We start from the raw sequence: 57,080 nt of genomic DNA, 5'->3' as shown, positions 1-57,080 counted from the left end.
ACGCACTTTCGCGATGACCTGATCCGGGGTATGTCTACGTGCCATGATCTGTGAATTTCCTCCTTGCATCCATTATCGGATGCGAAACTCACATAGTCACCGGACTCCTACTCGGGGACCCAACCAGATGATTCCCGCTGCCCGACTCGATATCTCGAATGAGTCCTCGTCGAGGTCGAGATTGGCAGCAACCGTCTTCAAAAGACTGATGACTGACGCCTCGATTAATTGATCGCCAACGTTGTCAGAGTCTCTGTTAGTCAACAAGAGGACTCGAATTTTGTTCAATTCTGCTCAATTCGTAGAGTCGACATCGGCCCCGGGGGCGCCGCCACGGGTCGTGTAAGCGTGGTCGGCTAGTAACTTACACGACCGCGACTAGATTAGCGGACCCTCTTCGAAAGAGCGGATTGCCCGGGAGACTCCCGTAGATAGGTCCGTCTTCGCAGCCCAGCCCAGCGACTGAATCCGATCAGAGGCGAGGCCCAAAGATGCAACCGGCGAATACGAACCGCTGTCAGCCTCATTGGCGAAATCAAGCTTCAGACCAAGCGACGGCCGTGCCGCAGCGAACTCCTCTGCAAGTTCCCGAATGCTGACGTTGCCCTTTGGATCGGCAACGTTGTAGACGGATTCTTCACCACGCAGGTGCGCATAGAACAGGCCCAGAACTGCGTCCGACACATAAGTATAAGTTCTTGTCGGAGCGCCCGCACTCATCATCGTGATGTCCCGCCCACGGACGACATCAGCCAGGAAGTCAGCCTGCACCCGGCCGTCGTCCAGAGCCATGCCGGGCCCGTAGATGTGACCGAACCTGACACTCAACGGTCGAATGTCGAACTCATCGGAATAGGCAGCTAGAGCTGTTTCGGCGATTCGTTTGCCCTCCGAATAGCTCGCGCGCGGAGCAAAGTGCTGAAGTTCGCCGACCGAATCTTCAGCGATCAGTTCGACTCCGGATACAGATCCATACACTTCCGAGGACGAAAGGAGCACGAAGGAGCCTCCTCCGTCGCTGACAAGCCGGTCCAAAAGATTGATCGTGCCCAGCGTATTGGCCTTAAGCGTAGACACGGGCGAACTCTTGTGCAGAGAAGGCCTTGCTGGCGATGCGCCATGGAAGATCGTGGTGAATGTCCGCTCGAATTCCTTCGGCTCAATCACATCTCCTTCGACCAGAGTGAAATCTGTCCGTGAGAGGGCAGCGCTGAGCCGTGGCCTCGCTTTGGCAACGTTGCGCACCATTCCAGTGACATGTAAGCCCAGGTCATATTCATCATTAGCTGCCAATAGGGTCCCGACGATGTACATCGGTATCATTCCTGAGGCACCTGTTACAAGAATATTCTGATCGCGGTACGTTTCCCAGGCCAATGGTTCTCTGACCAACCGCCGAACGTCTTCCTGAAATACTGGCGAGTCAAAAAGTGCGACGTCATTCACCAGCGAATGCCTCCCGGTCTTCGATCAGCGTCAAGAAGGTTCGGCAGACATAATAGTCTGATGCGGTAGTGATCTTGATGTTGGTACGTGGTCCCTCGACCCGATGGACGTCGTATCCGAACCCGTGCATGAGTGTGCAGGTATCGATCGAGTCGTGCTCGCCTTCGGCAACTGCACGATCGTAGCCGTCAAGAGCATCCTTGAGCCGGAATGTCTGTGGGGCCTGGGCTGTCCACAGTGGGTCCCGTGGGATGACATCCTTGATGCCGGCTCCCTCTTCGACCACCACGGTCTCAGTCATCTTTGTGCATGTGATTGCTGAGCCATACTCAAGCGCGCTCTCGATATTGCGAGATACAAGGTCTGCATCAATGAGCGGGCGAACTCCGTCGTGGATGAGAACCAGACTGTCCGGGGCATTGCTTTCAGCGACAGTTTTCAGCGCGTTGTGTCGAGATTCCTGACCGGTTGAACCACCATCGACAATCCACTTGACCTTGTCCAACTCGTATCGCTTGACAAGTCGTTCAAGATGCTCGCGGAACTGCGGCAATATTGCTACGGCAATTGCGTCGATGTCTGGGTGCTGCTGGAATATATCCAAGGTATGGACGATCACCGGGCGACCGTGGATTTCCAGAAACTGCTTCGGTCGAGAGCTGTGAGCCATTCTGGCACCGACTCCTCCCGCGAAGACTACTGCGATGTTTGCCATTCGTTCTCCTCGTTGTTCTCTTCTTCAGCGATGTCCGCAGCGCTCTCATCCTCATCTGGATGGTGCGAGCTGTCTTCTTCGGCATCATTGTCGGGGTCTTCTTCCAGATCCTGTTCGATCAGGTCTTCGTAGCGAAGTGGACCTGAAGGCGCGGAATCGACCACGGGGTCTGAAAGTATCAGCGAATCGATGACTCGGTCGGAGTTGTTCGTATCGACATAGTCAAAGTTCTCTTGCACGAACTCCTTCGTCTTCTCAACACTCAGCTCAGGTTCACGGAGAAGTGAGATCAGTTCATCGAACGTAGTGGCAATGCTTCCAGGAGCGGCTTCTTCGTATGCTCTATGCATTCCGCGAGTCGCTGAGTATGTCTCGAGGTCATAGGCGAAGAAGATCATCGGCCTTTCAAGCAACGAGTACTCATAGATGACTGACGAATAGTCAGTGATCAGAATGTCGGAGATCAAGAGCAGATCGTTGGTGTCCGGGCAGGCGGCGACGTCAATGAGCCGATCGCTGAACTCAGCTGGGATTGGTGCTGGGTCTGGGATGAAATGATGCTGGCGAAAGAGAACAACAGAGTCTTCCCCGCACGCCTCATACAGGGCTGCGAAATCAATTACGTCGTAGTCGTAGTGCGCGTCGCCCGAGCCTCGTCCCCGGAAGGTCGGAGCCAGTAAAATCTTCCGTTTACTTTTGGTATTCGGGAATGATTCCTCAAATTCGATACGCACTTCTTCAGCACGTCCTTCACGCAGGAATCCGTCGATTCGTGGCAGGCCCGTGGCAAGAACGGACTCTCGCTCAATTCCGAATGCCTCACTATAGACATCGCGCAGATGCTGGGATCCACATATCGCATAAGAGTAGAGACGGTGAGCGTTGCGCAGATTCGGCGAACCATACTGACCGAAACGGCTATATCCGACTGATTTAAACCCACTTCCCGCATGCCACAGCTGCACAATTTTCTGATTGTTTCGATCGCCGAGGTCTTTGAGGACCGCGAAGTAGTCGTCGATCAGGATTGTGTTTGCTTTGCCCATCTGCCAGGCAAGATTGAGCGCGTTTTGGCGAGAGCTGGTCCGTCCCGTCCGGAATGAGTATCCGAAATTGAAGTCCTTATCTAGCCCTCGCTCAAGCATCCTGTCGTGGACCGCCTTGAGGTTGCCCTGCATATTCGGCCTCGCTTCGGAAGCAAACAGGACATTGTTGCCCGCTGCCGGGCGCCTCTTTGCTGCAACCGCGAACACGCCTCGCAGAGCTTTGCGTTTCGTCTTTACCCACTTCGATCGCACTTTCGACTTGATTCGCGCACGAACGGTCGATGGCTTCCCTGCTGACCGACCGAACGAATAGGTACGCATCAGGAAATGCGGTGCCTCTTCGTCGTCTGAGATTCCGAATGTCACTGTATATGCAGATCGGTTCTTGTTGTAGACGAAGGCTCTGGACCGTTCGTCCAGCTCGGCGACTCGTCCGAGGGGGAAGTCCGCAGGGTGCAACTCCGCACCTGTCCGCGCCACCAGGAAGTAGGTGCCATTGGGCACCTGACCTCGACGATTAAAGAGAGTGACGATAATCTTCAGGTTATATCGAGTCGTATCGATGCGCTCGAAAGTCACGGGGAACAGCTTCTCACCGGGGTTCGCATTTGAAGTGAGGTAGAAGTCATCGACCGCGTCACCAGAGAATTCGACAACGAAGCTGAGGTTCACCCGCTCCCATTTGATGTCGACGATAGTTAGATCTGCTGACACAATACCCCTTGCCGTCCGCATCAAGCATTCGATGCGCGTAGTTCATCGTTTCGTAATTCAGACAGCATAACAGGATCGAGACGTTGGTCGACGCTACCAGTCCGTTGGAACCTACAAGTGTGGTCAGCCCAAATTTCACGTGAATTTCTACTCAGATCTATGCTTCTACTACTAGCGGCCTCAGACCAGTACATGCTTCCACCTTGGAACTTTATGTCTTGAGCAATCCACAGACTCCGTACTCACCACTAGTGGCACCTTAGTGGTGCTTTTCCTGGCGTGAGACGTCACCGGTGGCCGCAGTTCCCTACCTCAGCGCTTAGAACGCGTGAACTTTTAAGTCGCTTGAGGAGGTGGTGGTGTCGATCTGAGAAGGAATCCGTGCGCGAGGGCGCTGTCGTTGTCAGTCTCAAAGTCTGAAATATCGACGATAGTGTGCTTCATTCGTCATTTTCCCACGTAAGTAGCCCACATCCTCCGTCGGGTTCGACCTGTACAATTTTTCGTCTGCGGTGGTCGTTGCCACTGAGGCCTGCGGGCACCTTTTGCCCGTAGCATGAGTGATGGCATCATGTGCCAGGGCCGCGTGGAAGGCCGAATCGATTTTCTGAAAGGTCCACTGTGAAAAACCTGGTTCGTACGACTGCTCTGAAAGCTGTGCGGTCGCGTGCATGGAAGAACACCAGCAAGTGGATCAGGGGCACCGAGCGCTGGCAGCAACTTGAAGACGAGTATGACGGAAGCTACGTCAAAGCTGACGTTGTCGTCTACTTTGGTGATCGCAAACCCAAGTTCTACCAACTCAGTCAGTGGATCCCCGTACTCGAGGAACTTCACCGGAAACACCGTGTAGTTCTCGTCTTCCGAAAACCATCGGCACTGCTTCAAGCCCGTGAGATCACGCGCTTGCCCATGGCCCTCAAACGCAGGTTCGATCCACTCCACACCTTCTACCACGCCAACGACTTCAAACTCGCTCTGTACGTGAACAACGGCATGACGAACTTCCAGTCTCTTGGCTTCGCACCGATGGTCCATGTTCATGTCAATCATGGCGAGTCCGACAAGCTGAGCATGGTTTCTAACCAGGCGAAATCGTATGACAAAGTCTTTGTCGCCGGTGATGCGGCAATCAACCGCCATCGCAAATCCCTGGTCGACTTCGATGAGTCTGCACTCGTCAAAGTCGGTAGACCTCAGTTGGACATCGACAGGGTCCCAGAGCTGGAGACTTCGTCAGCGACAACAATCATGTACGCGCCGACCTGGGAAGGAGAGAACGATGCGAACAACTACACATCCGTCGATCTCTTCGGTCCCCAGATTGTTGAGGCCGCGTTGGGAATCAAGGGTTCACGTGTGATCTACAAACCGCACCCACGCGTAGCCGCCTCCAGCGATCCCGCCATGGCGGTGGCGAACGCGCGGATCCTTGAACTCATCGCCAGCGCCAACGCGTCTATTGCAGACGAGTCCCTGCAGCACCAGATTCTGATGGAGGGCGACATCCTCGCAATGTTCGACACGGTCGATCTTCTCGTCACCGACATCTCCAGTGTCGGACTCGACTACCTCTATCTGCATCCGGAGAAGCCACTGGTTCTGACAGATCGTCGCGACGACATGGCCAAGCTCAACGATGAGGCACCAATCAGCCGTGCGACACCCATCATCGACGGTTCGACAGTGGGACAGGCAGATGAGCTGCTGCGCGACATGCTGACGAACGACTCAGCGGCCGAGGCACGCCAGGAACTGCGCCGCCACTATTTCGGCGAGGGAACAAAGGGTACGTCGACCGTATTGTTCACGGAGGCCATCAGCACGCTCATCGCCAACAGGACGTCTGAAATGAAGAAATATCATTTCGAGAGCACCAACGCCGAGGCGAGCGACGAATAATCTCGTCAGCTAGTGTCGCGTGTCGTTAATTCCTGAATGGTTAGTTGTTTGGGAATTGGGTTATGGCGAATTCTCGCGCTCCAGCACTGGTCCTGTTCGAAGACGAAGAACCTATCCTGCGTGAATGGGTACGAGCGTCAACGATCAAGGCCGGCCTGGCAAGGCGAGCACGGATCGTGCTGCTGGCCGCCGACGGCCTCGCGAACACACGCATCGCTGAACTGGCGGGCTCGTCAGTGGTGACCGTGCTGAAATGGCGGACACGCTACGCCGAGTCAGGCATCGCCGGACTCGGTGATGATCCACGCTCGGGCCGGCCGAAACAACTCGACCACTTCGACATCGTCACCACCACGCTGGTCCCGCCACCGAAGAAGTACGGTGTCACACATTGGTCCTCGCGCCTGCTGGGCAAGCATCTGAAAGTCGGCAATGCGACTGTGGCCCGAGCGTGGCGTGAGTATGGGATCCAGCCATGGAAGGCAGAAACGTTCAAGTTCTCCACCGACCCCGAGCTGGAAGCGAATGTCACCGATGTCATCGGCCTCTACCTGTCACCACCGGAGAACGCCGTGGTACTCAGTGTCGATGAAAAATCCCAAATCCAAGCTCTGGATCGCACCGCACCATTGCTGCCGATGCGCATGGGCGATGCCGAGAAACGCACCCATGACTACCACCGGCACGGAACATCAACACTGTTCGCGGCTTTGGACGTCGCCACAGGCCAGGTCACCGGGGCCGTGAAGCCTCGTCATCGGCGTCAGGAGTTCTTATCGTTTCTGCGTCAGATCGATCGCGCGTATCCGGACCAAGAGCTGCATTTGGTTATGGACAACTATGCGGCTCACAAGACAGCCGAGGTCCGGGACTGGCTGGAGACTCATCCCCGGTTTCATGTCCACTTCACCCCAACGTCGGGGTCCTGGTTGAACCTCGTAGAGGTGTGGTTCGGAATCATTGATCGCCAAGCGATCAAACGGGGCGTGTTCACGCCAGTGAAGAATCTCAACAAGAAGATCCGGGAGTTCATCAATGGGTGGAACAAGCGTAAGCACCCGTTCGTGTGGACAAAGACACCAGAACAGGTCCTCGCGAAAGCGAAACCTAAAACAACTTCAGAAACGCGACACTAGGTTCAGACCATTGCCAGTCGACGAACGGACAGGTTGCCGAGTCTTGTCGAATACCACTCTCGTCGGCCGGTGCTTTCCGCCGTGTAGCTCTTTAAAGGACGAATTCTGCGTTTCCCATTCCACGGATCATGTGGTCGCCGGAGGTAGACGTCGAAGGTCTCGTCCTTCGATTCGGAGAACTTGCCTTCGTCAATGTCGAAGGTAATGATCGCGCCGCGGCCGAAAGGCCGACGCTTGATCGACGGATCGGTGCATAGAAAGTATGTGTTCTTCTTTCGTGCGGCGAGAACCAGCTGCAGGGAGGCCGCAATCGATTCGTGAGTCTGACTGAGCTCCAGCTCGATTCGTGCTCCATCAACAGTGGGTGCGACCCTCAAGCTCTTCGCACTGATCGCTTGACCGCTTTCTCGCGGGTCGACGTTCGGAAGCAATACAGGGCTCAGGCCTTCCAAGACTGTTTTCCAGCGCCGGTAGCCGGCCTCTGGAAGATATTGTTTGACAGTCTCTTTTGCGGCCTCCCGCATCGTGGTTACTCGCTCCGATCCGAGGCCCACGAACTCCTCAATCTGAGTGGCCAACGCTTCGATGTCACCTAGTGGCGTGATGAAGCCGTTCTGGCCCTGAATCACCAGATCTCTGGGCCCATAGGTGATGTCGTAGACAATGGGGACGCAACCAGCACCCATCGACTCCATCATCGCCAGGGGCAGGCCTTCGCTGGTACTTGTCAGCATCGAGAAGGATGCAGACTGGAGGCGTGCTGGTACATCATTGACATACCCCGGAAGCCGAACCCGATCTTCGACGCCGAGGTCCGCAATCAGGTGTTCAAGCTTCTCACGCTCGGTACCTTCTCCCAGCACGGTCAGGGACACGTCCACTCCCCTGCCCTTCAGCAACGACACTACACGTATCGCATGATCCACACGTTTGAGCGGAATCAGGTTGGCGATCATCACAGCATTGTTCGTCGAGCGGTCAGCTTGGGCCTCGTCCTGCACTGACCCCACCGGCAATTCTCCGGTGAGCAGCTTGATATTGGCTCCGGAGATACCCTTCGCAGCTATCGCATCGGCTTGTTGCTTGGTCTGCACACCGACCGCATCGAACCGGTCGAAATTGCGCATTGTCTCAACTCTGCGAGGAAGGAACTCTCCGTGAGCACCATTCCAGGGGTGACGAAGATGGGTTCCGTGCAAGAAGAGGATGAGAGCAAATGTTCTCTCAGTGATTTCATGGATGAATTCGCTGATCTTCTTGTCATCGACGATGAGGACTGAGGGCTCTTCCGTGATCGTCGCCGTGATCCAGGCATTGTAAAAGTCTCGGGGGCGATTCCATTCGGCGATCGGATTGCCGCCTGCCGAATAGAGGACGAAACGGCGCCCGAGCTTCGGATCGTGAACATCAGTGAGCAGCAGAGTGTTGTCGGGACGCAGATAATTGCGACGAACGACTCCCGTAGAACTCGAATTGCGAAAGACATCGTAGAACTCGGTGATGCTCTCGACTTCCCCGTCGACTTCGGGCACGGGATCCGTCGGCGTCTTTCCACCCAACGCGGCGAGTTCGACGTCAGATCTGCCTCTCAAGTCCTGCCAGATGTTCACCAACTCGACGGATTCATCCATCCGTCCTTCGGAGATGAGCCGGGTCCGCGTCGCGTCCACGTCCATTCTCGGACTGAATGTCAGCAGCGTCTGCGACAGAGGACTGCCGTATTTCTGAAAACTGCGGATTCGACGCAACGCAGCGGTTGTCATTCCCCCGATCGAATCGGGAATACCCCAGATGGCGTTGTAGACATGTAGCGCATCGGTGTCGAACCCCGCCACAGGACCAATCGCAAAGTGATCGTGGTCAACGTCCTTGCGCAGCAATCGAGAAATGGGTTTCAACGTTGGTGTCCTTCCTCAATCCCGCCGAGGTGTTTTCCGAGCATGGCTGGTTTCACGGTACGAGCGCCATATGTCCGTGATGGCGAAGCTGCCCTCTCCAGTTCACGATCTTCGGGCTGTCCGATGTTTCCCAGTGCGCGCGTACGTTCCACTCAGTGCCGAGTTCCGTGTAGCAGCCTCGTATTGCGACCTGCAGCGAATCGACATAGTTGATTCCGACTGTCTTCAATAGTCCGAGGACACGCTCCACGACGCCTTCGGAACGGAGTCGAGCAAGGTTGAGCACCGCAACCTGGGGATCAAAGACAATGAAATCTTTGTCGAGATGACTGTGGCTGGCGAAGACGAAGTCCAGGGCTCCCTTGTGATCTTCCTTGAATGCACTGGCTATCCGCCGCATGAGCGTGAGACCGCTGGTCCGGGTCTTCCTCACATCCCTCTTCGCGCCGAGGAAGGACGTGCCCAGTTCTGTCTTTGACAGTTCCGTGATATCGGCGGAAACCTCCCCTGCTGCTGGGAGGACGACGATTCTGTCATGATCAGCAAAGATCGCTGGCAATAGAGCCTGGACCAGGTCGTCCGACTCCCGAATGCCTGGAAACGTCACCGGTTCAAGGACGTTGATGGTGCCGTTGGTCAGTCTCTCCTGGATAGCGTCAACCTGTTTCGCGCCAAGAGCGCCAGATGCCACCCACAGTCGATAGGAGCTGGCGGCATGGTCTTCGATGGACGAGACAAGCGCACCGACGAGGTGGCTCTCACCGCTATTCACGGAAACATAGACATCTGTCGTTCCGCTCGTCGGCGTGGGACACTCGACCTTATCGACTGCCGAGGCAATTTCCGTGTTTGCGACGTCTGGCAGATGCGCCGTGGCCAAGTATTTATCTGCGACGGCCATATCGGCTTCTGTGATTTCGATCCATTTGGCGTAGATCGTGTCCTCCGAGGCCCCCGAGGCGATGAGCGGGATGATTACGGCAAGTTTGTCGAGGATTCCGGTGCGAATCGAGTCGAATTCGGCGTCGTTGATTCCGTAGAGGCCCCCGAACCGGGAGTCTGATTTGTTCTTGGGCTCGAACTGCACCTCGGCGCCCACTGATCGCGCGGGGAGGTTGGCGTGCAGGCGGGAAGTCAACACGCGCGAGTATTTGTACGCATAGTCGCCTACCCAGCTTCGCGCTAGTTCGAGGTTTTCGGGGAACGACTTGTCGCGGATCGCTGTGACAGTCTGCTTCTTCTTCGGTCCTTTGCCGCCCTTCATCCAGTCAACGAGCAGTGTTCCTGATCGCAGGTCGGGGTGTGGGGCTGGAAAGAGAGTGTCAACGGTCGTGGTCAGGCAACCTGAGAAGAAGGCGGGAACCCCAACGGCACGCAATAGCGCTACCGACTGCCAGTCACGGCACCCGACCGGTCCGTATTTCTTCAGGTACGCGATGGCATCGGGCGTGAGCATCTCGGGATATCGGACAAAGACCGACAACAGGATGGGACGGAGATTTGGGTGGAACGGGATGTTGAAGGACTTGCCGAAGATGTCATGCATGTACCACCCGAAGGCGATGTACCAAGTGTCTTCCGGGATGTCTTGGTAGACGTTGCCATCACGGTAGACCTCGACCAGATTGAGTTCAGCCTCAGGGCCCGAGTATTTTCTCTCTGCTTTGACCGTTTCTCGCAGCTTCGCGAACAGTTGAGTAAGACCGCTGTCACCTGTGAAACTGAGGTTCTCATATCTCAGCAGGTGTCCAATTGAGGCGACCGTCTGGATATAGTCACCGATGTTGCGTGAGCGGATTCCTGGCTGGTCATAGCTGAGCACACCGAAGTTTCGCTTTCCTGCGGTCGTCGGAAGTGGTTCCAGATGCGTTCCGCCTGGGAGCCAGTCACGCATACGTGTGAGCTCGTAGTGAATGGCGGCGTCCAATTTGTCGGCGCCCCACGAGAGACGGTCTTCGACGAGGGTCCGAACGTGGTCGAAGGCGTCGATGCAGAACGCAGATTCGGCGGTACGCAGGACAGCCTTGGAACTCCACTGTTCAGTATCGCCGCTGTGATTCGAACGCTCGATGAGCGGCAGTGCTTCAGCTCCGAGTGTGTCGATGGCAGTCGGATAGTACTCCACGGCAGCTGCAGTAATTAGTTCTCGTTCGTTCACACGCTCGAACTCTGCCCACGCAGCTGAGGGGTCTGATGCACGGTGGTATGACATGCCCAACAGTGTTCGACCGATCTGACTGTGCTCAGTACGGCCCCGCAGATTCAAACCGATGGACACGACCCCTCCATGGTGTCCCGCATCAATCAGGGCTCGACCGGACTCGACCATCGAGGTCTCTAGTGACGAGCCACTGATCAACGATTCGGCCAGTGTCGAGCCCGCTTGCATCCGTTGGAGCTCCCGCAGTTTAGCTTCGGTTTCCTTCTTGGTCGGTGCGACAGTCCACCCATCGACGTCCGCAGCCGTATGACCTTTGAGTGCCGTCGCCAGATCCCGGTAGGAACGCGCTGTGTCTGCTGAGATCTTCTTTGCGCTGCCGACGGGTTGTGCTTTTCCTTTGCCACTGGTGGCATTGCGCTCTCGCACATATCTCGTTCCCGACGCCCGTTCAACTGTGGGGAGAGCACGACGAGCGATGCCGTGAATCACGGGTTTCACCAGCTCTCGGCCCTTGCTGATTAGCCTGTCAGTTGCGTTTCGCTGATTGGTCACTCGCCTAGTCCTTTGCAGAGGTGTCGGTGATCTGTCGGTAGTCGCTGGCCCTTGATTTCACGGTATCGAAGTCGTCTGTTCAATCGGTCAATCTTCGAGCCTTTTGTCGGTCAGTCGAAAGTGCCCAGCCCAGTGTGGCGCAGCTTGTCGTTGAGTAGAGGTGCAAGGGTCTTAGCGTACGTGGCCGTGATGTGAGCAGTATCGAAATAGGTGATAACTCCCCCGATGACCGGTTCACATCGACCATCCGGACAGAACCAATCTTCCGGGTAGATGATCGACATATGCTCCGAGTCGACCTCCTTCGCCGATTCTGCGAGAGGATCCATCCAGTACCAAGATTTCGGAGTTCCAGAGCATTCTTCGAGCTCATCCTCATGCGTGGCAACGCAATCAGGCACCTGGATATCGTCTCCTCCCGGATAAGGGATGTCTCTGATGACAACAACGTCCAGTTTGGCGTCCGTCCAGCGCTCCAGTATTTCCTTATGTCCTTCTGGAGCCTTCTTCTCGGTTTCTTCCCAAGTCATTCCCTCCAACGGTGTTGACTGCCGTTCCGAGGTAACCACAGCGTCGAATCCGCCCGACGTGGTGCGATCGACAACCCAGTCGGAATAGTCCTGACAACCTTTGATGCCCTCTGGAGTGCCCAGGTCCTGCGGAAGGGTCGAAATGCTGCAGTTCGAGGCCAGGAAGGTCGTGATGGTCCAATCGTTTTTGTCAGCCAGTCTCTCCAGTGCTGGCAGCCAGTGGCCCGCATGTGAATTGCCGACCAGAGCGACCTGCTTCTCGCCGTCGCCATACGTGCATTCTGGTCGATCCGTGTAGGGTTCGCTCGACCAGCACCCGTCTGCGTACGCCTTTGATTTGTCGTTCTTAGCGGCAGCCGGCTCCATCAACAAGGAATCCGTGTCATCACACTTCGGGTTGTCCTTCGCGCTCGGCAGCAATGCTGCGGCGCCCAGACAGGAGTCGGGGTCAGCCAGCGCGGATTGCAGGTTGGCCTTGTTCGTTGCGACGATCCGGTCCGAGACCCACATCTGGCTCAGACCAAGTGTGGCGACGAGTGCCATAGCCACGATCGCGAAGCCAAAAGTCCTTCTCGGGCTGCGCAGGAGTGAGGTTTTCCGGAAGCGATTCTCTACCCACGTCGTGGACGCCCACGCGACAATGAGTGAAAAGAGGATGATTACGGCCTTATCCAAACGGCCAAGGTTCTCCGTGGTGCCCAGCTTCTCGGACAAATATGGAACAAGGACGATAAGTGGCCAGTGCCATAGATAGACGGAATACGAGATGTCGCCCAGGAACTGTGCGGGCCGCAACGATAAGAGAGGGAGCACGGAGAATCGGCCGCGAGAATCAGCGACGATCACAAGCGCGGTGGAGACTACTGGAACAAGAGCGATATAGCCGGGGAACGGCATGTCCGCACGGATGAGGAATGTGCCTGCGACGATCCCTGCCAGTCCGACCCACCCGATCAGTGAGCTGAACGGGAGCCGTTTCGGACGAATATAGCTGACGAACACCGCCACGAGCCCACCAGTCGCCATCTCCCACATGCGAGTCGGAGTGATGAAGTAGGCCATCGCTGGCTGCACGATCGTGAACCAGATCGAGAAGATGAGCGAAGCAGCGAAGACGCCGACAATGGTGAAGCCGACAACTTGTTTGGGGCGTTTCGCCTTCATCCCGATCAGGAATGCGAGTCCGATGATTATGGGCCATACAAAGTAGAACTGCTCTTCGACAGACAGCGACCAGAAGTGCTGTATCGGAGATGGAGCATTGTCAGCCGCAAGGTAGTCGACGCTGGAGCTCGCGAAGTCCCAGTTGACCACGTATATCGCGGCGGAGAAGATCTGCCGTCCTGTATCGACCCAGATCGACTGGGGAGCCACAAGATACGTCAAGACTCCAACGAAGAGGAGTACGAGCAGGGAAGCCGGCAGAAGTCGGCGAATCCGTCTCGCCCAGAAGTCTGTCACGTCTCGCCAGTTCTTCGGCGGAGACTTGATCAAATGGCTGGTGATGAGGAAACCGGAGATGACGAAGAAGACGTCGACGCCGATGAATCCACCGACAAAGCGATTCGGCCACAGGTGGTAGAGGAGAACGATGCCGACTGCTAAGGCCCTCAGCCCTTGAATATCAGCACGGAATCCCGAGCTCTTCGGCTTAGGAGCCGAGCTCGGGGATGATTCAGCGTCGGTGGTTGCCAGCTGCATGTGTCGCTTCCAAAACAATTCTCAGCCGGTTTGATCAGACCCGGCTGCGGTCGCTGTCGTTCCTGTGGTCGGCAGAGCGGTCTTCCGCTCAGATGATGGGAGGACGTCCGTGTCGAGTCATCCTCAACACGCCCCGTTTCGAGAGTTTCTGTCGGTCCTCATCCTCTGCCCACGGATCGAGCTTCCAGCCTGCGCGCCACCCTTCCATCCAAGCTTGGAGCTGGTGTGGCTTGTTCGCCCATTTCAAACACTGCATCAGTGTCCACGAACCGACGTAGGCCCAGCTGAAGGGCCACGGTAAGTTACGTCGAGCCAGCCAGACACGGTTCCGTGCATTCATGTAGAAGTATTCGTCATGGCGTCTGGGATCGATCACAGGGTGTGCCACAGCCAGGTCACCCATGTACCAGACTATGTAGCCGGCGTCCCACACTCTCCAGGCGAGTTCGATTCCTTCGTGGGCGTACCAGAACGGTCCCGGCCAGCCGCCACACTCGTCGAATGCCGTCCGCTGCATGCAGACGGCACCTTCCCAGACTGAGAAGACGTTGGAGGAGTGCTCGGCTTCGCCCTTCTTCAAACGGGGGATCCACCGTTTCGGAGCATCCGGCCCACCCGGTTCCTCGACTCTAGGTTGGATCAGACCGATTCTCGGTTTCGTGCGCATCAGCTGAGCCATGCGCATCAGAGTGGTGTCGTCGGGCAACCATGCATCGTCATCGAGGAAGAACAGGAATTCGCCCTTGACGTGTGGAACTCCAGCGTTGCGCCCGGCAGGGATCCCCAAGTTCTCCGGCAGTCCCAGAGTTTTGACCTCGGCAGGGATCCCTTCGGGCTCCCATCCATTGCCTACACACACAACGTCGAGATCGACACCCTTCTGCGCCAGCAGAGATTCGAACCCGCGGTTGAGGTCGTGCAGTCGCTTCCCTTGGGAGAGCACGACAACACCAAATGAGTATTTGCGGCTCTCTTCGAATCTCTGGGAAAGAATACGGGAAGAATCAGTCATGACAGTCTCCTCGAGGCCATGATCGACATGAAGTGCCCGATGACCGACAGTAGGCACAACGGTGCCAGTATCAGAACGAGCCAACGTTCGCCGAAGAGCGGAGCCGCGCCAGCTGACGCTGCAATAAGCGTCGCGATGCTCGCTGCCAGAGCGAGGAGCGACATCTCCACGGAATGGTAGATGCGATGGAACGGTACGAAACGGGCAGCTCTTTTGAGCTTCGCTACAAAACCTGGGTTCAGCGCGGTTGCCGCTTGCGAGTCCGCGAGTTTGTCCAGACCGTTGAATGCTCTGGAGACGTGAACCATGTCGTTGAGTGCTTTGTTAAGCAGGACGAAACCAGCGAGGACAGTTCCGGCCAACAAGTAGGGGTATGTTCCGGCGGGATCATCGCTGAGGTTGTCCCACTCCCCCACCGCTCGCACACCCAGAGCCACGGCTACCAGGCCTTCCGTGGTGTAGTGCCCGACTTTGTCTAGGAAGACGCCTTTGGCTCCGCTGGTGCCACGCCATCTGGCTACTTCTCCATCGCAGCAGTCGATGTACATCTGGACCTGAGAAAAAATCACTGCGAGGATTGCTCCCCAGATCCCTGGGATGAGCAAGCTGGCTGCGATGCACCAGCCGGCAAGGATCATCAGACCGGTGACCCCGTTGGCACTGATCCTCGTACGCACGAGGATCATCGTGAAATAGATCGAAATGTGCCTGAGGTACAGCTGTGCGCTCCAGTGCTCAGCATTCTTCCGACTGCGAACTTCGATTGGCTGAGCCTTAGCCCGAAGCTCAGCCAGGGTCGGGTGGCTCTGCGGTTCTCGTGTTGGCACACCCGCTCCTCTCTGCTTCAAGGCATGTGAATAGCGTTTCGAAGCATTCTACTGTGGTCACATCGATTGCTCTTGAGAAGGCACAGGGGTGTCCAATGCACTTCAGGTAACCGAAATGTCAGGGTTTGCCGAGTTCCGTCTTGATGCGAGTCGTTGAAATTTCGGGGGTACGGGGCAGGTAGACGACTTCACATTTGTCTTTGAGGAAGTCGAACGTCCCTTCCCAGTCGTCACCCATCACGAAGGTGTCGATGTGGTACTTTTCGACATCGGTGACCTTCTGTTCCCAGTTGTCCTCTGGAATCACGAGGTCGACGTAGCGGATCGCCTCAAGCATGTGCTTGCGTTCCTCATAGGAAAAGTAGGACTTCTTGTCCTTACCAGCATTGAACTCGTCGCTTGAGAGCGCTACAACGAGGTAGTCGCCCTGCTCTTTGCAACGCTGGAGCAGACGGATATGGCCATAATGAAGAAGATCAAACGTGCCATATGTGATGACTCGTCGCATGAAGGAACCTTCCAGACGATTTGGTGCCTCGAGGGCAGGCAGATGGGAGTAGCAGTTCAGCGGCAGTTTACCAGTCTGTTACTTTTGGTCACAGATGTGTAACTTGCCTCACGAATCAGCTTTTTGAAGACGGTCTTCGTTTCGGCGCTCGATGACGGTTTTAGTGGCGTCGACGAACTGAGAGATCTGTGCACCAGGCGACGTATCGCCCAGATAGCGTCGGCCCAGCTCGGTGGAGAGGTCCCAGGCCGATTCCGCTTCAACGATGAGATCGACGATGTCCAGGCTGTCATCTGCGGGCAGGGTGAGGCAACGATCAAGAAGACCGCCGGACAGCACCTCGGCGTCGGAGCTATAGGGTTCGATCATGACGAGCGGCTTCTTCGATGCCAACCAGTCATACGCCACCGAGGACATCTCGGCAACTGCGACATCTGCCATGTCGAACTGCCACGAAACGTCTGAGGTTCGGTCCAGAAGTGCTCTCGGATCAGATTCGACGATGTCCTCAATGGTGTCGAGAGCCTTCGCATATTCGCTCCTCATGACCCCAGTTCGCTGATGGGGACGAAAGATCACTCGATAGCCCGCATTCAGAAGGTTGTTGACGATGCTTGCGCCGTTGTGTGCGATTGCTCCGTAGGCCATCGACGGCGAGTCCCCCTCCCACGTCGGTGCATAGAACACTATTTGCCCATCAGGCTCGGCTGCGGAAAAGTTACGCCACACCTCCGGGATCGCTCGTGGGCGATCGAGCTGAGGACGCCCGACATCGAGCATCTTTTCGTCGCACATCCCATAGAGTGTTCGCTCAATGCGCTCCCGTGCTGCTTGTCCCGCGGTAAAGACAAAGTCATAAGCCTTGAGCTGATTGGAGATCATCGAGACCTTTTCGCTCTCCCCATGACTGAGATGAACGTGAGCGGGACCCGGATAGCGCAGTGACTGGAAGTTCGGTGTCGCCTGATTGACGTAGAAGACAGCCCTCAGAGACGACGAGGTCATGAACTCATCGAGGCCCTTGGTCAGACGCGAGAACCGAACCGGGAGATCGGTGACAGTCTTCAGATGCTTGGCAACGATGGGACTGCGGACAATGATCCCAAATGGGTGATCGCCGTACCCCAAGCCTTTCAGCTCTGCTTCCAACTGCTCGAACGGCCAGATCCACTGTTCGAGCTGATAGACCGAATCCATTCCCACGCCGAAGCACGCTGCAGCCACGAATTCGTCCGTCGCTTGTGGGTAGAAATCACTAGGGAGCCGTGATTCCTGAATCCGGTCGCGGAATTTTCGGGCTCCAAGCTTCGCCGCCGACTGAGCGAAGTTGACCCCTTTGATCGCTTGATGCGAGAGGTCATCCGGAAGAGTTGTCATAGAACCATTGTGCACGTGCAGATTCGAAGACCCTGAGCCGACTCTCCGTTTATATACAACATGGCCTGTCATTATGATCACCGCACCCAGCGATGAGCTGTGTTCACGGCCTGTTTCTCGGCTGCCACTGAGACTTGGTTTCAATCCACCAATAACAATGGATCGAAACCAAGAGGCTCAGCCGAATATCACCCGAGTGAATTCGTCGACGACCTCCTTATTGTAGGCCTCACCATCGAATGGTGAGGCATGAACTTTCCCATCAAGGTATGCCTGCATCCCCTCTGCCAGTGCTGCCTCATCTGTATCGACAATGAGGCCTCCACTGCCTTCCATCGCACTGTGCACCGATCCGAACCTAGTCGTCACTATGGGCAGGCCGAGGACTCTTGCCTCTAGAATGACAATTGGCTGCCCTTCATAATCGCTCGACATGACAAAACAATCGCATGCAGACATCACCGAGTAAGGATTCCGCAGTCGACCGGTGAACTCCACCGACCCAGTTATACCCAAGGAGACCGTCAGCTGCTTGAGCTCTTTTTCCAAGGGGCCTTCGCCGATGACAACCAGCTTGGCTCCTGGAGTCACCTTGGCGACCAGAGCAAACGCACGAATCAGCCGAGCATGATTCTTTTCGGGCGACAATCTGCCCACTGTGACAAATGTTGTCCCAGCTCCGCCACCTACAAAACTTGACAGGCTCTGCTGGCGATTGGCCTCGGAGATAAGATCTTCGAAAGAGTAGTACTCTCCGAGAGCTTTGACTGCATCTCCCAGGTTCCTCAACGAATAGTCTCCGGCTGCAGGATTCTCGACCATAGTTCCACCGCTGCCAGACCTGATCCGTTCAACGTTGATCGTATTGCGGGCACTAGTGAACTTTTCGCTGGATGCATACATGCGGAGGTTCGTCCGATTGATCTCATTGAGGTCCGGAGAAACTGAGACCAAGGCGTCGAAATCACGGTAGAGCTTGAAGACTCCAGTCAGGTTCTGGAAATGAGGACGGACTCCATTCACGTCCCTTTCTGCGTCAGCTTCGAGGTCATTGTGGAGCCAAACTGCCTTCCTTGCCGCCGTTGCGTGTGCCACGATTCGGGTCCAGTATGACGAGTATCCACTGAAATCAACGGCTGCATCGAACTCAGCATGGCCGAAGATGCGCCGCCATTCCCAGTCCCAGACAGCTGTAGCTTTGTCGCTATCTGGCAGGTCGTCGATCGAAGCCTTGTCCAGTTCTTGCATACTGCCCAACAAAGGCAACTGGAGAATACTCGGGTCCCGAATCAGCTGTCTGACGTGGCTCGGAATCATTGCAGCGTTTTCTTTACGGTCCCTCTGATTGGATCGATAGAAGAATGCTGTGATGTCGTAGTCGCTGTTGTCTATGCTGTTCAGGAGATTCAACGCTGATGATGTGATCCCGTTCGTGATCATCCCGCCGAGATAAATTACGATCTTCTTTCGGCCGTCGCTGAAACCTCGTTTGACGTTGTAGCCGGACTCGTGACCACCGAAGACGATATCGAGAACTCGCTTTCCAGCTTCCCCGTCGTCGCGGGGGGTCAGTTCTGCTGATAGTTTCGCATATCGTTCGGCCTCGCCGGGGAACGCGTTTTCGAAACTGCTCCGGTCGCGCAACTTCGCGACATTCTCATTGAGTTCTTCCACTGACCGGGAGACGGGACCTGGAAGCTCTGAAGTCTCGAGATATACTCCACGGTCGCTCGCATAACTGTCCGAATCCGGAATGTGGAACGCGACTGGCCGTCCAGTGGCCAGATAGTCAACAAAGATGCTCGAATAGTCCGTGATCAACAGGTCAGTGATGGCAAGCGCTTCATTTGCCGGCACGTCGTTATGAATCAGGGAATCGGAGAACTCAGGGTCCTCAATCAACTGATCGAAAATAACTTGGTGAGCCTTGAGTAGTATGACCCAACCGTCGAGCTCAGGGTTCGCTCGCAGTGCTGCCAGAGTGGCCTTCAAGCGGCTGGCGTCAGCACTCGGTTTGTAGAAGGATTCCCCTCGCCATGTGGGGGCATAGAGCAGAACCTTCTTCCCTTCCGTCTCGACCCCGCGGTCCTTCAACGACTGTCTAGCCACAGCCCCGGCTTCTGTCCTGAACATGCAATCAGACCGTGGGTAACCCTCTTCGATGATTGCACCTGAATACACGTTATTCAGCTTGTATGCGTTCAGATACATCTGATTGGTCATGAAGCCGTTCTGGGACAGCAGATAGTCCGCAGACATGAAATTCCGAAGCACGTTCCTCGCACCATCTGCACCGCCCTCGATGTCATAGCCCATCTTCTTCAGCGGGGTGCCGTGCCACATATTGACGTAAGTCTGATCAGGTCGTTTGACGAACTCGGCTGGGAAAGTTGCGTTGTTGACCAGGTACTGACTACTCTCGAGCTTCTCGAAGTAGGTCGTTGTCCTATACTTAACGAAGTTCACGCGCGGATGTCCCGCGAACTTTGTACGGAACTGTGACGACCATGCCTTCTCGGAAAGCACCCATGTATGGTGAAAACTGCCGAAACGTGGGTCCTCAAGCATCTGCCGGAAAAGTGCCTCCGGGTTGCACAGAGCCCCATTACCTGAGAACGACTCCCAGATAACAGTGTCTCGCTTCAGCGGTCCGGTCAGCGCCTTTGAGAACGCCCTAGACCGAACGGCGCTCGAAACTGATTTCTTGTTCTGGCGTAGCTGACGTGACCATTGGATTCGCTCTTTGCGCAAATAGGCAGACATTGCCGAAGGAAAGACGTTCAGAAGAACACGCTTGGTCCGGGGTCCTATTTGCAATTTACTCCACTCGATAGATGTGACCGCGATCATGGTATTGGGCTTGAACACCGAAGTTTCGGTAATCAGTAGACGCCAAGTAGTGTATCGCCAGGGCAAATGTACACTTGCCAGACACCCCCTAGATATCTCAAGTTATCCGACTATTTACGCTTGCTCCTGCCCCTGGGTACGTATCTTCATATCCATGTCCGAAGCGATGACCAAGGGAATCACACGTGTCAGTAGAAGAAGCCGCCACGCCAAACAGTTTTTTGAAGCACCGCAACGTGACGGGCCGCGAGTTTTGGAAAGACAAAATTCGGGACCCAGAGGAATTGAAGACTCGTCAGGCAGAGTACGTCCTCTCACTGCCGACCAATTCCAATGTGGTTTTCTACGAGAGCATGTCCGGCGCGCGTATGATGGACTCTCCGTACGCTCTCTTCCTCCACCTCTACAGTGATCCTGATTTCCGCGGTCTCCATCATGTATGGTCGGTCAGGTCGGCAGACCTGATACCCGATGAGTTCAGGGACAACCCCCGCGTCACTTTCGTCACTCGGGGCACTGATGCCCACCTCTATTTCCTCGCTCTTGCGGGCTACATCATCGGCAACTCGCTCCTGCCCGATTACTTCGTTCGCAAACCCGACCAGAAATACCTCAACACGTGGCACGGAATCGCCTATAAGACGCTCGGGCGTACAGCTGCTTCGCCCCTGGGAGCGGCAGGAAGCGTCTACAATCTCCTTCAAGCGACCCATGTTCTGACTCCTTGTCCATACATGACCGAGGCGGAGCTGACTCGGTTCTCGCTTAGAGGGGTCTTTTCAGGTTCTATGGCCGAAATCGGCTACCCACGCCAAGATCTGACGTTGAATATGTCCGAACTGAGCGCACTACGACTTCGCGAGAACCTGGGCTTGGATCCCACAAAGAAGACCGTCCTCTACGCACCGACATGGCGCGGGAACAAAGGGTCTGCACGATTCGATGGCGATCAGCTTCAAAGAGATATCGAAGCCCTCGCGAAGCTGAACGCGAATGTCATCTTCCAGGCGCACCACATCATGCTTCGCCACATCAAGAACGTGGACTACGGCAACATCATTGTGCCACCGCCCAAGATGACTGCGAACGAACTTCTTGCAGTTGCCGATCTGTTGATATCTGACTATTCGAGTATCTTCTTCGACTTCTTGGCGACGGGCAAACCCATCGTCCACTACCTCTACGATTATGCAAAATACGCCGAAGAGCGCGGCCTCCTACTCGATCAAAGTGATCTACCCGGCCCGATTGTCACAACCGCTGACGAACTGATTTCAACGGTCACCAGTCTGATTTCGGAACCGTACCAACCAACGACTCGATATCAGCAGGCCAGAGGGAGATTCTGTCCTCATGACGATGGGCAGGCCACCCTTCGCACCATTCGTTGGTTCATGCTTGGCGACGATTCAGGTATCAAACAGGTTGAAGCACGTCCCCGGCCGACAACCGTCTTCTGGGGTGGGCGACTCGACAAGACCAAAAAGACTCAGACCTTCCTAAACGCCTTGGACACTGCGGCAAAGTCGGGCGACAGGGATGTCACGCTCTTCGTTGCACATTCTATAAAGTCGAACTCTGTCGCGATGGAGCGAATCAGGCAGCTGGATCCTTCTGTGTCGATCGTGGCGCGCAATGATTTTGAAATGATCATGACCACACAGGAAAGACAAGCTCGTCAGGGCACAGACATTGCCCAGATGCCCGAGGAACGAGTGGAGAAGAGTTCTGCATGGAATCGCCTGAAAGGTGCCTTCGCTCGAAAAGCTCCGGTAGCTGCACCAGAAGACGAGCTTCTCGAGACGATGTACCAGCGCGAATATCGACGAGTGTTGGGCGACGCGCAGTTCGATGAGTTGGTCAAGTTCGACGGCCTGTCCGGTTTCTGGAGGAAGCTGGCTCAGCATGCCCTCAAATAGGAAAGTCTCTGAATTCGAGGGTGGTACCGTCTTGCTGTGATCCAGAACATACTGTGGCTGACTCTTGAGACGAGCCCCGACGACATCCCTGCAATGATTGCTGAAAATGACGGCTTGCCTCGATACTTTCGCATCGACACATCTCTCGCAGCGAAGCCCGATCAGGACCTCATGAAGCTGGCGTTGAAGAACCGGGATGCGAAGGACCTATTGATCCGGCTCACCAATCTGGGCTTCTCCCTGTACTACAACGCTGCAGACGAGAGCAGGTTCATCCGGCATGATCGCATTGTGCACCACTGGCCTGCCGTCAAAGATGAATCGTTCCAGGTCTCTGACGATGGGATCGTGCACCAGTTCGAACGCCCGAAGTCAGGAACGATTTCGCGCCTCGTCGTCATCTTCTCACCGATCAATTCCAAACCGCGCCTGATCCGCTATTTCCGCCCGTCCTTTGCCACGTTGATGAAGTACGTCCCTCGCGATACAGCAATCCTTCGAGTCGCTGATGTGGGAGGCGTCAAAGGAGCCTTCTACTTGGACACCAGCTTCATGCCAGACAATAGCTCCAGAATCCGACGACTCATACAAAGCAAGGTCGCTGAACATGGCATCGAAGCACCCAATGTCGTTCTCTTCGGCGCTTCCAAGGGTGGCACAGGGGCTCTGTACCACGGGCTGACGGACGGCTGGAAGTTCGTTTCGGTCGATCCGATCGTCACAGACAGTTGGTATGAGCAGTACGAAAACGATTATCACTTCACCGCACAGGGGGTCTTCCCCAAGCCGAAGCAAGAAGTCTTCACCGAACTCGTCGGACGGATCGCATCTGAGCGGCGCGGCGAGGCGTTGAACTCGGTGATAGTGACATCGTCGAGATCACCCCAGTACCCATATACATCGGAGATCATTAATCCCCTTCGAGATAGTCTGAGCGTGCTGGACAGCGGTAATCCGAATATTCTCAAACACCCGGATGTTGCGCCCAAGACCATCTATGCGCAGGTGATGGCCATCAACACACTCTTACTCGGGTTCAGTCTTCCCATTGGAGAATCGGCGGTCCCATGAAGATTGTCACTGCCTGATAGTGCATGCCGGGGTCATGCGAGTTTGTAGGAGTGAGTGACACCACGTGCTGTGCACCATCGACTCCGGTTTTGCCCTCAGCTACGTTGGAGTCTTAGTCGAGCGAAAGAACCACGATGGCACGAGCACGCAGACACAAGTCCGAACCGATCACCAAGCGCAACCGCAGCACTGGCATGACGGCTGAACCGCCGAAGCCGATTCTCCTCAGTCGCCAGATCGTGGGAAGCGAACCACACGAAATATCGGCCTCTTCCGACTTCGCCGAGGCACTCTCAAAGCGAGATTCGACAGACGACTCCCCTACCTCGGCAGCGTTCACTCAGGTCGTCATCCCTCGGTCCACTCCCGAGCTGCTCGCGGAGATCGCCTCGGTGTGGGAACTGCACCCAGTTCTGGTTGACGATCTGTTCCACGCCAATCAGCGCCCCAAGGTCGACCGGTACGACGATGTCCTGTTCGTCGTCGTCAAATCAGCGGTCTACATCGACGCGGCGGAGGAGGTCGAGTTCAAGGAATTCCACCTCCTGATGAAGGACAACGTCCTCGTGATCATCTGCCAGGATGATCGGTTCATCGACGGGACACCGATCCCGGACCGTGCTGAAGACATGGCCGCCTACTTCACAAGCGAGGAACGACAGTGGATCTCTGACAGGGATCTGCTTGCACTCGGGCCCGAAGCCCTCATCTACCGCCTCCTCGACACGGCGGTCGATACCTACTTCCCGGTGTTGGACGGGCTTCAAGACGACAAAGACGGCATCGAACGACAGGTCTTCAGTGGAGACACTGCTGCGGCTGAAAGGATCTACCTGCTCAGCCAGGAAGTCATCGACGTGCTTCATACGACCACCCACCTCAATCGGCTCACCCAACGACTGAGCAATGGTGCCGCGAAGTACGCGATCCCGACTGAGCTGCAGGCTTACCTCGACGACGTCACCGACCATCTGACCCGAGTTCTCGCCGAGGCCGCCGAATTGCGCGAAGCCCTTTCGCAGATCCTCAACGTCAACTCCACTCTGGTCGCCCAACGCCAGAACGAAGACATGAAGAAGATCTCCGGGTGGGCAGCGATCCTGTTTGCTCCGACCTTGATCGGTGCGATCTACGGGATGAACTTCGATGACATGCCGGAGCTCCACTGGGCCTTCGGCTACCCAATGGCCATCGGACTGATGGTCGGTCTGGGCGTGGTCCTCTATACCGTGTTCAAGGTGAAGAAGTGGATGTGACAACGTCGGCAGAGTCGTCACCCGCTGAAGGCGGGCCACCGACAATTCTCGGAGCTCATGCCTGCGTTCCTTGGTACCGGGTATGCTCTTCGACCAGTTGGAACTTCTGCACCTTCCCCGTAGTGGTCATCGGCAGTTTTTCGGCGCTGACCACGGAGACGAATCGCGGCACCTTGAACACGGCGACACGGTGCCGGCAGTAAGCGCGGATCTCAACCGCCTCCACGACAGCATCACCATCCGGAATGACCCATGCAGCGCCGATCTGGCAGACCGGTGGTCCCTGAGGTGACGACGATGTCGCTGACAGAGTCGGAACCGACAGGGGCAGGTTCGAAGTCCGGGTGGGTCACCGCGGGCGACGAATTCCGCGAGAAACCTCAGCTTCGTACTCCTGCGTCATACGTCAGTGATGCATGATCGGTGATGATGAACGGTCGGTCCCGGAACTGTGCAACAACGCTGTCGAAACATTGGGACAGCGTAATCACCAGCTCAGCCGAACCGTGACGAATCAGCGATGAACACCGCCGGAGGCGTCGCCCTCCGGCTCCTGTGGCACCGCATCGACGACGTCGTCCTTGTTCTCAAACTGTCGATCAGGCAAGGCGTGCAACGCCTGAAGAGTCTTCGGAGTCGCTGAACGCTCCGATGCGTGGTCAATGAGTTGGGTCTTCGAAGCAGGAAATTCCATACCTTGCAGTGCCTTTTCGGCACGGAGTTCGTCACGCGTGGTCATCTGAGCTCTGCCCTCTCTTTAGGAAACTTCGCAATTGCGAGCATAGGCTCAACCCGACTGCGCCGAAACCCCCTTGCCAAACTGTGCAGCAGCGTTAGGATGCCCCGCTGTTCGATGCTTCACCTTCACCGAAGCTTTCCCACCAATCGGCTTGCCCCACGCTGAGAGGCACTCCGGCAACGTCGAGGTGTCGCCGGTGTCAGAGATGAAGGAGATGTAGCCATCGGGGCGAATCAGAATCAGACTGTGGTCCGCTGCCTCGTAGGTGTCGGTGAGATGCCCACCAATATCTGCGATCTGCTCTGACTTCGTTGGATCGTCGACAACGCGAAGAACCCTGATCTCAGGAGGGAAGCTTGCCGCTGAGAGTTCGGCCCCGAAGTTCAGCAGTGTAAAGCGCCCACCACCTGTCAGGTCGAAGAGGCGATGGCTGCCGTCGACCGAATCCAGCTCAGCGGCATCAGGTGCGCGATCGCCGGCTCGCAATTGATACGTCTCGTCACGGTCGTCACACACAATCCCAGAGCTGCGATAGCCAACGTCGAGTTGAGTAGCAGCCTCTTCTCGGCGAGAGGGCAGGCTCTTCTCATGAAGTGCCTGATTCAACCGAGCGTCTGAAAGTTCGAGCACTCTGGCTGCAACTGGCCGCCGTTCCTCTTCATAGCTGTCTAACAGAGTTGGAGAGGCTCCATGGTCAACCGCTGCGAGCTTCCAGCCGAGGTTGTGAGCGTCTTGGATGCCCGTATTCATCCCCTGGCCGCCGGCCGGTGAATGAATATGAGCAGCATCGCCGGCGAGGAAGACTCGGCCGACGTTGTAGCGGTCGACGAGACGAACATTGGCCCGCCACAGTGTCGACCATGCGACTGTTCGTATCCGAATGCCACCACCAGAGCGTCGGTCAACGATCGCCTGCAGATTCTCGACATTGAGCTTCGGGTCCTGCCCTGGGTAGATGCTCGCCTGGAGCTGAAACAGCTCGGTTGACGGCAGAGGGCACAGGCTCAGGGCACCGTCGCTATGAGGCCACATCTGCCACGCCTGCCGATCAAGGCCTTCAATCTCAACGTCGGCAACGATCATGCGCACTTCCGGACGAGTATCACCGTCGAAAGGTATCCCGGCCTGCTTCCGCACGATGCTATGGCCCCCATCGCAGGCCACCATCCAGCGGGCAGTCACATCCTCAACCTCACCGCCTGCCCAGAGGTCCGCTGATACTGACTCGTCCGACTGCTCGAAGCTGCTCAGTCTGGTATTGAACTCGACTCCACCGCCCAGCTCCGCCAGGCGCAGTCGCAGCGTCTCCTCGATTCGCCACTCGGGGGTGACCAGGCTCGCCGGATAGGGGATATCGGGTCGGTTTCGCAAAGGCTCCGGGACAGATCCGCTGGACGTTACCTGCCCATCGGGAGACGTTGATCGTATCGGCATCGCCATTCGGCCATGAGCAAGCACTCGATCGACAACACCCAGATCTTCGAAGACTTCGAGTGAACGCGGCTGGACGCCTTTGCCCCGGGAACCCGGCTGTGGGCCCGGGGCTTTCTCAACCAAGCGGTAGGAGATCCCACGCCGGGCGAGCTCACACGCCAGCGTCAGACCTGTCGGACCAGCCCCCACGATCAGCACCGCCACAGCACTCGTCGGCTGCGACTGCACCTTCGACCGCATTGCTTCAGTCATCACAGCATCCTTCACTCATAAGAAAGTTTTTCATGTCTATCGAGAATAGACACGCTTGCCAAGAAAGGCAATCCTTTCTAATATGAACTGATGACCCCCGGCCACACCGAACCCGCGCGCCGCAGATACGGCAAGCAGCTTGAGTCCGCGATCCTCGCCGCCGGATGGAACGAGCTGGTCGAAACCGGCTACGCCCGCCTGACGATGGCATCGGTCGCTGCCCGAGCCTCGACAAGTGAACCCGTGCTCTACAGGCGTTGGGCCAACAAAGACGAACTCGTGCTCGCCGCCTTCGAGAACTACCGAAGCGACAACCCCATTACCATTCCCGATACCGGACATCTGCGCGATGACCTCCGTGCCCAACTGACATCCGTGAGCGAAGCCCTGGCAGGGTTCTTTGCCATCGCGGCAGCGGCCGCCTTTTCGGGACTCCTGGCCGACTCGGGCCTTTCCCCATCGGAGGTTCGACAGAAGGTCATCGGCACCGAGCAGCGCCCACGAGGCAGAATCATCTACGAGCGCGCCCACATCCGCGGCGAGATCGATCTTCAGCGCATCCCTGAGACCGTGCTCGACATGCCCTTCGACCTAATCAGACACGATTTGCTCATGGAGCTCAACCCTCTTGAACCCCGGCGCATCGACTCAATCGTGGACGAATTGTTCTGGCCGCTCGTCCACAGTCCGGAAGCCGCATAAGCCGCCCCGAACGACGCCACCCCGGCGCCCCGGCGCCCAGCATCGCGGCACCCCGGCACAGCGGGACGCGCCACCACCTCGGCGACACGCACAAGGCACGAGCACAGGGAAAATCTGAGTGGCACACTTGCGACCGACAAAGAGTGAGTGTACAGTCACTCATATGACAACACGAAGCGCACCACTCTCCACCGCCGAGTCGAGGCGGCCAATCGTCGTCGCCGCCGCCCTGGAAGAATTCTCATACGGCGGACTCCACGGAACAACGGTCGCCAAAGTCGCCCACGCCGCAAAGATCTCTCCGGCCTATGTGTTCAAACTCTTCCCCAGCAAGGAGAGTCTCTTCGTTGCCGCCCTCGAGTCCTGCTTCGACGAGATCCTCAAAGCCGTCGAACAGGGAGCAGACAGCTCCCCCGACAACACCCCGCAGGCAATATTGCACACGATGGGCGGAGCCTACGCAGAACTCATCGCTGACAGACGCCTCCTCATGATGCAGGTGCACGCGCAATCAGTGGCAGACATCCCCGAGATAGGTAAGGGCCTCCGCTCGGGTCTGGAACGCATCACAACCTTCGCCAAGAGACGATCGCGCGGCAATGATGACGAAGTGCAGCACTTCGTGGCATACGGCCAGCTGTGCCACCTGCTTGTCGCCGCACGTGTTGACGAGAGCCCGGCACCATGGGCAGCCGCACTGTCCCATGGCATCCGCCACCCCGACTGACCGACGAACAGCCACAACCGTCGGTGCCCCTTGCTCACAAGAGTGAGTGACTGAACACTCTATTCCGGAAGGAGGAAGCATGACCAAGGAAATCACAATGCGCTGGATCAGCTTGATCCCGCTTGCACTTGTCGCACTCACGATGTTCACCGCATGGCAGTAACTCATATCCCACAGAACAGGAGAACACCATGACCAATCAAACCGACCCCACCCGTACCGACACACCTGAGACACGTTCACAGTGGACGGGCGAGAAGACGGCCTGGTGGATCGTCTTCGGAGCCACCACTCTCGGCATCATCATGATGCTCGGTCTCTGGAACTGACTGACTGTGGTTCGTGAGGGGCCCTCCGGCCCCTCACGAACCACGCATCTACTCGAAAGGACTACGATCATGTCTGCATCCAAGGTTTCTTCTTCGGCGGAGCCGAGTGCTCACAGCCGCCGACGCTGGCTCACATTGGGCTTCCTCGCATTGGCACAGTTCCTCGTCGTGCTCGACGCATCCATCGTCAACATCGCCCTCCCCGTCATCGGGTCCGAACTCCATATGGACTCCGCAAGGCTGGCTTGGGTCATCACGGCCTATGTGCTTCCGTTCGGAGGGTTCCTCCTCCTCGGCGGGCGCCTCGCGGACCGATTCGGCCACCGCCGCCTCTTCCTGACAGGGACGCTGGGATTCGTGCTTGCATCCGCCCTCGCCGGGTTCTCCGTCTCGAGCGGAATGCTGATCATCGCGCGTGCCCTACAGGGAGCATCGGCGGCGCTGCTCGCACCCGCTGCTCTGGCTCTGCTCACGCAGCTCTTCACCCTGCCCAGCGAACGTGCCCGCGCTCTGGGCGTCTGGGGCGGGGTTGCCGGAATCGGTTCCGCGGCCGGAGTCCTGCTCGGCGGCATCCTCACTGCGTCCTTTGGCTGGTCGTCGGTGTTCTTCGTCAATGTGCCGATCGGGGTCGTCGTCATCGTGGCCGTCCTGTTCTTGCTCACCGCGGACACCGCCGTCGAATCGAATCGGCTTGATCTGCCTGGAGCGGCGACGATCACCGGTGCTCTCATCGCCGCAGTCAGTGCACTCAGCGCTTGGGAACAAGTTGGCCCAGGCCATCCGCTGACGCTGATTCTCGCTGCAGCCACCGGCGCCCTCATTCTAGGATCCATCATCGTCGAACGGCGCGCTGCACAGCCCCTGATCCCGCTGAGAGTGTTCCGTAATCGGAGCCTGACCGTTGGCAATATCGTGATGCTGCTCCTCGGTGCCGCCATGATGGCTCTCTTCTTCGCCCTGTCGGTCTACATGCAGTCGGTCCTCGGATACAGTGCGCTCACAGCGGGCTTGACTCAATTGCCCTTGGCTGCGGCGCTCATCGCAATCGCGAGCGCAGCACCCGCCGCAATCACCCGTTTCGGGTCTAGGAGCACGTTGATCGCCTTCCTCCTCACACTCGCATCCGGGCTCACATGGCTCGCCTTCGCGCCCTCGGACGCCGCCTTCGTGTCGCAGATCCTCGGCCCCACGCTTCTCATCGGAGTCGGGATGGGCGGAGCCTTCGTGACCACCACTCAGCTTGCAGTCGAAGGTGTACCGGGAGGTGAAGCCGGCCTCGCAGGCGGTCTCGTCAACACCAGCCAGCAGATCGGCGGCGCACTCGGGCTCGCTGTGCTGTCAACAGTTGCAGCGACTCGCACCTCGGCGCTTGTCGACAGGGGCGTCGGACAACCAGAGGCGCTGACCTCTGGATTCTCGTGGCTATTCATCGGAGCCGCAATATTCGCACTGGGGGGCGTGGTTGCCGCCAGCTTCGCGCACTCGCATTCCGCCGGTTCGGAGTCCTAAGTCATGACCACGCAGCCCCAGGCCAAAGAGCAGACCGATGCCATAGTCGTCGGCAGCGGCTTCGGTGGGGCAGTCACCGCCGCTCGCCTCGCACAGGCCGGATATTCTGTGACAGTTCTCGAACGCGGACGACGATGGCTTCCCGGCCAATTCCCTCGGTCATCGAACATCCGTGAGGATTGGCTGTGGAGTCAAGACAGCGGGCTCTACGACATTCGCTGGTTGAAGACCATGCTCTCTCTGCAGGGAGCGGGCTGGGGCGGCGGGTCTTTAGTGTATGCAAACGTCTTCGCTCGCCCTGCGACAAGCACTCTGGACGGACGATGGCCGGATGAGCTTCGTCGTGAGGTGTTGGACCCGTACTTTGATCTTGCCGGAACAATGCTCGACGTGACCCCGGTGCAGGACGACCCGAAGACAGGCAACGTCCCCGCTCGCACACTTGTCCTGGAAGACCTGGCAACACGAATGGGAATTCGCCCGGCGGCAACGCGACCGAACCTTGCCGTCAGGTTCGATCCGTCTGATGCCTGGACTCATAACCAGCACGGCGTACCCCAGCGGGGATGCACATTCACCGGTGAATGTGTCCTCGGCTGCAACAGATCAGCGAAGAACTCCCTTGACTTCAACTACCTGGCCGTCGCAGAGCAGAACGGGGCCACCGCCGTGACCGATTCCGAGGTGCGGCATCTCGAATGGGACGGTTCCAAGTGGACTGTATGGGCTGCAGAGGGCTCGGGCCCCGACAAAACCCTGGTCAGTCGGTCCGCCACACGGCTCTTCCTGGCGGCGGGCGCCGTCGCGACAACGGAACTCCTGCTGCGCTCACGCGACATCGACGGGACTCTTCCGAATCTGTCTCAGGCACTCGGCCACGGGTTCTCCGGCAATGGCGACTACCTTGCCCTCAGCAATCTCAGACACTCCGAGCCGGACCTGACGACAGGCCCGACGATCACAACCACGACGGTCCTCGATGTATGGGAGCGTTCACGCCCGGTATGGCTTCAGGTCCAGGACGGTGCGGTCCCGGAGGCGGTCTCAACACTGCTCAACCATCTGCTGCCGTTACACAGCGTGCGTGCAGTCTGGCGTCGATTCCGACCCCGTGATCCCAAGCAGACCTTCGCATTCCTCTCGATGGGGCACGATGCCGGATCGGGCCGGCTCGAACTCGACCGCCTGGGAAAAGCCCGCTTGCGGTGGGTCAACCGCTGGCAAGCGCGGCTGTATCGTGCTGAGGGAAGAGTCGGCCCAGCAGTCGCTCGGATCATCCAGGTGCCAGTGCGCGCAGTCGCGACATGGTCTCTGCTCAGGCTTCCGGTGACGGTCCATCCACTCGGTGGAGTACCGACCAGCAGCAATCCGGCGAAGGGCGTTGTGGGACCAGATCGACAGGTGCACGGGTATCCGAGCCTCTACGTCATGGATGGTTCCGTGATTCCGGCATCCACGGGAGTCAATCCGTCGGCAACGATACTGGCGAGTGCAGAGCGAGCTGTCGAGGGCATCATCCGCGAAACGACCGGGAACAGCTCTTGGCGTGCACCCGAATGGGCACGCGTCAGCTGCCGCCTCCCTGTCCCAGAGGATGACGCATATCGCTGGATGCTTCGGCGCCGACAGCACACCGCTGGTGACGGGATTGTCTTCGCCGAAACGATGCACGAGCGCGGATCAGTTACCGCGCGCACCGGTGAGCTCCGCGTTCAGCTCGAAATCCCCAGCCTCGATATGTTTCGAAACGATCCCGAGCATCGCCTGTCGGTCGCGGGCACCCTCACGATCAGTGGATTCAGCGGCCCTCGCCAGGTCACTGGCCATCTCAGCATGTTTCCCGAGGGCGCAGACCATCTCATGCGCTACGACCTTGAGTTCATAGATCCCACCGGGCAGAACTGGACCGCAGTCGGCAGCAAGCGTCAGCATGGGCGCGGACCGATCGCGCGATATCGTGGATTGACGAAGGTCGACCTCATGATCAGCCGAGCAGACGGGTCAGGTGCTCCGCTCACGAGAACGTTCGTCCTCCACCCGCAAGACGTATTGCGCAACGGCGCGTCGATCCGAGGAACAGGGTTCACGTTCTACCGACGTCGCATGGCATTCAATGTATTTGCGCGCTTCTTCCTGAGCGCTGTGTTTCGTCCGAAGTCCGGGCATCCGTCACAGACTCGACTGCGAAGACGATAACCTCCGCAGCCCCTGATTCATCGGCAGTCTGACACTCAAACTGACATCTTTCCTTGCACCAGTCCCGTCCGTGAAGATCCGCGCCGAGTCAATGAGTTCTGACAGTGCCGCCCGTATAGTCGGAATCGTTGCCTTCTCCACTGTGTTCGTCGTCTCTCGAGTAGTCATCGTCTGCCTCAGTCATGTCTCGGTTCCTCGGCTCCGGTATTCCGACGTGGTTATCGTTGCTTGGTGGCCAGAGCGGTTGTCGTCGATCCCGGATCGATCAGTACTACGCGAATACCACGGGTGGGCGCATCGCCTTCTTTGTGCGGTCAGTCATTGTTGGAGGACCGGTCGCAGGGTGCCGCAGTCTCGGCCGCGGCCTGGAGCATCCAGCTGCGGAACTCGACCGAGAAATGCTCGAGATGCTGCTCAATCGCATCAGGGGCACTCGTCGCCGGCAGAGAAACCGACAGCTCGGCATCCATGCCATATGGGGCCTCGACGAACGTCGTGGAGACAGACCCGAACGGTGTTCCATCATCGTCAAGCCTCAACAGCGAATATCGTTTATCAACCCGTTCAAACTCATCCGCAGCATCAATCTCGCTCTCGGCCCAGCCCCCCATGTAGAAACCAACAACATAGCTTCCGAAGGTTTCGACGACATGCGGGCCCTGGGGCTCAGCCATATCCATAAGATAGTGCTCCGGCTGAGCGGCGATGAGCACATCCCTTCGGGCGAAGGCCTCGATCATCCATGTCGAGAAATCTGCAGCAGTCAGATCCTCTGCCTCAATTGTGATCACTCCAGTGACCTGCTCACCCGCGGAGCGCATAACATGCTCGCGAAACAGGGCATTGCCTTCTGCGATCTGCTCACTCACCAGAGCATGGAGCCGATCATAGCCAAGATTGCCCTTCAGCAGTCGGAGAGCGCGACGGGCAGAGACAAGTTCGGATCGATCGATGCGGCGATCATCGATATCGCCCCTGATACGGACCGACGCTGCGGTGCTGGTGCCGATTGCCATGATGACTCCTCTTCGACTTTTGTACATGCCGTGGCACTGACTCCACGACTGTGAACTTAATGTTGTTCGTTTCTTGTTTCGGGTGCTTAACGGTGTGGTGGGGCTTGGGACCGGAGTATCAACTGGGAGTGGTGTCGCTGATCGTGGGTGGAAGGCACAGTCTGCGCATCAATCCCTCTCGAGGGCCGGTTTAGCCATCGACTTTCCCTTCTCTACCATCGGGTGCTCCGGGTTCGAGCAGAGCGGGCCACCATATCCGCGGCAGTAGTACTCGCCCCCGGTTTCGAACGGCAAACCTTTGAACAGGTAACCCGCCGGTACCGGGTACAGCCCCTTGGCCTCGAGGTTCTTGTACAGTTGCGGCGCAGCTTTGACGGTTGTTTCATGGATCGAATGCATGAGAATGATCGACCCTGGTCCAGCTTTCGACCCCGCCTCGATCGTCTTGGCTGTGTTGAGCGTCTGCCAGTCCTGAGTATCGACACTCCATTGGACGATCCGCTTGTCCACGGTCCTGTCAACTGTTTTACTCGCTGCCCCATACGGAGGGCGCAGCTGCGTGGTCTTGGCCACCCCCTCTTTGGCCAGCGCAGCGTCAGTTTTCTTCATCTCCTGTTTGATTCTGGGAGCGGCTAGCGTATCCAGCTTGGAGTGGCTCCAGCTGTGGCCACCTACCTCGTTTCCCATTTCGAGCAGTTCCTTGCTCTCTTTATGGTGCTGATGGACGTTCCCACCAATCTGGTAGAAGGTGGCGCGCAGATCGGCGTCCTTGAGATGGTCAGCGAGCTCTTTCGTCATCTTTTCGTCTGCTGGACCGTCATCGTAGGTCAGTGCGGTGCACGGGATGAGTTCGCATGTGTAGTCCGGCAAGTAGGCCTCGGAATCAGGCGGAAGCTCGAGCGCTCGGCCAAGCGCTGAGCGGACCCGCTTGCCCAGATCTGTCAGCATACTTTCCCCGACGACGTCATGATCGATGGCTGGCATCCCCTTGTCGTTGACAGTCATCGTACCGACATCGCCCCTGACATTTTCGGACAGCAGATCGGCAGCTGGACTCGTTACGTTCTGGTCGACATCGGTGACGTAGGCCTTTTGTTTCTGCTTGCCGCCGACTGAAGTCATCAGGCGGCTGATAACGAAGTTTCCGCCGGCAGCAATGACCGAGTTCGTCACCGTGATCGGCTGAGAGGTACTGGCTGATTGAGTCCCGATATCCTGTTCCTCCGTGGCAACAGCTCTGCTGTCGGCGCCCGACAGTTGGTCGAATGTCGGATCATCACCAGGGCCCTCGATGAAGTTCATGACATCCCAGCGCTCGTCCGGATCGGTCAGTACCGGGTCGAATGCACGGTGCTTGTGGAATGCACCGCCATCTTTGAAGGCGGTGAGCATGTCCTTTTCCATCACGCCAGACAACGAGGACGCACCTGAGATGCTGAAGAAGTGCGCATCGATCTCCGGTCCATCGATCGTATGGATGGCGTAACTGTTGAGACGTTTGGCCAGCGAATTCGGCACACCGCCGACATCAACGCTGTTTCTGACTTCTCTGTCTTCGTCTTCGGCAGAAGCGCTGGTACAACCTGACAACAGCAGAGCAGAGGCGCAACAGGCGGCAGCGATGGCACCGAGTTTCGGTGATACGTGCAAGAAAACCAACTTTCGCATAACCAGCGTACGATCCAGCAGGATCCGAACGGCCTTTGAAACTGCTTCAGAGTGCAGCAGTCGAATGATGAAAGTGTCCTAACTGCTCGCGTACGACACTGACTGAGAAGATCCCCTTGTGGCGCGATCCGTGGCATCCACAACCAGGACGTGTTCGGTGTCGAAAAGTACGGGCGTCAACTTGCCTTCAATCCAGGTGGTGAAGGGGCCAGACCCGCAAGGAAGATTTGCTCCTGACGAGACAGATTCGCGTCCAACCAGTCGTCGTCGGGGGATAACGTTTGCGCAAGCATTGCTCCGAAGAACACGACATCACCGGCGGTGACGTCGGCTCGGACAGTACGATCTCTGTGTCCGCGCTCGAGGATGCGATCGATCCCGGTGTGGATCTGGTCCTGTATGCGTAGTGATTTCTCGGTCAGATTCACTGGTCCGCCGTGCAATGGCAGCACGAGTTGGTCGCGATGAGCGATGGAGCTTGTGAAGAATTCTTCGAGCGCACTGATCGCTGGGCCTTCGGCAAGAGCAGCTGATTCCACTACATTGAGGACCAGTCCGAAAGAACGCTCGGTCAATGCGTCAAGAAGCGCGTCTCGGGTGGGGTAGTTACGATAGAGCGTGCCGATGCCAACACCTGCGTCCCGGGCGATCGAAGCCATCGGTACCTGCCGCCCTTCCCGCAGCATCGCAGTGACGGCTGCTGCCAGCAACCGCTCCTGGTTCGCCACGGCATCGCTTCGCATATGAGGTCTCCGGCAAGTGGAGCGTTTCGGCTCAACGTCGTCGGTCACCAGCTCTGTCCTTTGAGCCATACACGTGAGTCTCGTACGTCGGGCATAAGATCCGGAGCGAACGCGATGTCGGCTAGGTCGGCAATCGACTTGATGGTGTCATTGCTCATCACAGCGTCTTCCTCCTCTGTTGCCGCGCCTCAGGAGAGTCCGAAGTCTCGTTACGGCTCTCTACAGAGTAACCGGATGTTTTCATCCGGTAAAATCATCGCACCCTATGAAGGCGCTGTAAATTCGAGACTTCAAAGGAGCTGATGGATGATTTCATCCGTTTTCGCTGACCGGTGACAGTAGCGGACCGCAATAATCTGGATGGCACGATAATTCGCTATAGCCGGGTATCCGAGCTCACGAGGGCCATCTGTCGATGAATCCTCTGCTCTTCCGAGCGATTTTTGCGGACTTGTAGTCGTGAACGTAATACCACGAATCCAGCAGGATCTGTCGGCTGTTCGGAACGTCGGAGAGAAAATCTTTCTGATATTTTCGCCACGGCTCCGTATCGATGCCGGCGCCCTCACCGGTGGAAGTGAAGAATAGCATCGGTACCTGCGGGGGCCGACCCGCTCCGACCTTTGCGGCATCCGCCTTGACCGCCTCTATCTCGTCGATCATCGGGCGTGTCTCCATCCTCCGGCGCTCGTCAAGTTTTTGAGTCAGTTCGTTGATGATTTCTCTTACTCCGCCAGGCCGGTCTGACCCGTCCCGCGGTAGTCAGCCCAAGCCTGTACCGGGACACGATGGTCTGCCCTGGCATTTGGACGCTATCGGTTGCACCAAGACTCGATATAGTCCCCAGCGCTCTTGTTCTTCTTCGAGGCCTGCTGGTATTCCTTGGCGTTTTTCGTGGCGATCTCTGTTCGAGTCATCATCGACAATTCACTCCCCATAGCTTCCGAAGGTCCACCATTTCGCGGGCAAAAGTATATGAGGCACCGAGGGACGCATCCGGTCGCTGCACGATCGCGGTGTGGAGTCGGCGCTTTCCGACTTAGCACCACGGGCAGCCCAGGTCGGCCCACATTTCAACTACGATCTGAGACTCGTCGGATGGAACGGACTGTTCAGTCATTATTTTCACCTCACTGTTGGTTCGTAACATCATGGGCGTGAGGTTTGAAGAGCTTACAAAAGGCACGATGAAGTGCGCCAGCGTCGCGTCCAGCGAACGTCGCGCCCAGGGGACCTATACCCTTTCACCGAAGAGCAGTTTATCCGGTCTGGCCGGGTCTCGTTCCGGTGAATCGGTCGTCGAGATCGTCGATAATGGCAGCGACGAGAGGGCGTAGTGCATCGGCGATCTGGTCGGGGTTTTGTCCGTCTCGGATGCGCTTGCCCCCTTCATCGATCACGGTTTGGGATATCCAGGCAAGTGCAATGCCGTGGACTTTGGCCACGCCGCGGCAGGTTCCGGGGGTGGTGTCGCAGATGGCTTCGGCGATGGCGTCGGCCAGTCGGTCGGTCATCTCCAACGACAGGCGCCGCACGGTCGGGCTAATGGTGGCCAGGCACCCCAGACTGCCGTTGAGTTGATCGTGAGGGATGTGCCGAATTGACTCGGTCAGCACCAGGGCTTCGCCGCGGATGGCATCTGCCGGGCTAGTGCCGGCAGTTCGCTCCCGGACACAGGTGACGAAGCGGTCGCGCACGTGCTCGTCACGATCGAGCACCAGATCCTGCTTGGCCGGGAAGTAATTGTAGACGGTCTGCTCGGACACGTCCGCAGCCGCGGCAACGTCGATGATCGCCACATTCTCGTACCCGCTCTCACCGAACAGGCGGGCCGCAGTTCTCGCGATGTGCCGGCGAGTCCGGACCTTCTTCCGCGCACGCAATCCGTCACCTTCCATACCGCTCATCCTAACCTAAAGTATTGCGGACACTATTTTTCGGGTCTACCCTAAAAATCATGGACTCGTGCAATCCGGCACGACCTAGCACGATCAAGCAAGGAGGAAACACCCATGACAATCTTGGTTACCGGAAGTACCGGTACCGTCGGGTCGGAAGTGACACGGCACCTGGCGGCGGCCGGGCAGCAGGTGCGCGCGCTCACCCGCTCCCCCGAGACCGCCGATTTCCCTCCTGGGGTCACGCCGGTGAAGGGCGAACTGACCGACATCGATTCCCTTCGGGCCGCCTTGGACGGGGCGAGCGGCCTGTTCCTGCTCAGCGCGGTATCGCAGGACGAGCTCACCGGCACTCTGATTGCCCTCGACCTGGCACATCGGGCCGGGATTCGGAACCTGGTCTATCTTTCAGTCATTCACGCCGACAGCTATGCGGCCCCACCGCACTTCGCCGCTAAGGCCGCCGCCGAGCGCGTTATCGCAGACCTTGACCTGCCAACCACGATTCTGCGACCCGGCTACTACATGCAAAACGACGCTTGGGAGAAGGACCGTATCCTGACAGAAGGCGTCTACGGCCCACCGGTAGGCAAGAAGGCTGTCCTGACCGTCGACACGCGCGATCTGGCCGAGGTCGCCGCTCGCGCTCTGCTTCGACGCCAGGAGAGCACCGATTCACTGCCGCGCGAGACTCTGGATGTCGTGGCTCCCGAAGTCCTGACCGGCGATACCATCGCCGCCATCTGGGCGGAGACGATCGCCCGACCCGTCTCCTATGGTGGCAACGATCTGGACGCCTTCGAAACCCAGATGCGGTCGTTCATGCCGGGATGGATGGCTTATGACCTGCGACTGATGATGCGCAGCTTCCAGGTCGATGGCATGACAGCGACTTCCGGTGCCGACCACGACCTGCATTCGCTGCTCGGTCGGCCCATGCGCTCCTACCGTGAGTTCGCTCGACAGACGGCACAATTATGGGAAGACTGATCATTCCTGGTCTCAGGCTCATTGGCTCGACGAGTGCACTCGTGCCGCGTCCAGGACCCGACTCAAGCGCGTGCCAGACCAAGCGATGAGCGAGAAGACCACGATGCGTGCCATCGAATACTCCACATTTGGCGGTCCTGATGTGCTCCGACTCGAGGAGGTAGATCTCCCCGAGCCAGGGCCGGGCCAGGTGCGGGTCGCCGTGCACGCTGCTGGAGTGAACACACTCGACTGGAAGATCAGGGAAGGCCAGCTCGGTGAGCAGCCCATGCCACAGCGACCGGGGTTGGAACTAGCCGGAGTTGTCGATGCCACCGGGTCCGGTTGCCGGGCCACGATCGGCGAGCAGATCTTCGGATGGTCGCTCACCGGAGCCTACGCCGACTATGCCCTAGCCGACATAGTGGCAAGCAAACCACGTGCACTCCCCTGGCACGAGGCCGCCTCCCTGCCTGTCGCCGGCGAGGCGGCAGTACGCGCCCTGCGTGAACTCGAGATCCGCCCCGGCGAAACACTGCTCATTCACGGTGCCAGCGGCACTGTCGGCACCATCGCCACCCAGCTCGCCATCGCCGCCGGCGCCATCGTGATCGGAACCGCCGACGACGCTAACACCGACTACCTCTCTGGGCTCGGCGCCATACCTGTAAAATATGGCGGCGGACTCACAGGCCGAGTACGCGAGATCACGACACGAATCGATGCTGTACTTGATGCCGCCGGATTCGGGGCGCTGCCAGACTTGCTCGCCCTGCGTGGCAGCACCGAGCGTATCCTCACCCTGGCCGACTCCGCTGCGTCGCGCAAGGGCGTCCGGTTCTCCAGCAGAACTCCCAGCGTCAACGACGCCGAGAGTCTCACCGAACTCGCAACCAAAGTCACGACCGGCCAACTTCGCCTCCGCCGCGGTCACATCTACTCGTTACCTCAGGCTGCCGACGCCCAACAAGACAGCGCCACCAGCCACACTCGCGGCAAAATCACCCTCAAGATCAGCTAACACCGGGCGTGCCCGCAAGGCCATTACGACATGTCGATGCGCTGGGTCCATGAGTTTTACGTGTCGAGCAGGTCAGGGCTGAACAGATCTTCGATCGTCTATCGTCTTGTTGCTTGGCTGACCTGGAAGTCCGGCCCCGACCACTGGCCAGGTGTGAAGGTCGGATCCACATCGCAAAAGACTCGGGTCTGGCCAACTTCCCGCTGAAGGGGTTTGATCAGACCCGGATCTGGTTGGCCATCGTCGCTTTGGCAGGAGAGATCCAATCCGAGACTGCGCTGCTGGCGTTTCCAGCTCACGAGATGCGCCAGTGGGAGCCGAAGCGATTGCGGATGCACGGTTCACGATCGCGCGGACTGGAGGGAAGACGATCGTGCATGTGAAGAACACTATCCGCTGGGCAAGTGCTGTCGTTACCGGAATTGCACGGTTACGAAGCCTACTAGCTCCAGAACCTGGATAGAGAACTGGAGTCCTGGGACTGATGCAAGTTCGGGTGCCAGTTCCCTCGCCGAGGCCTTCGACTCACTCTATAGGGCCGAGCCCATCCAGATCATGAGCCCGTGCAAGGGGCATTGATGATGTCAAGAACACGAGCGCCGAATGGGTGCACAGTTCAACCCGTACCGGTCATACGGATCGTTCGGCGCGGCAACGCCCGCTCCAGGCACTTGCAGAAGATGCCTCGAAGCCGCTTGACACACAATAGGCGCATCAAGAGCCCGCATCGCGAGAGGGCAACAAGCGATTGAAGAACGCGTGGGTCCACTCGAAGTTGGCCAGTTGAACTCGCCATTCACGATGGTCAAGCACGGGGCCTCCTGCGAAGAGAAGACCCCGTGCTTGACCATGAACGTAACGGTCGACTGCTCGGATCGGCCCACTACTAGGCGTTCTCCCAGTAAGAGGGGCGTCCGTTCGGCCAGCGTCGGGACGCCGCTCAGGACTGAGGGATGAGTTCGGCGATGGTCGGGAGGAGCGCCTGACCGGCGGGGGAGTCCCAGGCGCGTGCCAGGCCGGTGAGGGTGGTGTTGGTGGAAGTGATCATCGCGCCTGCGTCCTGCATCCGGCGGAGTGCAGTCTCGTCGGCGATGGAGGTGGTCGACCCTCCGGCGTCGGCGACGACTTCCACGCGGTACCCCTGACTGAGTGCGGTGAGGGTGGGGTAGATCGTGCAGACGTCGTTGGTGACACCGGCGATGATGAGGTTGCGTCGGCCAGTGTCGGTAACGGCCCGGGCGAAGGCGGGGTCTTCGAGGGCATCGACCACTCCGGTCCGCTGGATTCGGTCGGCGAACTCGGCAGGGGCGATCTGTTCGAACTCCGGAGCGAGTCGGCCTTGTGCGTGATCCTCGAGGGAGGAGGTCAGCACCAGCGGCATCTCGAGTGCTTTGGCGGACTTGGCCAACGCGAGGGCATTGGCCTTCATCAGGTTCTGGTCGATCGATCCGACCCAGCTCATGGTGCCGAGCTGGTGGTCGATCAGGAGGATGGCGGTGTCTTCTGGGGTGAATCGGTCCGGTGACATGATGCTCCTTCGTGTGTGATGTGGCTGTCAGAGATTTTCGTTGTGATATTGAGGGCTCAGTGCGGCGCCGCGCTGCAGGCGGTCACCGGTCTGTGCCGGATCGGGCACAGCCGTGCGATTCGGGAGTGGCTCTCCCGACAGTGCAAAGAACTCTTCAAGGTCCGGCGGGGTGAGCATGGTCAGCATTCGTGCATCCGCTGTGGAAGGGTTCGTGAAGCGGTGAGGTGCACGCGCCGGGGAGCCCTGCGAGGGTCGTGTCAGAGAGGCTGCGGCTGATTGTGCCTGACTGCCTGTGGGTAGACGTCGATCGGGTCGGCAGACAGCGCTGCTTTGACTGCTCGGGTGTCATTGTCGGCCAAGATCTCCAGCTCGCCAGCTTCGAACCCGTCGAGCGCCTCAATGGCAACGGCTTGCGGAGTGTTCTTGGGAATATCCAGAGACGTGATCATCTCAGTATCGGTGCTCGCCATGTGGAGCCCTGTGACCTGGGTGTTCTGTCCGCTGAGTTCGATGCGAAGCCCGTTTGTCATGGCCCATACGGCTGCTTTCGAGGCTGCATATCCGCTGGAGTGCTCCATGCCGAACCACGCGGCTGCCGAAGAGACATTGAGAATGCTTCCACCGCCGTTTGCCTCCAGCACCGGTGCGAATGCGCGCACCATCGCCAGTGTGCCGAAGTAGTTGGTCTCCATCTCGCTGCGGATGTCAGTGAGATCCCCGCCCACAAGTGGGGCAAAGGTGGTGACCCCCGCATTGTTGATCAGCACGTCGACATCGTCGACGACAGCGGCCGTTCGTGCGACCGCTTCACTGTCCGTGATGTCGAGAGTGATGGGTGTGATCCGGGGGTCGTCGACAACTGCGGAGATGTCGCGAGCGGCAGCATAGATCTTCTCAGCTCCGCGAACGAGCAGTTCGTCGACGAAGGCACGGCCGATTCCACGGTTGGCGCCGGTGATGAAGATCGTAGATTTGCTCAGTTGCATGGTGTTGGTCCTTTACTTGAATGTTCGGAATCACTGCTTCAGCGCAGCAGGCTGAGGTGATGCCGATGTCGGATACTTCGAGACAGTGCGGTTGAGAAGGGCTATGGCCGTCTCCGATCGGGCAGCGCAGTTGCCTGGAACACTCCTTTCTGGTCGAACCTGTTCTTGACGTCGAGCAGCCGCGAGGCGTTCGGCCCGTAGGCCAGGGCAGTCTGATCTTCCTCGTCAGGGCCCAGAAGGTTCGGGTAGCCGCCCGGCAGAGCGTGTGGGGCCAATGCTGATGCGGCGATCGCGGTCCAGTCGGAGACGGACTCACCGGCTTCGATCATTTCGATCATCAGATGGTCTTCACGTCGGCCGAACGCCGCGCTGCCAACCGCCTGTTGACTGGCCTGACCGTGGAAGTGATGAACGTTGAGGAAAGACCGGGACGATTCTCGGGACCCATATGCTTCGAGCAGGGCCGTCGCAGCCGCCGAATCCAATACCTTGATGTTTCGAGTGCCGATGGAATAGTGAATACCGTCGGGCATCACATCGTCGAGCTGCCGCAGCTTGGACAACGGGGTCATCACGGCGATGTCCACGGCCAGAGGAGCGGCAAGTTCCGTGAATTCCTTGATGAATGCGTCACCGTCCGCGAGGGCTCCCGACCATGTTGCTGACACCGCAACGATAGGAAAGTCCTCGGCAGAGGGCACGATGGAAACGACGGCGGTGAGTTCATCGGGCGCCCGCGCAGCCAACTCGCCGTATCCGGTCAGAACCTGCTCCGCGAGTTCGAACGGGAAGGTGAAGGATCCCACCAGAACTTCTGCCAGCGGGTGCAGTGCCACTTCGATGGAGGTGACGACACCGAAGTTTCCCCCGCCGCCTCTCAGCGCCCACAGCAGATCGGGGTGAACGTCCTGGTCGGTTCGCACTACTCGGCCGTCGGCCAGCACCACCTCGGCGCCCACCAGGTTGTCGGCCGCCAATCCGAGACTTCCACACAGCGGCCCGTAGCCACCCGCCAAGGTCAGACCCGTCATCCCGACAGATCCGACGGTTCCGGTGGCGGCCGCGAGTCCGAACCGGTCAGCGGCTGCGGCCACATCTTCTGAGGTGGCCCCGCCTGCCACAGTCGCGATGCCGTCGTGGACCGAGATCCCATTCATGCTCGACAGGTCGATGACCAGGCCGCCTGTGCGTATCGCGCGACCGGCCCAGTCGTGACCTCCTCCGCGGACCGACAGCGGCATGGCGAATTCGGTTGCAGTTGCGACGGCGTGCTGCACATCTGCCGACGTTTCACAGCGGACCACCACAGCCGGGCGATGGTTGACCGCGCCGTTCCAGATCGCTGCCGCCGCAGCGATCTCACTTTCTTCCGTCACGATGCGCGCCGGACCGATCTGTTCCGATAGGGCCGCCCGCACGGCCGAAACTATCGCCTCGTCGGCAGTGGTCATTGTCTCTTGTGATGTCATCATCTGTCTTCATCCATTCGTGTGTCGGTATCGAGCGCCAGGATTTCCGGGCCGGCTACCGTTGCTGGTCAACCGATCGGAGGAGGAGTTCATTAACCGCAACATGTGGAGGCTGAGAGACCGCGTAGACAATCGCCTCTGCGACATCGTCGGGCTCGAGCAGCCCAATGGCAGCAGAGAACTCCGCAACCGCGTCACGGGTCGGTGCATGGGTGATGTGTGTGGGCAGCTCAGTCGAGGTGGCTCCCGGTTCGATCACGACGACCCGCACTCCGCGAGTGGTCACCTCCTGACGCAGCGACTCGGAGAATGCGCTGACCGCGGCTTTGCTCGCGTTGTAGACACCGGTCAGCGGTCCAACCGCGCGTCTGTCGGCTGAGGACAGTTGCACAACTGTGCCCTTGTCGGCCAGCAGGTGCGGCAATGCAGCATGGGTCATGTACATGAGGCCGAGGACATCGGTGTCGATCATTCGACGCCAGTCGTGTGTGTCGGCATCTTCGATGGGACCAAGCAGCATCAGTCCCGCATTGTTGACCAGTATGTCGATCCCGCCGAAGTGTTCCACACAGGTGTCGACAGCGTTTCGGCAGGAAGATTCATCGGTGACGTCAAGATCGATGGCTCTCGCAGTTCCGCCGAAGGCTTCGATTTCAGCGACGAGGTCATCCAGCAGTGGGCGACGGCGCGCCGCGACCGCAACAACGGCACCGTGTTCGGCAAGTTTCTTTGAGATTGCCGCTCCGATCCCGGACGAGGCCCCGGTAACTAAGGCCACTTTGCCCTGCAACGACAAGTGATCGTGCAGAGATGGTCGTCGTTCATCGACATTCAGATTCATTGCTCTCCTACTTTCGGCCGCGCCAGAAGCGCGGTTATGTTATGGATCGGGTTTCGTCAGGTGTGTGGGAGGTTCTCGATCGCGAAGCGGGGCCCGAGTTCGAGGGCAGTGGACAGGTTCTGCTTCGCCTCCTCGGCGCTCATGTCGCTGACGCTGGTGCGTGTGGGAAGCGGCTGTCCCCACTTGCTGAAGTATTCGTCGAGCCCGGGTGGAGAGACGACGCACAGCATTCGTGCCTGGGCAGCTGTGGAGTTGTGGAAGAAGTGTGGTGCACGTGCTGGGATATTGACGACTTCGCCGGAGTTGACCGTGGTCGTTTCACCGCGAAAGGTGACGTCTATCTGCCCATCGAGAATGTAGAACATCTCCTCGAAGTCGTGTCGATGTGGCGGTGGTCCCCCACCGGCGGGTACGAGCATGTCGATCAGCGCATAGCGTCCGGCTGTGTCTTCCCCATTGAGAACCATCGTGTAGTTGTCACCGACCACCCCGAAGTGGGCCAGAGACTCGTCGGTTTCGGGGTGCCGTACAGAGATGCTGCGAGTTGGGTCGTCGGGGGCGAGTCGGGCCGGCATCAGGTCGTGGTCGGCGCGACCGTCAGGCTCGCGGGCGGTCAGTCGGAGGACGGATGAAAGATCCCGACCGCTGCGTTCCTCCGCGTGGACGGCGATGGTGCGGATATCGTTGTCGACCGGAGTTTCGATGACGATATCCGGATACGCGCGAAGGTTCGCTACCCACCTCGGGCCAGGTGGCGGTCCCTCGCCTGGGAGCTCGACGACCCAGTCGTCGCCGTCTCGCAGCGATAGCACCGGAGTGATCAGTTCTGCACCGTTGTCAGCCTCGCGCGTGTGCAGAAGCACCGGACCGAAGCTGGCGGACTCGGCTCGTCCATTATTGGCTCTGAATTCTTTGATGATGCTGTCGTGTAGATCGTTCATTGTCGCTTGCCCTTCCTGTGTGATGAATTTTCCCTTTGTTTGGGGGCTGGTGGACGCCCGTTGCCGGCTTCAGTTCATGAACATTCCGCCGTCAACGTTGAGGGTCTGGCCCGTCATGAAGTCGGAGTCCGGCGAGGTAAGGAAGTAGACCGGCCACACCAGATCGTCGGGAAGTTGGTCGCGGGCCAGTGCCCGACCGGTTCGCTGTGCCGCAGTGAGCTCCGGGTCGAAATGCTCCACCACCGGTTGGGTCAGAGTCAGTCCCGGAGTGATGAGGTTGACGGTGATTCCGTCGGCACCGACGGTGACGAGGACTTCTGCGCTGTCGCGGTTGTCGCGTCAGCGCATCAGATTATGTCCAATACGGGTGGTACTGGAGCCAAGCCACCCAGGAAGATCCGCTCCTGGCGAAGCAGATTAGCCTCCAGCCAGCCGTCATCCTTGGACAGAGGCTGCGCGAGCATGGCGCCGAAAAACACAACATCAGATGCTGTGATATCGGTTCTGACGGTGAGGTCGTCCCGGCCGCGGTCAAGAATTCGGGCAATGCCGGCATGGATCTCTGTACGAAGGCGTCGTGATTCGTCGCTCAGATCGTCAGGTCCGCCGTGCAGCGGGAGGACGAGCTGCTCGCGGTGAGCGATGGTGCTGGTCAGAAACGCCTCGATCGCGCCGATCGCCGGTCTTTCGCCGACGGCGGCTTCTTTCACCACGTCGAGGACGAGCCCGAAGGACCTCTCGGTCAGTGCTTCCAAGAGCGCTTCACGAGTCGGGTAGTTGCGGTACAAGGTGGCGATGCCGACACCTGCATCCCGGGCGATCGAGGCCATCGGCACCTGCCGTCCTTCCCGCAGCATCGCGGTCACCGCGGCCGCGAGAAGACGCTCCTGGTTCGCCAACGCGTCACTGCGAGTCTGGGATTTATGCTGTGACGGGCCTTTCGGCTCGGCGTTCTCACTCATCGGTTCTGCTCCTTGATCCAGCTGGGCAGATCGAGCACTTCGGGCACAAGGGTGCGTGTCAGGCTCATGTCGGCACGATATGCCGGGAGCTGAGCGAACCAGGTGAACATCTTCTTCTGGTCCTCATCGGGCAAAATATCCACCGACATCGGCTCATACCTGGCTGGGATTCCCATTGCACGGGCAAATGCCGCGGCAACTTCCTCTCCGGTCAATTCGTCGCCGGCGATCTCTATTGCTCCGCCGGGAATGCCTGCGGGTTCCAACAGGGCAGCCGCGGCTACCCGTCCGATGTCGCGAGTGGAAACCATCTGCAGTGGCACTCCCCCCGGCAACGGCAGACGGACCACGAGAGTGTCGCCGTCCATTGTGGGTTGTGAGAAGGACGCGAAGTTGTCCATGAAGAATGCGGGTCTGATAAACGTTGTGCGCAGGTCCAATTCCTCGAGGTGTTCTTCGACGCGCCGCTTGCTCTCGAAGTGGGGGATGCCGGTTGCTCGTTCGGCTCCGCCGACCGAGCTGTAGACCAACCTGCCGACGCCGGCTCGGTAAGCGGCGTTGCCGATGGCCAGACCGTGCTCAGTTTCGCCGCGTGTTCCTCCGGGCCCGGCGAATGTCGTCATGGCAAAGACTGCTGCGGCTCCGCGAAGGGCCTCTTCAAGTGAGCTGGCGTCGTTGAGGTCGGCGGTGACGAGTTCGGCGCCGGCCTGGCCCAAGTACTGTGCGCGCGGTGCGCTCGGGTCACGGACGAGCGCTCGAACCGGCACTCCCCGGCTCAGAAGTGCCGAGACAACGGCTCCGCCCTGCTGTCCTGTACCGCCGATCACGGCAATCGTGTCGCCCTTCGTTGTCAGGCTGTTGTTGGTGTTCATGTCCTATCTCCTCTGCTGTCGCGATCTCGTGCTCTCGCGGGAATTTGCGAGCCTGTACATCCATCAACTTCCAATACGGATGAATTATTCCACTTATTTTAAAACTCTTTCGCGCATATCAAAGCTGAGTGCGATTAGACTGGATAACTGGAACTTTCATTCCGATTGAAACACCCCGCGAGAATGACCACCAGCAGGCAGGCAGGCAGATCGCCGAGCACTCCCGCTGCGGATTTGAGGAAAGGCCACCGACGCATGAGCAGAGAATCCGAATTCACCTTGAAGCCCTTCGCTGAAGGCGATGCTGCGGAAGTGGCCGTGCTCCAGCGGTGCTGTTGGGTCCCGGAAGCAATGCTGAATGACACCCTGAATATCCCTGCACTTCACGAGACCGTCGACGATGTACTGCGGTGGCCCGAGTCCTGGGAAACGCTGTGCCTGCGGCGTGGAGATCGACTTGTCGGTGCTGTGAGGGGGCAGTCCACCGGCGGTGGCTCCTGGGAGATCGGTCGCCTGATGGTGGCACCTGATTTGGCGCGTCAGGGACTAGGCCAGTGGCTGCTCAAAGCCGGAGAGAACCTGGCGCCCGAGGAGACGACCAGATTCATTCTGTTCACCGGAGCGAGAAGTGAACGAAATATTCGCATCTACCAGCAAGCCGGCTATGAGATCTGCGAACCGCCCTCCGACATCAGCGAGCATGTGGCTGGAACCGTCTTCCTTGCGCGACCCACGACTGCAGGAATTTCGGCCACAGCCTGAAAGCCCACCACCGCGATCATCGCGGCCGCCGGCACGGCTCTGGCCATTGCAACAGGGGCCGCAATCGCCAGTGTCAGAACGAAGGACTACTTCACCAAGCACGTCCGCGCAGCCGAAGACCTCGGCTACACCGGTCGGCCATCACCTGCCCAACCACGTTCCTGAAAGCAAACACTCGTCACGATGGAGACGGTAATTTGCTGGCTGCCCTCAGCCATGAGGACCTGTCCCTCGTCGAGGAGCTGCTGCCGGAGAACCAGACCGTTCGAGTCAACAGTTCGCACGACATCCACTTCGCACAGACGATGATCTACACCGACACGCTGAACGAGTTCGCTGCCCGCGCCTGAACAGATCGATGGCGCGCGGGCGCTACTACCAAGAAGGCCTCAGTCGACCGTCACCTTCTTCGATTCGACATTGACTGTGACTTCGGTTTCGGTTCCCTTGTCATCGAAGTCGAACTGGTATTCGCGCTGCCCATCGTCATATTCGAGCTTCCAACCGGAGAGACGGCCTTCGCCCTTCTTCTTGGCCAGGTCGAACGCTTCGTCATACGTCATCGGAGATTCGAGGTCGATGGCCTTTTCCTTGTCATCACTGTCTTCCGATTCGTCGCGAACGACCTTGCCGGTGTCTGCATCAATGACGACTTTATGGTCAGTCGTGCCGTCCATGATCTTGACATCGTATTCCCATTTACCGTCGTCACTGTCGTAATCGAGTTCGATTGCGTGCAGAACCCCGTCTTTGGCCTTGGCCTTATCCTGTGCCGTCTTGACAGCGTCCTTGGCCGAAGTGGATGGAGATTCCTTGCTCAGATCTGCATCTTCGAAAAGCTTGGAATCTGAGGTCTTCGCCTCGTCTGTGGAACCTTCATCGCTGGGTTCCGACGCATCCGCTGCCTGAGTCTCGGCAGGGGCCTGCGACTCTTGAGCATCGTCATCTGAAGTGCCCGAGCACCCCGCGAGCGCCAGCCCTATTCCGAGCACACCTGCAACTGCAACCTGGGACATTCGATTCGTCTTCATACGGTCACGCTAACACTCGTCTGGTGGACTGAAAACCCCGCCGGAGGGCACTGAATACGCCACCGGTCGGAGGCCCATCAGAACTGCTGCCATCATTCTTCTGTTCTCATCCTGCTGTTCATTTCTCGTCCTCCGGGAGCTTGCCTGGCACCCATAGCGTCACAAGCGTGATTACGACTGAGCAGAACAAGGTCCGCCCTCGTCCTTCTACGATCCTCGCCGCCGCGGTGCTCACCCTGACGGCGACTCTCGGCCCCGGCGTCGTCGCCGCCTCCGCACACAGTCTCGGCTCATCCTCCGAGAACGGCTATGCGGCACCCCATCAGGTCTCCGAACTCGAATTCCCCACCACGATCTCCCACCGGGGCGGCTCCGACGTCTACCCGGAGGAGTCCATGGAAGGATTCACCGCCTCGGCGACGGACGGGTTCCTGCCCGAGATGGACATCCAGTTCCTCGAAGACGGCACCCCTGTCCTCATCCACGACGACACGGCCGACCGCACACTAAACGGAGCCAGCGGCCCCATCCGCAACCTCAGCCGCGAAGAATGGGACGCTGCGACCATCAAGCACCCACAAGGTGGCGAACCGGCACAGACGGTGACTCTCGATGAGGCACTCGACGAGCTCGGCGGGGAGGTCGTCATGGTTCCCGAGATCAAGCCCGGGGCCACTTCGGCGGAGGTCGATCAGGTTCTCGACGTCTTCGACGAACGCGGACTGGCCGACTCACTCATCGTCCAGTCCTTCGACTTCGAGGCGGCGAAGACCATCGCCGAACGCGGCTACACTTCCCTCTACCTCTCGGGCGCAACCCTGCCGCAGGAATCCTTCGATGAGATCGCCGCTGCTGGCATCGAATGGGTCGGCCCCAGCAAGAATCTGCCCACCGGGGACCTGCGCAAACTCGACAAGGCAGGCTTCCACGTCGCTCCCTATACTCTCGGGACGGCGAAGGACGGGCACCGTCTGCCCGGCTGGATCGACGGCTACTTCACGGACGATGCCTGGACGAACTAGCGGGCAATGCCGCCAGCCTCAGAGACGAAATGTGACTCCTGCCTGATGCCCAGCGGTGACGAGCCGATAGAATCGGCTCGTCACCTTTCTCTCGAGAAGTTGCAGTGACGTCCGACGCAGCGATGCCGCACACGCGACCATGACGGGCCTCAACAAGGAAGTGGATTCCTCGTCATGCCGCACCGGCATCCTCCTCACTGACGTGGCGTTGATGGAGTGTTCACCGACGAACACCGCCGTTGCGCACGAGAGGACAGCCTGCATCGCCTGCGGTAAACTCCCACCACAATTAAGGAGCACAATCTATGAACGCCCCTATCAAAGTCGCCGTCACCGGTGCGGCCGGTCAGATCGGCTACAGTCTCCTCTTCCGCATCGCCAGCGGCGCACTCTTCGGCCCCCACACTCCAGTTCAGCTGCGCTTGCTGGAGATCACACCCGCACTGACCGCACTCGAAGGCGTAGTCATGGAACTCGAGGACTGTGCCTTCCCCACCCTCGACTCGGTTGAAATCGGCGATTCGGCCGAGCACATCTTCGACGGCGTCAACCTCGCCCTGCTCGTGGGCGCTCGGCCCCGGTCTCAGGGCATGGAGCGCAGTGACCTCCTCGAAGCCAATGGCGCGATCTTCACCGCCCAGGGCAAGGCACTCAATGCAGTCGCCGCCGACGATGTCCGCATCGGCGTCACCGGGAATCCGGCCAACACCAATGCGCTGATCGCAATGCGCAATGCGCTCGACATCCCCGCCGAACGTTTCAGCGCGCTGACCCGCTTGGACCACAACCGCGCCCTGGCGCAACTGGCCAAAAAGGCCGCGGTAACGGTGGCCGACATATCCAAGATGACGATCTGGGGCAACCACTCAGCCACATAGTATCCCGACATCTACCACGCGGAAATCGGCGGAGTGAATGCAGCCGAGGTCATCGGCGACCAATCCTGGATCGAAAACGATCTCATCCCCACGGTTTCCGGGCGCGGTGCCGCAATCATCGAGGCGCGCGGGTCGTCCTCAGCGGCCTCTGCTGCCGCGGCGACGATCGACGCCGCCCGCGATTGGCTGCACGGCGCACCCGAGGGCGACTGGGCCTCGATGGCTGTGGTCTCCGATGGCTCCTATGGGGTGCCTGAGGGACTGATCTCCTCCTATCCCGTGACAACTTCGGACGGGAACTGGGAGATCGTGCAGGGGCTGGAGATCAACGACTTCAGCCGCAGGATGATCGACGCCACCGTGGCTGAGCTGGCCGAGGAGCGTGAGTCCGTGACCGGTCTCGGACTGATCTGAGGTCGCGGGGTTGAGCGGATCTGCTGATATTCTCAAGATCTTATTGCCCCGTTGAGCGAAGGTTCCCGTGAGCGCTGAGAATGACGTGCCGACTATGGCTGATCCGAGTGTGGAGTACATGGGTGCCCTCATTCGCCGCCTGCGGGAATCGGCCGGGATGACTCTGGCTGACCTCGGCCGCGTGGCCGGGGTCAGTCAGGGACTGCTGAGCCAGATCGAACGTGGCCTGGGCAATCCCGCGTATCTCACGCTGCTCAAGATTGCCAAGGCCCTTGATGTACCCGTCGGACGTTTCTTCGACACTGGTGAGGAGCCTACCGACAACCGTGTGGTCCGCGCCGATGGCCGCAGGCAGCTGCAGGTCACCGATCGTGGGCTCGTCTACGAACTGCTGACGCCGACCATGAACGGTCAGCTGTTGGTGCTCAAGGTGCGTGTCCCGGCGGGTTACTCCAACGAGTCGGTGCCCTTCGGCCATCATCGTGCCGAGGAATGCCTATTCGTCCTCGAAGGGGCCTGCTATTTCCAGATCGGCGAGGACGGCTACACCCTCGAGGCGGGTGACAGCATCACCTACCAGGGCGACCAGCCGCACTGGTTCCGTGTCATCGGAGACGCCGAGGCGGTCATCATCGCCACGATGACTCCCCCAGTGTTCTGAGGCCCGGTATTCGGAAGGCTCAGGCCTCGGTCAGACTTCAGGCGTTCTTCTTCGTCTGCTTATTGCTTTCACGCTCGAGGGCCTCGACGAGTTCGTTCTTGTTCATCGTCGAACGTCCCGGGATCTTCAGCGAAGTTGCCAGCTGGTACAGGTGATCCTTCGTAGCATTGGCGTCCACCCCGCCAGCGGTCGGGCGATCGGTGTTCTTCCCGCCCTTGGCCTGTGAGTCGGATGGCCCCGGCGAGGATTTCGGTTCCCACTTGTCACCGACCTTCTCGTGGGTGTGCTTCAACGCATCGTAGGCCACCTGGTGAGCACGCTCTTCGTCGTCGTATTCCTCCATTGCGGAGTCATAGGTCTTCGCGAAAGTGCGCTGGGCCTTGGCATCCGAATGTCGCAAGGTCGCTGGAAGCTCTGACTTCTTCGGCACTCCTGAGCTGCTCATCTTCGGCATGGTGACCACTTCTCCTCACGTACGCGGGTGTCACGGTTATTCCGACCGTAACGCAGATCACCTTCACATGTCAGGAGCCGTGCCGCACAGCCTCGGCGTCGATATCGCCTCGCCCCTTTATCGCGGGTGTGCTGGAACCGAGTGAAATGACTCCGGGGCCAGTGAATCTTGTCCGCCGTCGAGCAGGGGCGTACGTTTGACGCACGACGCTGTCGCAGAAGGGATCCGCCATGGATGAGGAGACGTTTGACGGCCTGATGGTGTCCACGGATGCCGCTCTGATCGTGGTGACCACCGCTGCAGAGAACGAACGTGCAGGTTGCCTGGTGGGATTCCACTCGCAGTCGAGCATGTCTCCTCAGCAGTACGGTTTCTGGCTGTCGAAGGCCAACCACACCTATCAGGTGAGTCTGCGGGCCACCCATTTCGCGATTCACTTCCTCACTGCCTCAGATCTCGCCATGGCGCAGCGCTTCGGTGCCCGATCTGGCGAGGACACTGACAAGTTCCGCGCACTCGATATCCATTCCACCGAGCAGGGGGTTCCATTGCTCAGTGCTCTGCCCAACCGGATAGTCGTCGAACGCATCTCCATGCTCGACGACGGAGGGGACCACGTCGGCATCACCGCACGGGTGATCTCGAGTGAGACCACTGGACCCTTCGCGCCCCTGCGGCTGTCCCACATCGGCGACCTCTCTGCAGGCCGCGACAATGACTCACGAGCAATCGATCCTAAGGCAGGCGGCTGACCAGGTCGCTGCTGGAGTGGGGCCAGTCTTCAGCCAGGATGGCCCGAGCAGTATCCAGACCGCCGTCCAGATTCACCAGGAGCACGCCTTGCACCCGGTTCTCGTCGTTCAGGTAGTAGACCACGCCCTCCGTCTGCGGTTTCTGCCAGTCCTCGATCGTCTGCAGGTCTGAACTCAGCGTCCCCACCGCCTGATAGCCGAAGTCGAAGACGTTGGTGTAGAAATACGGTGTGTGCGTGTAGGTCTCGTCGCTTCCAGCCATGATCCGTCCGGCTGTGTTGCCCATCTGGGTCGCATTGTCCACATGCTCGACACGTTGGCGGCCGAGGATCCGGTCAGGGTAATGGGCAACATCACCGGCTGCATAGATGTCAGGATGAGAGGTCTCCAAGGACTCGTCGACCGTGATTCCATCACCGGTGGCGATTCCTGCCTTCTCTGCCAGATCGGTTGACGGATCAATTCCCAGGCCCACAACGACAGCATCGAACTCGTGAGTGCCCTCGCCGTAGTCCAGTGCAACATGCTGGCCCTCGGCACGGCCACCGGACACCTTGGTGCCAGGGACCAGAGTCACTCCCTGGTCGCGATAGAGCTGGTGAAAATGATCGGCGAGATCGGGCGGGAAGACGGAACCGCACAGTGTCTCATCGTCGAACAGAAGCGTCGTGTTCGTCTTGTTCTGCACCAGTGCCGCTGCCAGCTCAGTGCCGATGAACCCGCCTCCGATCACGGCAATATTGAGATTCCTTCCGGTGAACTCACGCAGGCGACGATAATCATCGAACCTGCGGAAATAGACGACACGCTCGCCTTCCGCAAGGTCAATCTGCTTCGGTTGCCCACCGGTGACGAAGAGCAGCTTCTCGAAACTGTACTCTCCGTCCGAGGCCGTCACTGTCTTGGCCTTAGGGTCAACGCTGGTCGCTTCAGTGCCCAAATGGAGCTGAGCCCAGGTGTCGGCAACGGTCGACAGGTAGTTGTCGTCCTCGTCGAAGCTCGGGTCCGTCCACAGCTTCTTACTCAGGGCAGGTCGTGTGTATGGTTCATCGACATCGTTGCTGATGATCGCGATGGAACCGTCAGCATCGAGCTCCCGTATGCCACGGGCAGCTGCGTCAGCGGCCATTCCTCCACCGAGGATCAGATAGCGAAAATCCTGCATGATTCAGACTCCTTCTCATATCGTCTACCGCGTGCCCGTGATCACAACATTCAGATTGTGGCGACTGATCCGGCATCGACGCGATAGTTGGAACCGTTGACGAAGCTGGCGGCGTCGGAGCACAGGAACGCGATGACGTGAGCCACCTCTTCCGGTCTGCCCCTCCTGCCCAGCTCCATGAAGGGCCGTTCTTCGCGCAGGAACGACGCAATCGCCTCATCGAAGGACACTCCCAACGATTGGGCACGTTTACTCATCATTTCGTCGGTCATCGGGGTCTCGATGAATGCCGGCGACACTGTGTTCACGAGCAGCCCCTCAGAGGCGTAGGTGCGGGAGAGACCCTTGGCCAGGGAGAGAAGTCCTGCTTTGGCAGCGCAGTACGGCAGCTCGTCGTCATAGGGTTGGACCGCGTCCTCGGAGGAGACGAATACGATTCGCCCCCAGCCGCCGCGCCTCAGGCCCGGGAGGAAAGCCCGCGTGACACGCACGGGCCCCATCAGGTCGACATCGATTGTATGGTCCCATCCCTCTTGGCTGATCTCGTGGAACAGACCACCTTCACCATGGATCCCGGCAATATTGATGAGGATGTCGAGGTCGCCGACTTCATCCTCCATTTTCTGCGCAAGTCTCTCGATGGCTGCAGGGTCAGTGACATCGGCGGCAATGGCGTGTGGGCGGTTTTCGGACCCCGGCAGCTGTTGGACTGCGTGATGGAGTTTGTCCGGTTCACGGTCAGTCATGACGACTGTGGCACCTTCAGCCAACAGCAGTTGTGCCGTGGCGAATCCGATGCCTGAATCGGCGCCGGTGACCAGTGCTTTGCGTCCGCGAATGTTGAGATCCATAGTGTCTCCTTTCAGAGCTTTGGCATACGGTTCGCCTCAAAGGTGGCCTCAGCTGAACAGACCGACGGCGTAGGCGACGAATACCACGATGAGGATGGCCAGTACTGCGCCGATTCCGACGAACATCCACTTCGTCCGCGGAAGTCTCCTATCGGGTGCGTGCGGCGGAGATGCCGTCGCCGAGTTTGATTCCGGTGGTGTGGCGCCGGGCCGACAACGGTGTTGGCCGAGAACGTTCTGTCACGGCGTGGGCTGGCCCCCATTGACGTTGAGAGTCTCACCCAGGACGTAACTCGACTCCGCCGAGGTGAGGAACACATAAGCTGGCGCGAGTTCCGTCGGCTGACCGGCTCGGCCCAAGGGAGTGTTCTTCCCGAAATGGGGCAGTGCTTCCTTCGGCTGGCCGTCAGAGACTTGGAGTGGTGTCCAGATCGGGCCGGGTGCGACCGCGTTGACCCGGATGCCGCGTGGAGCCAGCTGAGTGGCCAGTCCTTTGGTGAAGTTGTTGATCGCAGCTTTAGTCGACGCGTAGTCCAGCAGGTGGGTCGACGGTGAATACGCTTGAACGGACGTTGAGTTCACAATCGTTGCGCCGGCGGGCAGATAACCCACTGCTGTCTTCGTCACGCGGAACATGGCCCGAATGTTGGTCTCGAAGGTATTGCCCCACTGCTCATCGGACAGATCTTCGATCTCTTCGACCGCGATCTGGCGCCCCGCGTTATTCACCAAGGCGTCGAGTCCGCCCAGCCCGTCGGCCGCATCATGGACGACCTGCTGGCAGTAGTCGGGGTCGGCGAGGTCACCAGGCAGTGGCACCGCTGTGCCGCCGGCCTCGCGGATGACGTCACAGACGTGGCGTGCGTCGTCCTCCTCAGCAGGAAGGTACGACAGGGCGACATCTGCTCCTTCGCGAGCGAAGGCGATAGCAACGGCCGAGCCGATGCCGGAATCGGCACCGGTGATCAGCGCCTTGCGCCCCTTGAGCCGACCGGTGCCGCGATAGCTCTGTTCGCCACGGTCAGTGCCTGGAATCAATTCAACGTCCAGGCCCGGCTCAGGCTGGTCCTGTTTGGGTGGAGAGATGTCCGGAAATCGTTTCACCGGATCCTGGAAAGTCAGTTGGTCGCTCATGAGCTGTGGCCCCTTTCAACTGATGGTCGATTCGCTTCGGCTGGCCAGGGTCTGTTGAGAGATAAGCCGCCCGTTGAGAGATGAGCTGGTCAGTAATGCGCTGGCGGATCGCTTGCGGGAAAAGACTCGTCTTCCCACTCATCAACCAACTCATCATCGTGTTCCTTGGTGGAGTTATCTGTTCCGGGCGTTTCAGCAACATCGTGCGGCGCTTCATCGGGAACAGTGTTGAGGGTCTTCTCCATGCTCTCGGTTTCTCGATCATTCGTCATCGTCGCCTCTTCTCACTGATGCCGCATCCGCGATCATCAGACTCATTGCGATCTTGGTCAGCACGGTGCTCTCTGAAGCTTCCGTACTATCCCGGTGCCGTCACATTAACAGTCTCCTCGGAGTCTCGTAACCCCCCGCGTTGACTCATAGAAAACCTCCGCGTAACCCACATCGTTGCCCCACATGAAAACCTCCGGGAACACCGAGTCGTTGACTCAAAAGAAAACCTCCGCCACCGGAGTGGCTCCAACCCACGGGCA

Annotated in this window: 50 protein-coding genes and 4 pseudogenes; 19 read left to right on the top strand and 35 right to left on the bottom strand. The window is 58.6% G+C overall.

Going from position 1 to position 57,080, the window contains the following annotated elements; genetic code table 11:
• Window positions 1-378 precede the first annotated feature (378 nt).
• From BSP239C_RS17875 to BSP239C_RS17865, 3 genes are read right to left on the bottom strand one after another with little or no spacing between them, the layout of a single operon-like run.
• Window positions 379-1,446: an NAD-dependent epimerase/dehydratase family protein gene (locus BSP239C_RS17875; protein ID WP_145997493.1), complete on the bottom strand. Its 1,068-nt coding sequence runs from the start codon at window positions 1,444-1,446 to the stop codon at window positions 379-381.
• Window positions 1,439-2,161, bottom strand: coding sequence for a 2-C-methyl-D-erythritol 4-phosphate cytidylyltransferase (locus BSP239C_RS17870; RefSeq protein ID WP_101574701.1), 723 nt, complete (start codon window positions 2,159-2,161; stop codon window positions 1,439-1,441). Before BSP239C_RS17870 ends, BSP239C_RS17875 begins: the two co-directional genes overlap by 8 nt.
• On the bottom strand, window positions 2,143-3,942 hold the full coding sequence (locus BSP239C_RS17865; RefSeq protein ID WP_257930275.1) for a CDP-glycerol glycerophosphotransferase family protein: 1,800 nt from the start codon (window positions 3,940-3,942) through the stop codon (window positions 2,143-2,145). Before BSP239C_RS17865 ends, BSP239C_RS17870 begins: the two co-directional genes overlap by 19 nt.
• 600 nt (window positions 3,943-4,542) lie before the next feature.
• On the opposite strand from BSP239C_RS17865, the gene BSP239C_RS17860 reads away from it, so the two are divergent.
• Together BSP239C_RS17860 and BSP239C_RS17855 are read left to right on the top strand one after the other, a co-directional pair.
• Complete coding sequence (locus BSP239C_RS17860; RefSeq protein ID WP_257930273.1) at window positions 4,543-5,823, top strand: CDP-glycerol glycerophosphotransferase family protein; 1,281 nt, start codon at window positions 4,543-4,545, stop codon at window positions 5,821-5,823.
• A 62-nt stretch (window positions 5,824-5,885) separates the two neighbouring features.
• Entirely contained in the window at window positions 5,886-6,959 is a 1,074-nt protein-coding gene (locus BSP239C_RS17855; RefSeq protein ID WP_101574699.1) for an IS630 family transposase, read from the top strand.
• 2 nt (window positions 6,960-6,961) lie between these two features.
• Here BSP239C_RS17855 and BSP239C_RS17850 read toward each other — a convergent pair whose 3' ends face one another.
• From BSP239C_RS17850 to BSP239C_RS17815, 8 genes are all read right to left on the bottom strand, one after another.
• Entirely contained in the window at window positions 6,962-8,857 is a 1,896-nt protein-coding gene (locus BSP239C_RS17850; RefSeq protein WP_145997492.1) for a glycosyltransferase, read from the bottom strand.
• 52 nt (window positions 8,858-8,909) lie between these two features.
• Window positions 8,910-11,444: a hypothetical protein gene (locus tag BSP239C_RS17845; RefSeq protein ID WP_145997491.1), complete on the bottom strand. Its 2,535-nt coding sequence runs from the start codon at window positions 11,442-11,444 to the stop codon at window positions 8,910-8,912.
• A gap of 236 nt (window positions 11,445-11,680) precedes the next feature.
• The gene (locus BSP239C_RS17840; protein WP_101574696.1) at window positions 11,681-13,801 is read right to left on the bottom strand and encodes an acyltransferase family protein; all 2,121 of its coding nucleotides are present in this window, start codon (window positions 13,799-13,801) and stop codon (window positions 11,681-11,683) included.
• 88 nt (window positions 13,802-13,889) lie between these two features.
• Window positions 13,890-14,813 (bottom strand): glycosyltransferase family 2 protein, encoded by a 924-nt coding sequence (locus tag BSP239C_RS17835; protein WP_101574695.1) that lies wholly within the window; start codon window positions 14,811-14,813, stop codon window positions 13,890-13,892.
• Window positions 14,810-15,640: a CDP-alcohol phosphatidyltransferase family protein gene (locus BSP239C_RS17830; protein WP_257930272.1), complete on the bottom strand. Its 831-nt coding sequence runs from the start codon at window positions 15,638-15,640 to the stop codon at window positions 14,810-14,812. Before BSP239C_RS17830 ends, BSP239C_RS17835 begins: the two co-directional genes overlap by 4 nt.
• 118 nt (window positions 15,641-15,758) lie before the next feature.
• Window positions 15,759-16,148, bottom strand: a complete 390-nt coding sequence (gene tagD, locus BSP239C_RS17825) for a glycerol-3-phosphate cytidylyltransferase (protein WP_101574694.1) — start codon at window positions 16,146-16,148, stop codon at window positions 15,759-15,761.
• A gap of 108 nt (window positions 16,149-16,256) precedes the next feature.
• Entirely contained in the window at window positions 16,257-17,525 is a 1,269-nt protein-coding gene (locus tag BSP239C_RS17820) for a CDP-glycerol glycerophosphotransferase family protein (protein ID WP_101574693.1), read from the bottom strand.
• Between the two features lie 177 nt (window positions 17,526-17,702).
• A complete protein-coding gene (locus BSP239C_RS17815; protein WP_101574692.1) occupies window positions 17,703-20,393 on the bottom strand; it encodes a glycosyltransferase in 2,691 nt (896 codons plus the stop codon).
• Window positions 20,394-20,560: 167 nt separating this feature from the next.
• Between BSP239C_RS17815 and BSP239C_RS17810 the strand changes: the two genes are divergently transcribed.
• The 3 genes from BSP239C_RS17810 to BSP239C_RS17800 all read left to right on the top strand — a co-directional run bounded on the left by BSP239C_RS17810 (window position 20,561) and on the right by BSP239C_RS17800 (window position 24,621).
• On the top strand, window positions 20,561-22,294 hold the full coding sequence (locus tag BSP239C_RS17810) for a CDP-glycerol glycerophosphotransferase family protein (RefSeq protein ID WP_145997490.1): 1,734 nt from the start codon (window positions 20,561-20,563) through the stop codon (window positions 22,292-22,294).
• Window positions 22,295-22,465: 171 nt separating this feature from the next.
• A complete protein-coding gene (locus BSP239C_RS17805) occupies window positions 22,466-23,365 on the top strand; it encodes an XcbB/CpsF family capsular polysaccharide biosynthesis protein (RefSeq protein WP_101574707.1) in 900 nt (299 codons plus the stop codon).
• A gap of 134 nt (window positions 23,366-23,499) precedes the next feature.
• Window positions 23,500-24,621 (top strand): magnesium and cobalt transport protein CorA, encoded by a 1,122-nt coding sequence (locus tag BSP239C_RS17800; RefSeq protein WP_101574690.1) that lies wholly within the window; start codon window positions 23,500-23,502, stop codon window positions 24,619-24,621.
• 55 nt (window positions 24,622-24,676) lie between these two features.
• Here the strand turns inward: BSP239C_RS17800 and BSP239C_RS17795 are convergent, their stop codons facing one another.
• From BSP239C_RS17795 to BSP239C_RS17785, 3 genes are all read right to left on the bottom strand, one after another.
• Window positions 24,677-24,886, bottom strand: coding sequence for an AMP-binding enzyme (locus BSP239C_RS17795; RefSeq protein ID WP_257930274.1), 210 nt, complete (start codon window positions 24,884-24,886; stop codon window positions 24,677-24,679).
• Window positions 24,887-25,135: 249 nt separating this feature from the next.
• On the bottom strand, window positions 25,136-25,360 hold the full coding sequence (locus BSP239C_RS17790; RefSeq protein ID WP_101574688.1) for a DUF2795 domain-containing protein: 225 nt from the start codon (window positions 25,358-25,360) through the stop codon (window positions 25,136-25,138).
• Between the two features lie 48 nt (window positions 25,361-25,408).
• Window positions 25,409-27,046, bottom strand: a complete 1,638-nt coding sequence (locus BSP239C_RS17785; RefSeq protein WP_219618926.1) for an FAD-dependent oxidoreductase — start codon at window positions 27,044-27,046, stop codon at window positions 25,409-25,411.
• 90 nt (window positions 27,047-27,136) lie between these two features.
• Here BSP239C_RS17785 and BSP239C_RS17780 point away from each other — a divergent pair, with 90 nt between their 5' ends.
• From BSP239C_RS17780 to BSP239C_RS17765, 5 genes are all read left to right on the top strand, one after another.
• Window positions 27,137-27,748, top strand: coding sequence for a TetR/AcrR family transcriptional regulator (locus tag BSP239C_RS17780; protein WP_101574687.1), 612 nt, complete (start codon window positions 27,137-27,139; stop codon window positions 27,746-27,748).
• A gap of 163 nt (window positions 27,749-27,911) precedes the next feature.
• Entirely contained in the window at window positions 27,912-28,475 is a 564-nt protein-coding gene (locus tag BSP239C_RS17775) for a TetR/AcrR family transcriptional regulator (RefSeq protein ID WP_101574686.1), read from the top strand.
• A gap of 191 nt (window positions 28,476-28,666) precedes the next feature.
• A complete protein-coding gene (locus BSP239C_RS20815; protein WP_180959087.1) occupies window positions 28,667-28,804 on the top strand; it encodes a hypothetical protein in 138 nt (45 codons plus the stop codon).
• Between the two features lie 69 nt (window positions 28,805-28,873).
• Window positions 28,874-30,313, top strand: a complete 1,440-nt coding sequence (locus tag BSP239C_RS17770) for a DHA2 family efflux MFS transporter permease subunit (RefSeq protein WP_101574685.1) — start codon at window positions 28,874-28,876, stop codon at window positions 30,311-30,313.
• A gap of 3 nt (window positions 30,314-30,316) precedes the next feature.
• Window positions 30,317-32,509: a GMC oxidoreductase gene (locus BSP239C_RS17765; protein ID WP_101574684.1), complete on the top strand. Its 2,193-nt coding sequence runs from the start codon at window positions 30,317-30,319 to the stop codon at window positions 32,507-32,509.
• A 314-nt stretch (window positions 32,510-32,823) separates the two neighbouring features.
• On the opposite strand, the gene BSP239C_RS17760 is transcribed toward BSP239C_RS17765, so the two are convergent.
• From BSP239C_RS17760 to BSP239C_RS17740, 5 genes are all read right to left on the bottom strand, one after another.
• The gene (locus BSP239C_RS17760) at window positions 32,824-33,525 is read right to left on the bottom strand and encodes a hypothetical protein (protein ID WP_219618925.1); all 702 of its coding nucleotides are present in this window, start codon (window positions 33,523-33,525) and stop codon (window positions 32,824-32,826) included.
• Between the two features lie 168 nt (window positions 33,526-33,693).
• The gene (locus tag BSP239C_RS17755) at window positions 33,694-35,193 is read right to left on the bottom strand and encodes a polysaccharide deacetylase family protein (RefSeq protein WP_101574682.1); all 1,500 of its coding nucleotides are present in this window, start codon (window positions 35,191-35,193) and stop codon (window positions 33,694-33,696) included.
• A gap of 176 nt (window positions 35,194-35,369) precedes the next feature.
• On the bottom strand, window positions 35,370-35,984 hold the full coding sequence (locus tag BSP239C_RS17750; protein WP_219618924.1) for a TetR/AcrR family transcriptional regulator: 615 nt from the start codon (window positions 35,982-35,984) through the stop codon (window positions 35,370-35,372).
• Between the two features lie 348 nt (window positions 35,985-36,332).
• Window positions 36,333-36,599 carry a hypothetical protein gene (locus BSP239C_RS17745; protein WP_101574680.1) on the bottom strand — a complete coding sequence of 89 codons (267 nt, stop codon included), beginning with the start codon at window positions 36,597-36,599 and terminating at the stop codon, window positions 36,333-36,335.
• A gap of 596 nt (window positions 36,600-37,195) precedes the next feature.
• Window positions 37,196-37,834, bottom strand: coding sequence for a TetR/AcrR family transcriptional regulator (locus BSP239C_RS17740; RefSeq protein WP_101574679.1), 639 nt, complete (start codon window positions 37,832-37,834; stop codon window positions 37,196-37,198).
• Window positions 37,835-37,948: 114 nt separating this feature from the next.
• On the opposite strand from BSP239C_RS17740, the gene BSP239C_RS17735 reads away from it, so the two are divergent.
• The 3 genes and pseudogenes from BSP239C_RS17735 to BSP239C_RS21205 form a co-directional block, all read left to right on the top strand.
• Window positions 37,949-38,824, top strand: a complete 876-nt coding sequence (locus tag BSP239C_RS17735; RefSeq protein ID WP_101574678.1) for an SDR family oxidoreductase — start codon at window positions 37,949-37,951, stop codon at window positions 38,822-38,824.
• 85 nt (window positions 38,825-38,909) lie between these two features.
• A complete protein-coding gene (locus BSP239C_RS17730; RefSeq protein WP_219618923.1) occupies window positions 38,910-39,824 on the top strand; it encodes an NADP-dependent oxidoreductase in 915 nt (304 codons plus the stop codon).
• A 113-nt stretch (window positions 39,825-39,937) separates the two neighbouring features.
• Window positions 39,938-40,287: pseudogene (locus BSP239C_RS21205) on the top strand (IS1380 family transposase); the annotation flags it as partial.
• Between the two features lie 477 nt (window positions 40,288-40,764).
• Here the strand turns inward: BSP239C_RS21205 and BSP239C_RS17725 are convergent.
• From BSP239C_RS17725 to BSP239C_RS17690, 9 genes and pseudogenes are all read right to left on the bottom strand, one after another.
• On the bottom strand, window positions 40,765-41,352 hold the full coding sequence (locus BSP239C_RS17725; RefSeq protein WP_101574677.1) for an isochorismatase family protein: 588 nt from the start codon (window positions 41,350-41,352) through the stop codon (window positions 40,765-40,767).
• 27 nt (window positions 41,353-41,379) lie between these two features.
• Window positions 41,380-41,538: a hypothetical protein gene (locus tag BSP239C_RS20810; RefSeq protein ID WP_180959086.1), complete on the bottom strand. Its 159-nt coding sequence runs from the start codon at window positions 41,536-41,538 to the stop codon at window positions 41,380-41,382.
• 71 nt (window positions 41,539-41,609) lie between these two features.
• On the bottom strand, window positions 41,610-42,338 hold the full coding sequence (locus BSP239C_RS17720) for an SDR family oxidoreductase (RefSeq protein WP_101574676.1): 729 nt from the start codon (window positions 42,336-42,338) through the stop codon (window positions 41,610-41,612).
• Between the two features lie 101 nt (window positions 42,339-42,439).
• Window positions 42,440-43,810, bottom strand: a complete 1,371-nt coding sequence (locus BSP239C_RS17715) for an FAD-binding oxidoreductase (protein ID WP_101574675.1) — start codon at window positions 43,808-43,810, stop codon at window positions 42,440-42,442.
• A 52-nt stretch (window positions 43,811-43,862) separates the two neighbouring features.
• Complete coding sequence (locus BSP239C_RS17710; protein WP_101574674.1) at window positions 43,863-44,648, bottom strand: SDR family NAD(P)-dependent oxidoreductase; 786 nt, start codon at window positions 44,646-44,648, stop codon at window positions 43,863-43,865.
• Window positions 44,649-44,704: 56 nt separating this feature from the next.
• Window positions 44,705-45,589, bottom strand: a complete 885-nt coding sequence (locus BSP239C_RS17705) for a nitroreductase/quinone reductase family protein (protein ID WP_101574673.1) — start codon at window positions 45,587-45,589, stop codon at window positions 44,705-44,707.
• 69 nt (window positions 45,590-45,658) lie between these two features.
• Window positions 45,659-45,883, bottom strand: a pseudogene (locus BSP239C_RS17700) (SDR family oxidoreductase); the annotation flags it as partial.
• 53 nt (window positions 45,884-45,936) lie between these two features.
• Window positions 45,937-46,551 (bottom strand): TetR/AcrR family transcriptional regulator, encoded by a 615-nt coding sequence (locus BSP239C_RS17695; RefSeq protein WP_101574671.1) that lies wholly within the window; start codon window positions 46,549-46,551, stop codon window positions 45,937-45,939.
• Complete coding sequence (locus tag BSP239C_RS17690; protein ID WP_101574670.1) at window positions 46,548-47,423, bottom strand: NmrA/HSCARG family protein; 876 nt, start codon at window positions 47,421-47,423, stop codon at window positions 46,548-46,550. The genes BSP239C_RS17695 and BSP239C_RS17690 overlap by 4 nt, the downstream gene beginning before the upstream one ends.
• 255 nt (window positions 47,424-47,678) lie before the next feature.
• Between BSP239C_RS17690 and BSP239C_RS17685 the strand changes: the two genes are divergently transcribed.
• Together BSP239C_RS17685 and BSP239C_RS20805 are read left to right on the top strand one after the other, a co-directional pair.
• A complete protein-coding gene (locus tag BSP239C_RS17685; protein WP_101574669.1) occupies window positions 47,679-48,185 on the top strand; it encodes a GNAT family N-acetyltransferase in 507 nt (168 codons plus the stop codon).
• A gap of 197 nt (window positions 48,186-48,382) precedes the next feature.
• The gene (locus BSP239C_RS20805) at window positions 48,383-48,535 is read left to right on the top strand and encodes a hypothetical protein (RefSeq protein ID WP_180959085.1); all 153 of its coding nucleotides are present in this window, start codon (window positions 48,383-48,385) and stop codon (window positions 48,533-48,535) included.
• A 39-nt stretch (window positions 48,536-48,574) separates the two neighbouring features.
• On the opposite strand, the gene BSP239C_RS17680 is transcribed toward BSP239C_RS20805, so the two are convergent.
• Window positions 48,575-49,216: a PepSY domain-containing protein gene (locus BSP239C_RS17680; RefSeq protein WP_101574668.1), complete on the bottom strand. Its 642-nt coding sequence runs from the start codon at window positions 49,214-49,216 to the stop codon at window positions 48,575-48,577.
• A 167-nt stretch (window positions 49,217-49,383) separates the two neighbouring features.
• Here BSP239C_RS17680 and BSP239C_RS17675 point away from each other — a divergent pair, with 167 nt between their 5' ends.
• From BSP239C_RS17675 to BSP239C_RS17665, 3 genes and pseudogenes are all read left to right on the top strand, one after another.
• Window positions 49,384-50,238: a glycerophosphodiester phosphodiesterase gene (locus BSP239C_RS17675; RefSeq protein WP_101574667.1), complete on the top strand. Its 855-nt coding sequence runs from the start codon at window positions 49,384-49,386 to the stop codon at window positions 50,236-50,238.
• Between the two features lie 305 nt (window positions 50,239-50,543).
• Window positions 50,544-51,530, top strand: a pseudogene (locus BSP239C_RS17670) (malate dehydrogenase).
• Between the two features lie 67 nt (window positions 51,531-51,597).
• Complete coding sequence (locus BSP239C_RS17665) at window positions 51,598-52,191, top strand: helix-turn-helix domain-containing protein (RefSeq protein ID WP_145997489.1); 594 nt, start codon at window positions 51,598-51,600, stop codon at window positions 52,189-52,191.
• 37 nt (window positions 52,192-52,228) lie between these two features.
• Here the strand turns inward: BSP239C_RS17665 and BSP239C_RS17660 are convergent, their stop codons facing one another.
• A complete protein-coding gene (locus tag BSP239C_RS17660; protein ID WP_101574704.1) occupies window positions 52,229-52,645 on the bottom strand; it encodes a ChaB family protein in 417 nt (138 codons plus the stop codon).
• Window positions 52,646-52,875: 230 nt separating this feature from the next.
• Here BSP239C_RS17660 and BSP239C_RS17655 point away from each other — a divergent pair, with 230 nt between their 5' ends.
• Complete coding sequence (locus BSP239C_RS17655) at window positions 52,876-53,397, top strand: flavin reductase family protein (RefSeq protein WP_101574665.1); 522 nt, start codon at window positions 52,876-52,878, stop codon at window positions 53,395-53,397.
• On the opposite strand, the gene BSP239C_RS17650 is transcribed toward BSP239C_RS17655, so the two are convergent.
• From BSP239C_RS17650 to BSP239C_RS17635, 5 genes and pseudogenes are all read right to left on the bottom strand, one after another.
• Complete coding sequence (locus tag BSP239C_RS17650; RefSeq protein ID WP_101574664.1) at window positions 53,381-54,562, bottom strand: NAD(P)/FAD-dependent oxidoreductase; 1,182 nt, start codon at window positions 54,560-54,562, stop codon at window positions 53,381-53,383. The genes BSP239C_RS17655 and BSP239C_RS17650 overlap by 17 nt on opposite strands.
• 50 nt (window positions 54,563-54,612) lie before the next feature.
• Entirely contained in the window at window positions 54,613-55,413 is an 801-nt protein-coding gene (locus BSP239C_RS17645) for an SDR family NAD(P)-dependent oxidoreductase (RefSeq protein WP_101574663.1), read from the bottom strand.
• A gap of 48 nt (window positions 55,414-55,461) precedes the next feature.
• Window positions 55,462-55,614, bottom strand: a pseudogene (locus BSP239C_RS21410) (DUF6480 family protein); the annotation flags it as partial.
• Between the two features lie 39 nt (window positions 55,615-55,653).
• Complete coding sequence (locus tag BSP239C_RS17640; RefSeq protein ID WP_101574662.1) at window positions 55,654-56,547, bottom strand: SDR family oxidoreductase; 894 nt, start codon at window positions 56,545-56,547, stop codon at window positions 55,654-55,656.
• Window positions 56,548-56,636: 89 nt separating this feature from the next.
• On the bottom strand, window positions 56,637-56,819 hold the full coding sequence (locus tag BSP239C_RS17635; protein ID WP_101574661.1) for a hypothetical protein: 183 nt from the start codon (window positions 56,817-56,819) through the stop codon (window positions 56,637-56,639).
• Window positions 56,820-57,080: the final 261 nt, after the last annotated feature.

Origin of the sequence: Brevibacterium sp. 239c (genome assembly GCF_900169365.1) — a bacterium.
GTDB lineage: Bacteria > Actinomycetota > Actinomycetes > Actinomycetales > Brevibacteriaceae > Brevibacterium.
Note: the sequence above shows the minus strand (reverse complement) of the source record. Positions and strands in the feature narration are given on the sequence as shown.

What these genes read in the sequence shown, in the direction of transcription:
- BSP239C_RS17780 (WP_101574687.1), top strand. Translation starts at nt 27,137, where the DNA reads ATGACCCCCGGCCACACCGAACCCGCGCGCCGCAGATACGGCAAGCAG.
- BSP239C_RS17870 (WP_101574701.1), bottom strand. Translation starts at nt 2,161, where the DNA reads ATGGCAAACATCGCAGTAGTCTTCGCGGGAGGAGTCGGTGCCAGAATG.
- BSP239C_RS17855 (WP_101574699.1), top strand. Translation starts at nt 5,886, where the DNA reads ATGGCGAATTCTCGCGCTCCAGCACTGGTCCTGTTCGAAGACGAAGAA.
- BSP239C_RS20815 (WP_180959087.1), top strand. Translation starts at nt 28,667, where the DNA reads ATGACCAATCAAACCGACCCCACCCGTACCGACACACCTGAGACACGT.
- BSP239C_RS17805 (WP_101574707.1), top strand. Translation starts at nt 22,466, where the DNA reads ATGAAGCTGGCGTTGAAGAACCGGGATGCGAAGGACCTATTGATCCGG.
- BSP239C_RS17865 (WP_257930275.1), bottom strand. Translation starts at nt 3,942, where the DNA reads ATGCGGACGGCAAGGGGTATTGTGTCAGCAGATCTAACTATCGTCGAC.
- BSP239C_RS17745 (WP_101574680.1), bottom strand. Translation starts at nt 36,599, where the DNA reads ATGATCGACGAGATAGAGGCGGTCAAGGCGGATGCCGCAAAGGTCGGA.
- BSP239C_RS17695 (WP_101574671.1), bottom strand. Translation starts at nt 46,551, where the DNA reads ATGAGTGAGAACGCCGAGCCGAAAGGCCCGTCACAGCATAAATCCCAG.
- BSP239C_RS17755 (WP_101574682.1), bottom strand. Translation starts at nt 35,193, where the DNA reads ATGCGAAAGTTGGTTTTCTTGCACGTATCACCGAAACTCGGTGCCATC.
- BSP239C_RS17840 (WP_101574696.1), bottom strand. Translation starts at nt 13,801, where the DNA reads ATGCAGCTGGCAACCACCGACGCTGAATCATCCCCGAGCTCGGCTCCT.
- BSP239C_RS17770 (WP_101574685.1), top strand. Translation starts at nt 28,874, where the DNA reads ATGTCTGCATCCAAGGTTTCTTCTTCGGCGGAGCCGAGTGCTCACAGC.
- BSP239C_RS17790 (WP_101574688.1), bottom strand. Translation starts at nt 25,360, where the DNA reads ATGACCACGCGTGACGAACTCCGTGCCGAAAAGGCACTGCAAGGTATG.
- BSP239C_RS17685 (WP_101574669.1), top strand. Translation starts at nt 47,679, where the DNA reads ATGAGCAGAGAATCCGAATTCACCTTGAAGCCCTTCGCTGAAGGCGAT.
- BSP239C_RS17660 (WP_101574704.1), bottom strand. Translation starts at nt 52,645, where the DNA reads ATGCCGAAGATGAGCAGCTCAGGAGTGCCGAAGAAGTCAGAGCTTCCA.
- BSP239C_RS17710 (WP_101574674.1), bottom strand. Translation starts at nt 44,648, where the DNA reads ATGAATCTGAATGTCGATGAACGACGACCATCTCTGCACGATCACTTG.
- BSP239C_RS17655 (WP_101574665.1), top strand. Translation starts at nt 52,876, where the DNA reads ATGGATGAGGAGACGTTTGACGGCCTGATGGTGTCCACGGATGCCGCT.
- BSP239C_RS20810 (WP_180959086.1), bottom strand. Translation starts at nt 41,538, where the DNA reads ATGCTGACCATGCTCACCCCGCCGGACCTTGAAGAGTTCTTTGCACTG.
- BSP239C_RS17715 (WP_101574675.1), bottom strand. Translation starts at nt 43,810, where the DNA reads ATGATGACATCACAAGAGACAATGACCACTGCCGACGAGGCGATAGTT.
- BSP239C_RS17785 (WP_219618926.1), bottom strand. Translation starts at nt 27,046, where the DNA reads ATGACTGAAGCAATGCGGTCGAAGGTGCAGTCGCAGCCGACGAGTGCT.
- BSP239C_RS17740 (WP_101574679.1), bottom strand. Translation starts at nt 37,834, where the DNA reads ATGGAAGGTGACGGATTGCGTGCGCGGAAGAAGGTCCGGACTCGCCGG.
- BSP239C_RS17820 (WP_101574693.1), bottom strand. Translation starts at nt 17,525, where the DNA reads ATGACAACTCTTCCGGATGACCTCTCGCATCAAGCGATCAAAGGGGTC.
- BSP239C_RS17735 (WP_101574678.1), top strand. Translation starts at nt 37,949, where the DNA reads ATGACAATCTTGGTTACCGGAAGTACCGGTACCGTCGGGTCGGAAGTG.
- BSP239C_RS17800 (WP_101574690.1), top strand. Translation starts at nt 23,500, where the DNA reads ATGGCACGAGCACGCAGACACAAGTCCGAACCGATCACCAAGCGCAAC.
- BSP239C_RS17690 (WP_101574670.1), bottom strand. Translation starts at nt 47,423, where the DNA reads ATGAACACCAACAACAGCCTGACAACGAAGGGCGACACGATTGCCGTG.
- BSP239C_RS17725 (WP_101574677.1), bottom strand. Translation starts at nt 41,352, where the DNA reads ATGTCACCGGACCGATTCACCCCAGAAGACACCGCCATCCTCCTGATC.
- BSP239C_RS17775 (WP_101574686.1), top strand. Translation starts at nt 27,912, where the DNA reads ATGACAACACGAAGCGCACCACTCTCCACCGCCGAGTCGAGGCGGCCA.
- BSP239C_RS17635 (WP_101574661.1), bottom strand. Translation starts at nt 56,819, where the DNA reads ATGACGAATGATCGAGAAACCGAGAGCATGGAGAAGACCCTCAACACT.
- BSP239C_RS17765 (WP_101574684.1), top strand. Translation starts at nt 30,317, where the DNA reads ATGACCACGCAGCCCCAGGCCAAAGAGCAGACCGATGCCATAGTCGTC.
- BSP239C_RS17640 (WP_101574662.1), bottom strand. Translation starts at nt 56,547, where the DNA reads ATGAGCGACCAACTGACTTTCCAGGATCCGGTGAAACGATTTCCGGAC.
- BSP239C_RS17835 (WP_101574695.1), bottom strand. Translation starts at nt 14,813, where the DNA reads ATGACTGATTCTTCCCGTATTCTTTCCCAGAGATTCGAAGAGAGCCGC.
- BSP239C_RS17705 (WP_101574673.1), bottom strand. Translation starts at nt 45,589, where the DNA reads ATGAACGATCTACACGACAGCATCATCAAAGAATTCAGAGCCAATAAT.
- tagD (WP_101574694.1), bottom strand. Translation starts at nt 16,148, where the DNA reads ATGCGACGAGTCATCACATATGGCACGTTTGATCTTCTTCATTATGGC.
- BSP239C_RS17645 (WP_101574663.1), bottom strand. Translation starts at nt 55,413, where the DNA reads ATGGATCTCAACATTCGCGGACGCAAAGCACTGGTCACCGGCGCCGAT.
- BSP239C_RS17680 (WP_101574668.1), bottom strand. Translation starts at nt 49,216, where the DNA reads ATGAAGACGAATCGAATGTCCCAGGTTGCAGTTGCAGGTGTGCTCGGA.
- BSP239C_RS17650 (WP_101574664.1), bottom strand. Translation starts at nt 54,562, where the DNA reads ATGCAGGATTTTCGCTATCTGATCCTCGGTGGAGGAATGGCCGCTGAC.
- BSP239C_RS17730 (WP_219618923.1), top strand. Translation starts at nt 38,910, where the DNA reads ATGAGCGAGAAGACCACGATGCGTGCCATCGAATACTCCACATTTGGC.
- BSP239C_RS17720 (WP_101574676.1), bottom strand. Translation starts at nt 42,338, where the DNA reads ATGCAACTGAGCAAATCTACGATCTTCATCACCGGCGCCAACCGTGGA.
- BSP239C_RS17760 (WP_219618925.1), bottom strand. Translation starts at nt 33,525, where the DNA reads ATGGCAATCGGCACCAGCACCGCAGCGTCGGTCCGTATCAGGGGCGAT.